This window comes from Candidatus Microthrix parvicella Bio17-1, from assembly GCF_000299415.1.
Lineage (GTDB): Bacteria > Actinomycetota > Acidimicrobiia > Acidimicrobiales > Microtrichaceae > Microthrix > Microthrix parvicella.
This window is the reverse complement of sequence record NZ_AMPG01000002.1, coordinates 1,028,507-1,069,192: the sequence shown is the minus strand read 5'-3', so window position 1 is coordinate 1,069,192 and position 40,686 is coordinate 1,028,507. Positions and strand designations below refer to the sequence as shown.

43 protein-coding genes and 1 pseudogene are annotated in these 40,686 nt (G+C 65.0%); 26 read left to right on the top strand and 18 right to left on the bottom strand.

Annotated elements, in window-relative coordinates; all coding sequences use genetic code 11:
* Nucleotides 1–74 precede the first annotated feature (74 nt).
* Entirely contained in the window at nucleotides 75–962 is an 888-nt protein-coding gene (locus tag MPARV_RS0113235; protein ID WP_238538866.1) for a tyrosine-type recombinase/integrase, read from the bottom strand.
* A 91-nt stretch (nucleotides 963–1,053) separates the two neighbouring features.
* On the opposite strand from MPARV_RS0113235, the gene MPARV_RS0113225 reads away from it, so the two are divergent.
* Nucleotides 1,054–2,219, top strand: a protein-coding gene (locus MPARV_RS0113225) for an IS3 family transposase (RefSeq protein ID WP_085951972.1) whose coding sequence is annotated in 2 segments (ribosomal slippage) — nucleotides 1,054–1,306 and nucleotides 1,306–2,219 — 1,167 coding nt in all. Because the reading frame shifts where the segments join, the coding sequence is not laid out codon by codon here.
* A gap of 124 nt (nucleotides 2,220–2,343) precedes the next feature.
* Here the strand turns inward: MPARV_RS0113225 and MPARV_RS0113220 are convergent.
* The 3 genes from MPARV_RS0113220 to MPARV_RS23735 are packed head-to-tail and all read right to left on the bottom strand — an operon-like array spanning nucleotide 2,344 to nucleotide 4,800.
* Nucleotides 2,344–3,270 (bottom strand): tyrosine-type recombinase/integrase, encoded by a 927-nt coding sequence (locus MPARV_RS0113220; protein ID WP_012229136.1) that lies wholly within the window; start codon nucleotides 3,268–3,270, stop codon nucleotides 2,344–2,346.
* Complete coding sequence (locus MPARV_RS0113215) at nucleotides 3,267–4,475, bottom strand: site-specific integrase (protein WP_012229137.1); 1,209 nt, start codon at nucleotides 4,473–4,475, stop codon at nucleotides 3,267–3,269. The genes MPARV_RS0113220 and MPARV_RS0113215 overlap by 4 nt, the downstream gene beginning before the upstream one ends.
* Nucleotides 4,476–4,530: 55 nt before the next feature.
* Nucleotides 4,531–4,800, bottom strand: a complete 270-nt coding sequence (locus MPARV_RS23735; RefSeq protein WP_012229138.1) for a tyrosine-type recombinase/integrase — start codon at nucleotides 4,798–4,800, stop codon at nucleotides 4,531–4,533.
* Between the two features lie 81 nt (nucleotides 4,801–4,881).
* On the opposite strand from MPARV_RS23735, the gene MPARV_RS0113205 reads away from it, so the two are divergent.
* On the top strand, nucleotides 4,882–5,301 hold the full coding sequence (locus MPARV_RS0113205) for a hypothetical protein (protein ID WP_020378610.1): 420 nt from the start codon (nucleotides 4,882–4,884) through the stop codon (nucleotides 5,299–5,301).
* On the opposite strand, the gene MPARV_RS0113200 is transcribed toward MPARV_RS0113205, so the two are convergent.
* Together MPARV_RS0113200 and MPARV_RS0113195 are read right to left on the bottom strand one after the other, a co-directional pair.
* Entirely contained in the window at nucleotides 5,298–5,885 is a 588-nt protein-coding gene (locus tag MPARV_RS0113200) for a hypothetical protein (protein ID WP_157789627.1), read from the bottom strand. The genes MPARV_RS0113205 and MPARV_RS0113200 overlap by 4 nt on opposite strands.
* Before the next feature lie 240 nt (nucleotides 5,886–6,125).
* Nucleotides 6,126–7,298, bottom strand: coding sequence for a DegT/DnrJ/EryC1/StrS family aminotransferase (locus tag MPARV_RS0113195; RefSeq protein ID WP_020378608.1), 1,173 nt, complete (start codon nucleotides 7,296–7,298; stop codon nucleotides 6,126–6,128).
* Between MPARV_RS0113195 and MPARV_RS0113190 the strand changes: the two genes are divergently transcribed.
* From MPARV_RS0113190 to MPARV_RS21350, 3 genes are read left to right on the top strand one after another with little or no spacing between them, the layout of a single operon-like run.
* Nucleotides 7,297–7,482 (top strand): hypothetical protein, encoded by a 186-nt coding sequence (locus MPARV_RS0113190; protein WP_020378607.1) that lies wholly within the window; start codon nucleotides 7,297–7,299, stop codon nucleotides 7,480–7,482. The genes MPARV_RS0113195 and MPARV_RS0113190 overlap by 2 nt on opposite strands.
* A complete protein-coding gene (locus MPARV_RS25835; protein WP_020378606.1) occupies nucleotides 7,479–8,189 on the top strand; it encodes a hypothetical protein in 711 nt (236 codons plus the stop codon). The genes MPARV_RS0113190 and MPARV_RS25835 overlap by 4 nt, the downstream gene beginning before the upstream one ends.
* 10 nt (nucleotides 8,190–8,199) lie before the next feature.
* Nucleotides 8,200–9,363 carry a PqqD family peptide modification chaperone gene (locus MPARV_RS21350; protein ID WP_020378605.1) on the top strand — a complete coding sequence of 388 codons (1,164 nt, stop codon included), beginning with the start codon at nucleotides 8,200–8,202 and terminating at the stop codon, nucleotides 9,361–9,363.
* A 41-nt stretch (nucleotides 9,364–9,404) separates the two neighbouring features.
* Here the strand turns inward: MPARV_RS21350 and MPARV_RS0113175 are convergent, their stop codons facing one another.
* Both MPARV_RS0113175 and MPARV_RS0113170 read right to left on the bottom strand, forming a co-directional pair.
* Nucleotides 9,405–9,734 carry a gp58-like family protein gene (locus MPARV_RS0113175; protein WP_238538865.1) on the bottom strand — a complete coding sequence of 110 codons (330 nt, stop codon included), beginning with the start codon at nucleotides 9,732–9,734 and terminating at the stop codon, nucleotides 9,405–9,407.
* 232 nt (nucleotides 9,735–9,966) lie between these two features.
* On the bottom strand, nucleotides 9,967–10,206 hold the full coding sequence (locus MPARV_RS0113170) for a hypothetical protein (protein WP_020378603.1): 240 nt from the start codon (nucleotides 10,204–10,206) through the stop codon (nucleotides 9,967–9,969).
* Between the two features lie 272 nt (nucleotides 10,207–10,478).
* Between MPARV_RS0113170 and MPARV_RS0113160 the strand changes: the two genes are divergently transcribed.
* On the top strand, nucleotides 10,479–10,763 hold the full coding sequence (locus MPARV_RS0113160; RefSeq protein ID WP_157789626.1) for a hypothetical protein: 285 nt from the start codon (nucleotides 10,479–10,481) through the stop codon (nucleotides 10,761–10,763).
* Between the two features lie 113 nt (nucleotides 10,764–10,876).
* Here MPARV_RS0113160 and MPARV_RS0113155 read toward each other — a convergent pair whose 3' ends face one another.
* Nucleotides 10,877–12,535, bottom strand: a complete 1,659-nt coding sequence (locus MPARV_RS0113155; RefSeq protein ID WP_020378600.1) for an IS1634 family transposase — start codon at nucleotides 12,533–12,535, stop codon at nucleotides 10,877–10,879.
* 326 nt (nucleotides 12,536–12,861) lie between these two features.
* Here MPARV_RS0113155 and MPARV_RS0113145 point away from each other — a divergent pair, with 326 nt between their 5' ends.
* Nucleotides 12,862–13,677, top strand: a complete 816-nt coding sequence (locus MPARV_RS0113145) for a hypothetical protein (RefSeq protein WP_157789625.1) — start codon at nucleotides 12,862–12,864, stop codon at nucleotides 13,675–13,677.
* A gap of 175 nt (nucleotides 13,678–13,852) precedes the next feature.
* Nucleotides 13,853–14,785 (top strand): twin-arginine translocation signal domain-containing protein, encoded by a 933-nt coding sequence (locus MPARV_RS0113140; protein ID WP_020378597.1) that lies wholly within the window; start codon nucleotides 13,853–13,855, stop codon nucleotides 14,783–14,785.
* 102 nt (nucleotides 14,786–14,887) lie between these two features.
* Here the strand turns inward: MPARV_RS0113140 and MPARV_RS0113135 are convergent, their stop codons facing one another.
* On the bottom strand, nucleotides 14,888–15,256 hold the full coding sequence (locus MPARV_RS0113135; protein WP_202948834.1) for a class I adenylate-forming enzyme family protein: 369 nt from the start codon (nucleotides 15,254–15,256) through the stop codon (nucleotides 14,888–14,890).
* A gap of 69 nt (nucleotides 15,257–15,325) precedes the next feature.
* Between MPARV_RS0113135 and MPARV_RS0113130 the strand changes: the two genes are divergently transcribed.
* The 4 genes from MPARV_RS0113130 (at nucleotide 15,326) to MPARV_RS0113115 (ending at nucleotide 18,940) form a co-directional block, all read left to right on the top strand.
* Nucleotides 15,326–16,621 carry an ATP-binding protein gene (locus MPARV_RS0113130; RefSeq protein WP_020378595.1) on the top strand — a complete coding sequence of 432 codons (1,296 nt, stop codon included), beginning with the start codon at nucleotides 15,326–15,328 and terminating at the stop codon, nucleotides 16,619–16,621.
* A gap of 272 nt (nucleotides 16,622–16,893) precedes the next feature.
* Nucleotides 16,894–17,154, top strand: a complete 261-nt coding sequence (locus tag MPARV_RS0113125) for a hypothetical protein (RefSeq protein ID WP_012229148.1) — start codon at nucleotides 16,894–16,896, stop codon at nucleotides 17,152–17,154.
* Nucleotides 17,155–17,169: 15 nt separating this feature from the next.
* The gene (locus MPARV_RS0113120) at nucleotides 17,170–17,442 is read left to right on the top strand and encodes a DUF2442 domain-containing protein (protein ID WP_100221325.1); all 273 of its coding nucleotides are present in this window, start codon (nucleotides 17,170–17,172) and stop codon (nucleotides 17,440–17,442) included.
* Nucleotides 17,443–17,572: 130 nt separating this feature from the next.
* Entirely contained in the window at nucleotides 17,573–18,940 is a 1,368-nt protein-coding gene (locus tag MPARV_RS0113115; protein ID WP_031278566.1) for an ISNCY-like element ISMipa1 family transposase, read from the top strand.
* A gap of 324 nt (nucleotides 18,941–19,264) precedes the next feature.
* Here the strand turns inward: MPARV_RS0113115 and MPARV_RS0113110 are convergent, their stop codons facing one another.
* The 5 genes from MPARV_RS0113110 to MPARV_RS0113080 all read right to left on the bottom strand — a co-directional run bounded on the left by MPARV_RS0113110 (nucleotide 19,265) and on the right by MPARV_RS0113080 (nucleotide 22,393).
* Complete coding sequence (locus MPARV_RS0113110; RefSeq protein WP_020378593.1) at nucleotides 19,265–19,645, bottom strand: PIN domain-containing protein; 381 nt, start codon at nucleotides 19,643–19,645, stop codon at nucleotides 19,265–19,267.
* Nucleotides 19,645–19,884 (bottom strand): ribbon-helix-helix protein, CopG family, encoded by a 240-nt coding sequence (locus tag MPARV_RS0113105; RefSeq protein WP_012229152.1) that lies wholly within the window; start codon nucleotides 19,882–19,884, stop codon nucleotides 19,645–19,647. The genes MPARV_RS0113110 and MPARV_RS0113105 overlap by 1 nt, the downstream gene beginning before the upstream one ends.
* Before the next feature lie 266 nt (nucleotides 19,885–20,150).
* Nucleotides 20,151–20,615: a hypothetical protein gene (locus MPARV_RS24160; protein WP_172636570.1), complete on the bottom strand. Its 465-nt coding sequence runs from the start codon at nucleotides 20,613–20,615 to the stop codon at nucleotides 20,151–20,153.
* A gap of 315 nt (nucleotides 20,616–20,930) precedes the next feature.
* Complete coding sequence (locus MPARV_RS0113085; RefSeq protein WP_020378589.1) at nucleotides 20,931–21,119, bottom strand: AMP-binding protein; 189 nt, start codon at nucleotides 21,117–21,119, stop codon at nucleotides 20,931–20,933.
* A 14-nt stretch (nucleotides 21,120–21,133) separates the two neighbouring features.
* Nucleotides 21,134–22,393, bottom strand: a complete 1,260-nt coding sequence (locus MPARV_RS0113080; protein WP_020378588.1) for a lipid-transfer protein — start codon at nucleotides 22,391–22,393, stop codon at nucleotides 21,134–21,136.
* 134 nt (nucleotides 22,394–22,527) lie between these two features.
* Between MPARV_RS0113080 and MPARV_RS0113070 the strand changes: the two genes are divergently transcribed.
* Nucleotides 22,528–23,517: a hypothetical protein gene (locus tag MPARV_RS0113070; protein ID WP_157789624.1), complete on the top strand. Its 990-nt coding sequence runs from the start codon at nucleotides 22,528–22,530 to the stop codon at nucleotides 23,515–23,517.
* Here the strand turns inward: MPARV_RS0113070 and MPARV_RS0113065 are convergent.
* A complete protein-coding gene (locus MPARV_RS0113065) occupies nucleotides 23,507–25,024 on the bottom strand; it encodes a tetratricopeptide repeat-containing sulfotransferase family protein (RefSeq protein ID WP_157789623.1) in 1,518 nt (505 codons plus the stop codon). The two genes, MPARV_RS0113070 and MPARV_RS0113065, sit on opposite strands and share 11 nt — an antisense overlap.
* A 132-nt stretch (nucleotides 25,025–25,156) precedes the next feature.
* Between MPARV_RS0113065 and MPARV_RS0113060 the strand changes: the two genes are divergently transcribed.
* From MPARV_RS0113060 to MPARV_RS0113025, 8 genes are all read left to right on the top strand, one after another.
* Nucleotides 25,157–25,804, top strand: coding sequence for a hypothetical protein (locus MPARV_RS0113060; protein ID WP_031278567.1), 648 nt, complete (start codon nucleotides 25,157–25,159; stop codon nucleotides 25,802–25,804).
* Between the two features lie 22 nt (nucleotides 25,805–25,826).
* Nucleotides 25,827–27,032: a hypothetical protein gene (locus MPARV_RS0113055; RefSeq protein ID WP_020378583.1), complete on the top strand. Its 1,206-nt coding sequence runs from the start codon at nucleotides 25,827–25,829 to the stop codon at nucleotides 27,030–27,032.
* Nucleotides 27,033–27,063: 31 nt separating this feature from the next.
* Nucleotides 27,064–28,368 (top strand): JmjC domain-containing protein, encoded by a 1,305-nt coding sequence (locus tag MPARV_RS22840; protein WP_020378582.1) that lies wholly within the window; start codon nucleotides 27,064–27,066, stop codon nucleotides 28,366–28,368.
* Nucleotides 28,369–28,398: 30 nt separating this feature from the next.
* A complete protein-coding gene (locus MPARV_RS0113045) occupies nucleotides 28,399–28,845 on the top strand; it encodes a hypothetical protein (RefSeq protein WP_020378581.1) in 447 nt (148 codons plus the stop codon).
* Nucleotides 28,846–28,887: 42 nt separating this feature from the next.
* The gene (locus MPARV_RS0113040; RefSeq protein ID WP_020378580.1) at nucleotides 28,888–29,589 is read left to right on the top strand and encodes a hypothetical protein; all 702 of its coding nucleotides are present in this window, start codon (nucleotides 28,888–28,890) and stop codon (nucleotides 29,587–29,589) included.
* A 236-nt stretch (nucleotides 29,590–29,825) separates the two neighbouring features.
* Nucleotides 29,826–31,193: an ISNCY-like element ISMipa1 family transposase gene (locus MPARV_RS0113035; RefSeq protein ID WP_031278566.1), complete on the top strand. Its 1,368-nt coding sequence runs from the start codon at nucleotides 29,826–29,828 to the stop codon at nucleotides 31,191–31,193.
* Nucleotides 31,194–31,455: 262 nt separating this feature from the next.
* Entirely contained in the window at nucleotides 31,456–31,869 is a 414-nt protein-coding gene (locus MPARV_RS22835) for a 2OG-Fe(II) oxygenase (protein ID WP_202948833.1), read from the top strand.
* Nucleotides 31,869–32,921, top strand: coding sequence for a hypothetical protein (locus tag MPARV_RS0113025; RefSeq protein ID WP_020378577.1), 1,053 nt, complete (start codon nucleotides 31,869–31,871; stop codon nucleotides 32,919–32,921). The genes MPARV_RS22835 and MPARV_RS0113025 overlap by 1 nt, the downstream gene beginning before the upstream one ends.
* A gap of 15 nt (nucleotides 32,922–32,936) precedes the next feature.
* Here the strand turns inward: MPARV_RS0113025 and MPARV_RS0113020 are convergent, their stop codons facing one another.
* Nucleotides 32,937–33,614: a hypothetical protein gene (locus MPARV_RS0113020; protein ID WP_157789622.1), complete on the bottom strand. Its 678-nt coding sequence runs from the start codon at nucleotides 33,612–33,614 to the stop codon at nucleotides 32,937–32,939.
* An 843-nt stretch (nucleotides 33,615–34,457) separates the two neighbouring features.
* On the opposite strand from MPARV_RS0113020, the gene MPARV_RS26260 reads away from it, so the two are divergent.
* From MPARV_RS26260 to MPARV_RS25585, 3 genes and pseudogenes are all read left to right on the top strand, one after another.
* Complete coding sequence (locus tag MPARV_RS26260; protein WP_478210074.1) at nucleotides 34,458–35,543, top strand: glycine-rich domain-containing protein; 1,086 nt, start codon at nucleotides 34,458–34,460, stop codon at nucleotides 35,541–35,543.
* Between the two features lie 177 nt (nucleotides 35,544–35,720).
* Nucleotides 35,721–35,915, top strand: a pseudogene (locus MPARV_RS26100) (PqqD family protein); the annotation flags it as partial.
* 1,041 nt (nucleotides 35,916–36,956) lie between these two features.
* A complete protein-coding gene (locus tag MPARV_RS25585; RefSeq protein ID WP_238538863.1) occupies nucleotides 36,957–37,313 on the top strand; it encodes a hypothetical protein in 357 nt (118 codons plus the stop codon).
* Between the two features lie 42 nt (nucleotides 37,314–37,355).
* Here the strand turns inward: MPARV_RS25585 and MPARV_RS0113005 are convergent, their stop codons facing one another.
* The gene (locus MPARV_RS0113005) at nucleotides 37,356–38,123 is read right to left on the bottom strand and encodes a hypothetical protein (RefSeq protein WP_157789620.1); all 768 of its coding nucleotides are present in this window, start codon (nucleotides 38,121–38,123) and stop codon (nucleotides 37,356–37,358) included.
* A gap of 120 nt (nucleotides 38,124–38,243) precedes the next feature.
* Here MPARV_RS0113005 and istA point away from each other — a divergent pair, with 120 nt between their 5' ends.
* Both istA and istB read left to right on the top strand, forming a co-directional pair.
* Nucleotides 38,244–39,809 (top strand): IS21 family transposase, encoded by a 1,566-nt coding sequence (istA, locus tag MPARV_RS0113000; RefSeq protein ID WP_020378571.1) that lies wholly within the window; start codon nucleotides 38,244–38,246, stop codon nucleotides 39,807–39,809.
* Complete coding sequence (istB, locus tag MPARV_RS0112995; protein WP_020378570.1) at nucleotides 39,806–40,600, top strand: IS21-like element helper ATPase IstB; 795 nt, start codon at nucleotides 39,806–39,808, stop codon at nucleotides 40,598–40,600. The genes istA and istB overlap by 4 nt, the downstream gene beginning before the upstream one ends.
* The last annotated feature ends 86 nt before the right edge of the window (nucleotides 40,601–40,686 follow it).

Below are 40,686 nucleotides of genomic sequence, written 5' to 3'. Positions count from 1 at the left end.
ACACCGCGACTATGCCGACCTTTCGGTGGGTGGCTGGTGGTGGCGTGTTGTCCAGGTGTGTGTGGTCGGCATAGTTACAGGCTTTCGAGGAACGCCAGCACTGCGTCGGGGGGCTGGTAGCGCCCTGGCGGTGTTGAGTCTGGTTTGGTCAGCTCGAGTGCTCTTTGTTTGGTTGTCATGTCGGCCTGCAGGTAGACGTTCGTTGAGCGGAGGTCGGCATGGCCGAGCCAGAGCGCGATGACGGCGGTGTCGACTCCGGCTTGGAGGAGTGCCATGGCGCAGCTGTGGCGCAGGGCGTGGGGGTGGAGCCGTTTGTTGCGCAGCGACGGGCACCGGTCGGCGGCCACATCGGCGTGTTTGCGGACCAATCGCTGGACAGCGTCTGAGCTCAACGGTCGACCTGTGCGGGTCGGGAAGAGCGGTTCACCGGGTTGGCCGCCGCGTTCTGCCATCCAACCGGCGAGGGTCGCCGCTGTCCCGGTGTTGAGGGGCACGGCTCGTTGCTTGCGGCCTTTGCCGTTCTCGCAGTGGACACTCGCGCCGGTGCCAAGGGTGACGTTGTCGCAGTTCAACCCGGTGAGCTCGGAGACACGCAGACCGGTTCTGACCTCGACGAGGAGCAGCGACCGGTCTCTGCGGCCTTCCCAACGGTCCAGGTCGGGTGCGTCAACGAGCGCGTCGATCTCCTCGGCGGTGAGGAACGACACCAGCGCCCGTTCGAAGCGTTTGGGTGGTATTGCCAGGACGCGTTGGAACGTTGCTGCGTGTTCGGGGTGCTGTAGGGAGGAGTAGCTGACCAGTGAACGGATAGCGGTCAGACGCAGGTTCCGGGTTCTGGGGCTGTTGTGACGTTCGGTCTCGAGACTGTCGAGAAAACCGCCGATCAGTGTCTCGTCAAGGTCGGCCCAGTCAAGGCGGGCCGGGGTCTTGCCGGTGTGTTCCTGTGCGTACGTGAGGAGCATCCGCAACGAATCACGGTAGGAGCCGTGGGGTGCCCCGAGGATTTCGGACAGTGGGTGATTGATAACATCCACTGACACAAAGGAATCCAATATGACACGCAAACGAACAAAATACTCTGACACTTTCAAGGCCGAGGCCGTGAAAATGGTGATCGACGGTTCCCGGCCGATCGCCACGGTCGCCAACGAGTTGGACATCAACCCGGGCACACTCGGTGTGTGGGTCAACAAGTACCGTGATGCCCACCCGATCGAGGAGGACCCTTTGACCCCAGCCGAACGTATCCAATTCCGCGAACTCCAAGCCGAGAACCGCGAACTCCGAATGAAAAACGAGTTCTTGGGAAAAGCGGCGTCCTTCTTCGCCCAGGAGTATCGGTGATCTCGAAGTACGAGTTCATCGACGGCGAGAAGGCGAACTACCCGGTCACCAAGATGTGTTTGTGGGCGGGCGTGTCGAAGTCCGGCTACTACGACTGGCGGAAACGTCCGCTGTCAGCAACCGCGGAACGACGCGAGGAACTGGCGGTCGATGTCCGCAAGGTCTTCGATGCATCCGATGGCACCTACGGGCACCGTCGGGTCCATGCCGAGCTGGGCCGCAAGAAGATCGCTGCCGGCCTTGAACTGGTCCGTCGGGTGATGGTCGAGGGTGACATGGTTGCCTGTCAGCCCAGGCCATACAGGCGAACGACCGACCCTGACGGCACGCCGAGCACGGCGGACTTGGTCGACCGGGACTTCACCGCCGCGGAGCCGGGCGTGAAGCTGGTCGGTGATATCACCTATATCCGCACGTGGGAAGGGTGGGTGTACTTGGCGACGGTGATCGATTGTTTCTCGAAGATGGTGGTCGGGTTCGCGATGGCCGACCATATGCGCACCGGTCTGGTGACCGACGCGTTGCAGGCCGCGATCGACGCTGGTGGCATTCAGTCGAATGCCATATTCCATTCGGATCATGGGGCGCAGTACACCTCTGAGGAGTTCAAAGCGTTCCTTGCATCAAATGACATGGTTGGGTCGATGGGTAAGACCGGGGTGTGTTGGGATAATGCTATGGCGGAATCGTTTTTTGCTTCGTTGAAGAACGAGTTCGTTTATCGGACAGTGTTCCCGACACGAAGAAAGGCTGTTTCGGGTATTGCGCATTGGATCGAGATTTGGTATAATCGTTCCAGGCTTCATTCGGGGATCGGTTACCGGACACCGGTTGAAGTGCATGACAGCTATCGCGACAAGGCACGGGCAGCGTAAGGGCTGCCACAGATCACTGTCCGAGAAACGCGGGGCTCACCACCGATCGTTGCCGGGCTTGCGTGTTGTTGCTTGACGAGCCGGTCGGTGAAGAAGCTTTCCAGGGTGGGGGCGATCAGGCTCATTAGCAAAGCACCTCCCGGTTCAGGTCCATACGGGTGACGGCCAACGCCAACAGTTCGGGGACAGCGGACAAATACCAGTACGTCGAGCGGGGATCTTCGTGGCCCAAGTAGACCGACAAGGTCGGAAGGAGGGCCTCAACGTCTGCGTCTTCCTGATACCACTTCAACAACGTCCGGACAGCGAACGTATGTCTGACATCATGAATTCTCGGCCGGATCGACGATCCCGCTCCGACCCCCGAGAGGTCACAGAAGCGTCGGAAGGCCAGCCGGAACGGTTGGTAGAGCAGCCTGGTGCCCCGCATGGAAACGAAGAATGCTGGTGTCGACGGTTGGAGGCAGAGCCGGTCGCGGGTCTCCGCGTAGTCCGCCAGCGCGGCCATGGTGGACCCCAGCAGTGGGATGTTGCGGGACTTCCCGAACTTGGCCGTGGAGATGGTGAGGACGGCGTCGTCCCATGCGATGTCGTCGCGGTTCAGCCCGATCACCTCGCCGACCCGCATGCCGGTGGCGGCCAGAAGACCGATCACGGTTTCCCAGGTTGCCGCGGGTAGCCGCCAACGACATCGGCGAGTCTCGGCCATGAGCGCGGCGATGTCCTCGGGGCTGTAGACGAACGGTGGCCGCCACCGCTGATGGTTCGGGATCAGACCGGGCGGTGGGACTTCGGTGCGCTCGTCGAGGGCGGCCATGTGGCGGGCGAACCCTCGGGCCACCATCATCCGATGGGACCAAACAGTGCTGGTGGGTGATACGTCCGGGGCCTGTGCCCAGGCCAGCGCGGCGGCCACGGTAACGGTCGGCTCACCGACCGAATCGAGGTAGGCGACAAACCGTGGCAGCAGCCGGTGTGCCTCGACAAGGTCATGGCCGAACGAACGGCGCAGTGCCAGGTACTCATCTGCGATGTCCGACAAGGCGCTCATCGTCGGGCTCCCGGCCAAGGCTGGGCGACCTGAGCCAACCTGACGAAATCGACTTTGGCGTAGATGGCGGTGGTGGCCAGATCCCGGTGACGTAACACCTGGCTGACCTCAACCAGTTTGGCTCCATGGGCGAGCAGGTCGGCGGCAAGACCGTGTCGTAGCCGGTGTGGACCCACCCGATTCACCCCGGCACGACCGCACGCCCGGTAGACAACCTTGGTGAGCAAGCACGCACGGATGGGCACGTGAGGCGCACGCACAGTCAGGAACACGTGTCGCTCGTTGCTGGCCGGTCGGCCCTGTTGGAGATATCCGACCAGTGCTTGCCCAACATCGGCGGGAATCGGTAGCCGGTCGACACGACGGCCCTTGCCCCGCACCATGATCTCTCCGGCACGCCAGTCGATATCGTCCAGCTCCAAACGGGCGACCTCGCACGCGCGAAGCCCGAGACGGGCAACGAGCGTCAAGATCGCGAAGTCACGCCGGCCGCCGGACCTGCTCCGATCACAGCCGTCGAGCAACGCCCTCACCTCGACCGGTGACACGCTCTGTGGAATCCCGGTGTTACGCCAGCCCGCGACGGGAGGCATGGCCGTCCCCAAATCGACCTCGATGATCCGGTCCCAATACAAGAACCGCAGCAACGACCGAAGATCGCCCGCCTCGCGTTTCGCCGACGCCACGCTGAGGCGACCACACGAATCGAGCAGATAGGTGAACACGTCGGCTGCCTCGAGGCCCTCGGCCCCTGTGCCCCCAACACGGGCCGCTCGTTCGGTCAGAAAGACCTTGGCCATCCGCACGTAGCGGTCCACCGTCGATGGTGCCAGCCCACGCTCTCGGGTCAGATAGACGGCGTAACGATCGAGCAGTTCCTCCGTCGGTGTCGGTTCGGCCACCGCCGCCTCAGGAGCACAGCCGACACGACGCAACAACACGACCAACACCTCCAGCAACGGCCGCCTCGACGGGATCCGACGCCCCAGACCAGCACAGGTGTCAACGAACTCGTCGACCCGACCCACGGTCAACTCGTCCACGGCAAGGCCCTCGTCGGCCATCCAGCAGCTCAGCCACCCCATCTCCGCCAAGCGCTGTTCAACCGGGCCGGGCCTGTAGCCCAACCCGACCAGCGCTTCCCGATAATCAGCGGCGAACGATGTCAGCGGCGAATCGCCACACGTCCATGAATTGGTGCCCATCGGCTTCCTCCTTGTTCCACGGAACCGGACGGCTCCGACCGGGAAAGCCTCAACGTCAGACCGCAACTATGCCGAGCACCACACCCCACACCAGATCAAACACCCCCTGCCACCCGGGAAACGCCGACCGCGCACAGCACAAGTCGGCATAGTCGAGGGGTCGGCATAGGGCGTGGAGGTAGATCCCGGTTGTTTCGATGCTTTCGTGTCCGAGCCAGAGGGCGATTGTGGCGATGTCGACGCTGGCGTGGAGGAGACGCATGGCTGCGGTGTGGGGTGCTGTCGGGTGCCCGATGCGGCTGAGGCGCAGGCTTCGGCCTGGCATGCGGAAGCGGCAGAGCCGCGCCGAGGGGTGGGTGTCGGTCCGTCGGTCGAACCAGAGTTGAGATTGGGCTGACCGGCGGATGTGTCGCCTGGGGCATCGGGCGGTTCGGGCGGCGAGGCGGTCGTGCTTGTCGCCGAGTCACTGGCGCCAGTGCAGTTGGTGGTGGTGCCGTGCGTGCCGCCGGTGCTGTGGCTGCTTCCGGTGCTGCCGTTCTTGCCGTTGCTGGCGCTGCCGTTCTTGCCGTTGCTGGCGCTGCCGTTCTTGGTGGTGCGATTTTTGGTGGCGGCGAGAGTTTGGCAGATGAGCGCTTCGAGGGCGTCGGCGCGGCGTTGGGCGACCGCTCGCTTGTTGTGTCGGGATCGGCCGGGCAGGTGCTCGGCTCGCCACAGTTGGTCGGTCATCGCAGCGAGTTGGGTGGAGATGCGGGCGCCGGTGACCGGGTCGAATTGGGCGAACAGGTGGTGCATGCCGGTGTCGTCGTCGATCCACATCGACGCCTAACGGGACTGACGCTGGCGTTGAGCGTGGGTGTTGCCACCATCGGGTGACCCATCAATGTCCTCTTGGCGCATCGTGCGGGCGAACTCGTCGACGTCCTGGCACTTGGCCTTCTCCAAGAGGGCGTCCTCGTTGTCGCGAACGTTGCGTGCCTGTTCGGGCTTGTCCATCCGAGACGCCAACGCTTCGGCCTGCCCGGCGCCGATCTCGCCGCGTTCCAACGCTTCACGGGTCTTCGGCAAGCGTGCCAGACCGCCGGCTGTTTTGGCGGCCTTGCGGGCTTGCCGGCCCGACATGTTGCCCGACTTGCGCAACTGTTCGGCCACGTCGCCGTCGCGGCGAGCCAGTTCGGCCACCACCGCCGAACGGCGGGCCACCACCAACGCGTCCACTCTGGACAGCGCAGCGATCTCGGCCTTCAACGCCGCCACGTCCAACCCCGCCACAACCGAATCGACCGAAAGGCCACCGCACAAACAGCCAGCGTCTCGGACTCCAGCGTCTCGGACTCCAGCGCCTTTGCCGCCTCCCGCCGTGCATGCGGAGCTGTTGGCTGCCGAGCCGTCTACCGTCATCGTTTCGACCATGGATGTTCACCTCCCCCAAAGGAGCCAGCAACCCCACACGAAGGGGCGCGCTTCGCACCTTGACGGCGCCGCCCAAGCGTCCGCTTGGACAACACCCCAACCATCACGGCCTGCGTATCCCGTGGCTTCCCACCCGATCTCAGCCCGACGGGATTGACCGGTCCTGCGATGACCTACACACCATGATAACGAACATGCGTTCGACCGTCAACGGGTAGTTGCGAAAATTTCAGGGTTTGGTCAGACGCGGGTGAGGAACGTGTCGATCGAGGTCAGCACCCGGTCGAAGTCGTCGTCGGTCATGCCGCTGCCGCTGGGGAGGCAGATGCCGTGGTCGAACAGCCGGTCGGCCGTGCCGTTGAGCACGGTCGGGACGCCGGCAAACGAGCGCTGCTGGTGCATCGGCTTCCAGGTGGGCCGGGACTCGATCTCGTCGGCATCGAGGTGCTCACGCAGGTCGGCGGAGCTGAAGCCGGCGAGCGCTGGGTCGATCAACGCACAGGTCAGCCAGCGGTTGCAGAACCCGTCGTCGATCTCCGGCTGGAAGGTCACCCCTGACACGTTGCCCAGCACCTCGACGTAGCGGTCGAAGTACCAGCGTCGCCGGGCGATGCGCTCGTCCAGGGTGGACAGCTGACCCCGCCCGAAGGCCGCCAGCAGGTTGGACAGCCGGTAGTTGAACCCGATCTCGTGGTGTTCGTAGTGAGGCGCCGGCTCCTTGGCCTGGGTGGAGAGGAACCGTGCCCGTTCGATCAGCGTCTCGTCGGCGCCGACCAGCATGCCGCCCCCGGAGGTGGTGATCAGCTTGTTGCCGTTGAAGGAGAGCGCTGCAACCCGGCCGAACGACCCGCCCGGGCGGCCGGCAAGCGATGAACCGAGCGACTCGGCGGCGTCCTCGATCAGCGGCACGCCGTAGCGCTCGCAGATCGGCTCGATCCGCCGGTAGTCAGCGGGCTGGCCGTACAGATCGACCGAGATCACTGCGGCCGGCAGGCGATCCGCAGCGGCGCGCTCGGCCAGGGCCTGCTCGAGCAGTTCGGGGTCGAGGTTCCAATCGGCGGCCGAGGAGTCGACGAACACCGGCGTGGCCCCCACGTAGGCCACGGCGTTGGCGGATGCCGCGAACGTGAAGGTCGACACGATCACCTCGTCGCCCTCGCCGACCCCAAGGGCGTGCAGCGCCAGGTGCAGCGCAGCGGTGCCGCTGGAGAGTGCCACGGCATGCCCGACGCCGGTGACCGCAGCGATCTCGCTTTCGAACGCGGCCAGATCGGGTCCGGCCGGTGCCGCCCACCCGGAGTCGACCGCCGCCATCAGCAGGTCTTTCTCGGGTTGGCGAACGTCGGGGGCCGAAAGAAAGATGCGCGTCACGCCGAAGATGGTACGCGCCTGGGCGAGTATGGTCCGATCCATGCCGGTTGAAGAAGATGCGTCCGGCAAGCCGCACGCCGAGCCGCTGCAGCGGCCGTGGCTGTCGGGTGGGTTTCGCAGGATGAAGACGGTAGCGCTGTACGTGCTGGTGTGCGTGGTGAGCTTCGTCGCCGTCGTCGCGTTGTTCAGCTTTGCCGAGAGCCTCTGGCTGGGCCGCTTACGGTGATCGAGCGCTACCACCTGGTGCTGGCGGCGTGGGCGGTGGGAGCGGGGCTGGTGTGGGCGCTGGCCAGCCGCGTGGCGCCGCCGCTCGTGCAACGCCGGTTGGTGGCTTTGGCCGGGCTGACCGGAGCCGTCCTCGGTGCGTGGAACGACCCCCGACGGTGGCCCTGGCTGGTGGTCGCTGTGCTGGTGGTGGCGTGGGCGGATGACACCGACCGGCTCCATCCGCTGGGGGAGTGGGCGGCTCCCCTGACCGTCGTCAGCCTGGTGGGGGTGTGGGCGTCGGTTCCCGACACCGAGCCGGCCCTGGCGGCGGGGGCAGTGCTCGCCCCGCTGGCGCTGGCGTTGGCAGTGGGACGACGCCCGGTCGGGCCGGCCGGCACCGTTGCACTGGGGGTCGCCGTGCTCGGCTCGGTGTGGGTGGGCTCGGCTGGGTGGGGTGCGGCGCTGGCCACCGTCAGCGCCATCGGCGTGGTGGCGGCCGCGCCGATCGTGGACGGGTTTCGCCGCACCAGGCTGTCGCCGGTCGGCTGGAGCGCGGTGGTGGCGACGCAGCTGATGCTGTCGGTGCCGCTGTCACGGGTGATCATGCGTCAGAGCGTGGTGGTGGCGGTGATGCTGTCGGCGATGGGCCTCACCGCTGCGCTGCTCGTCATGGCGGTGGCCCCGGGCCAGCAGCCGCAATCCAGGGCTCGCCCAGAGGACAACTAGCCTCACCCGGATGCCGACGTTCCCGCAGCGTTCCCCCGGCGTGCTGGTGTCCCCCATGGGTGACCGCGCTGTGGCCTACGACCTGATCACCGAGACCGCCCACCAGCTGAACGCCACCGCCGGCGCCTTGCTGGCGGCGTGCGATGGTGAGGCCGATGTCGATGCCGCCGTCACCGACTGGGCGGACGGCGCCGGCGTTGACCGGGCCGATGTGGCGGCCGACGTCACGGCGGGCCTGGACATGCTCACCGAGTTGGGGCTCGTCGGTCGGGACGAGGCCTTCGACGCTCCCAAGCCGCCGGTCGGTTCGACCGAGGGCGAAGCCGAAGGCGAGAGCGCATCCGACAACGACGCTCCCGACGGCGCTGTGACCGACAACGTGGTGACCGGCAGAGTCCACCCGGTGATCGATCACAACATCGCGCTGCGTGGCCCCGACGCCGACGTGTTGGAGGCCCTCGACACGTTTCTCGGCACTGGGACCGATGCCGAGAAGCCGACGATGTTCTTCGACGCACACGAGACCGAGGACGGAGAGTTGGTGCTGGTCACCGACTACGAGTGGCGCTTTCCCAGCCGGGAGGCGTGCCTGCGCCAGCTGACGTCGGTGGTCAACGAGTACGCGGTGTGGACCCATAGTTGTGCGGCGTTTCACGCCGGGGCCGTGCGCTCGCCCGATGGGGACCTGGTGCTGCTGCCCGCACCGTCGGGCAACGGCAAGTCCACGCTGACCGGCGCATTTGTGGCCGCCGGATGGGATTACCTGGGCGACGAGGCGATCGGCGTGCGGCCCGGCTCGCTGGTGGCGGTCGGCTACCCGAAGCGACTGGCGATCGACCCGTCGAGCCGAGCGGTGCTCAACCTGCCCGAGAGCGACAGCGCCGATCTCGATCCGGCCGATATCAACGCCGACGTCACCCGCTTGGACGGCGACGTCGGCCCGATCAGCCGGGTGGTGCTACCCACCTATCAAGAGGGTGCCGAGGTGACGGTGCAGCGCTTGGAACCCCACGAGGCCGTGGTCGAGTTGCTGGCCAACACGCTCAATTTGGCTCGAGCCGGGCAGGCGGCGCTGGACGCGGTGTGTGATCTGGCAGCAACGGTTCCGGTCGAGCGGTTGATCCACGGCGACGCCCACCAGGCGGTCGCACGTGTCAGTACTCAGCTCGTCTAACTGGGGCGCCGGCCTGTAGATGCGACGGAGTCGGTTGCGAGCTAAGCCCGCAGCAGGACGGCGACCAAGAGCCCAGCCATCGTGGCCAGCACACCGATCAGCATCAGGAACGCGGTGAACATCCTGCTCTCAAGTCGACGGAGTCCTGACTCCAGTTCCGCTTGAAAATCAGACCGAAGCCCGGACGTCTTGTGCTCGAGGTCGGACCGAAGCCCGGAGGTTTTGGTCTCCAGGTCCGACCGAAGCCCAGAGAGCTGGGTGTCGAGGTCGGAGCGGAGCAGCGAGAGCTTGGCGTCGAGCAAGGCGGTCTGGACGTCGAGGTCGTTCTTGGTTGCAACATCGGCCCAACCGACCGGTGGGAGCAGTTCCATCAAGGTCGTGCCCCCCTTCTTTCCCAACAGCTCGTTGGCTCGTTCCTGCAGATTGTAGCGCTCCAAAGCTGAAGGAGTGCGACGTGCTGGACAGCAGACAGGGCCCCTTGCTGCGCAGAAAGAGTTCTCCTCTGCCAGGCTTCGACCCGCAGCTCGCTCATGGGGAAGTCCTGCACGTTTGCTGTGGTCACGAAAGCGGATGAGCACGGTCGAGTCGAGCACACTCGCGCCACTATCCGGCGCGCCGGCCGTCGGCTTCACGTTGTGCGCGCACCCATGTGGCCGGGTCGTCGTCCCAGGCGTGCCCCGAATCGGGACGTGAACCGAGGGCCGATTCCACATCCTCCCAACGCCGGTCGTCCTCGAGCGCTTGACGAAGTGCCGCCGCGATGTAGGCGCTTCGTTGGCGGGTCCCAGCGCGTCGGTCGAGCTCTGTGACGAGGTCGCCGTCCAACGATATGTGCAGACGCATGTGCTCAAATTAGCCCACAGGCACTGGTATCTGACCGTGGCTTGTTCCTCAGGCGCACGCGGTAGGGGAGCGGCGACGATCAGCTTTGGCGGCCATCCCTGTTCTGATGACGCGGACCGGTAGCTGCCACGACGATGACCCGATCCGCCTCAGTCCATGACCGGCACGCCCAGCGACCGAACCCAACGCCTCGAGGCTGACCTCGGCAACGCAGCCAGCAGCGCAACGGACTGGGCGGAGGCTCGTACACTCGTCGGGGAGGTGCGTCAGGGGTGAGTGGTCAGCAGCGTCGATCGGTCTCAATGGAGGACGTGCTGGAGCTTCCCGTCGGCGCCCTGACGGCGGAGGTGGACGGACACCTCGTCGCCGTGGACCAGAGCTCGGGCAGCGGGGTGCTTCTCAACGCTGAGGCAGCGCTCATCCTCACCGCCATCGACGGGGTTGCCTCGTTCGGCGAGGTGATCGACCGGGTGGCCGGCGAGACGGGCGGCAACTCCCCCTCGCTTCGGGCCAACGCGCCGGACGTGATCGAGCAGTTACCTGGGTTCCGCAGCTAGTTGAGCGGTCTAGGTGCCTGGATGCCTGTCTGGGCGCGGGAATTGGGCTCTCAGCGTGCTGGGAGCCGTGTGTCTAGGCGGTTTGGTGTCCTGGGTGGCCGGTTCGGGGCGGTTCAGGCTGGGGTGGCGGGCTGGATGCTGGTGTAGTCGGCGGGTTCTTTGAGGCCGACCGCTGCCAGGATCGCTTTCTGGTCTGGGGTGGTTGCTGTTCGCCTGCGGATGGTGCCGGCGGGGCCGGTGAACGTGCCGAGGTGCATTTGGTCGAGTTGGTGGCGGAGGTTGGTCCACGTCTGGTTGGTGCGGGACTCGACGATCCGGATGTGGAGGAGGGCGAGCCAGCACAACAGGACGTGGGCTCTGATGCGGTCTTCGAGCCGGTGGTAGACGGGGCGGAGGTCGAGGGTGGATTTCATGTCGCGCCAGCCTCGTTCGACTTCGAGGAGTTGTTTGTAGCCGAGCGCGATGTCCTCGGCTGACAGTGACGGGTCCGCGGTGCGGAGTAGGTATTTGCCGTCGAGTTTGGTCTCGGCGCGGATCGCTGTCTTGTCGACACGGAGGAGCCCGGTTTTGGTGGTGCGGAGGTAGCGGCGGACCGCTGCGGGAAGCCCGGCCGCGAGGGCGACACGTTCGTCGTGGGTGGCTTGATCTGTCCCGTCGATCGCTGTTTGGAGCCGTTCGACGAGTTGGGTTCGGATTGTCTGGTCGCGTTCGGCTTGTTCAGGGTTGTGACAGATCACGAACCGGTCCCGTGCAGCACCGTCATCGATTCCGACTTCTTTGACCCGCATGTTGTGGCGGATCTCGTGGTAGCGGCCCGGTCTGGCCAATGCTGTGGCGGCTTCGGTGTTCCCCCTGATCTTCTCGCCGATGATGTAGTTCCCGCCGGCGCGTTGGAGGTAGCGGCGGTTCTCAGCCGAGGAGAACCCCCGGTCCGCGACCCAGATGACGTGCCCCAACCGCCAGTCGGCGAGGTCGTCTTTGACCTGGCGGATCAGCGGCTGGTCGCCGGTGTTTCCGGACCAGGACCACACCCGGATTGGTATCCCGGTGCGGGTGACAGCCATGCCGATCACGATCTGTGGGAGGTCGTTGCGGTGGTCTTTGGATTTGCCCCACGTCCGGAACCCGACGGTGGCCCCGTCGGCCGGCTGGTCGGCTGTGGGTGTCTCGAAGTAGGTGGAGGTGGTGTCGAAGAACAGCAGGTCAACTTCGAGGTTCAACAGATCGGCTGTGGCCCAGTAGACGGATTCGGCGAGCTCGGTTTCGCATTCGAGGAGCCAGTCCATCGCCCGATAACAGCTGTCGGAATCAAGATCAGTGAGTCCGTCGATGTGGGTTCGTTCGGTGACCCAGCCGGTGGCGGCGAGTTTGGAGCCGGGGTCGACCGCCCGGTTCGCGACAAGAGCGAAGAGGACCCGTTCCATTTTGGGGTCCAGGCGTCGGCCTTTCAACAAGCCCCGCAACGTTTTGTCGATCCCGAGCTGGGACCACACGCCGTCGAGTACATAGTTGGCGCCCATCGGCCGTGACTCGACGAACTCCAAGTCGTCGGTCCCCGACATGGCGAGATGGTCGCCTGGGGGCAGCAGCCGTGAGAGCGACCCGATCAGGCGGGCGATCGCGTCACGGTCGACGGTGTCAGCCCGGCCGAAGCTGTGGACGACTCGGGGCACCGAATGCCCCGCGGCGCTGTCCCAGTCGTTGTGGGCCAGTTGGAGGTAGGCGACCTGGGTGCCGTCGGAGCGTTTGCGTTTCACGGTGCGGAGATACATGACACCTAGGACCGTAGCCCACATCCGTTTAGCCCATTGCGCTTACAGTGTCAGGCGTGTGTCTATGCGTTTCTGTGATTCCCGGAACGAAAACCCTTTCGTATCAACACTTTCAACCGCCCGGACACCTAGAAACCCCAAATAGCTGCGGAACGCAGGAGTTACTGGACCAGGGTTTGCTTCGCTACGTCGGGGACCCGCTGCATGCCATTCATCATCCGCCGGCAGCGGGCCCCCAGCGCTGGCAGAAGCGAGTTGACCAGATTCTGGCCGGGCATACGTGGAGCTTCAGCAGAACTGTGCAGGTCGCCAACGTGTCAGTGCGGGTGAGGTCGGATGAACCGACGACCGGCAAGCTGCTGAGCCTGCTGCTGTCGGCCCTGCCGTCCCACCCCGACGGCGGTCAACCAGCGGCGCACAGCATCGCCGTTGTCTCGCTTCCCCTCAGCGCTGGACTGCCCGCTGAGCCACGGGCCGGACGGAGCCGATATCGGGTCGTCGCCGACGGCCGCGTGGTGGGTCGGCGAGATCGACCGGAGGACGCTGTGGCGCTTGCCCTCCACCACGTTGACGAGGTGGCCATTGAAGCCACCGACTTGCTGGCGTTCCATGCGGGCGCTGTGGAACGAAACGGCAGCGTGGTCATGGTGTTTGGCGACAGTGGCAGTGGCAAGAGCACATTGACCGGAGCACTGCTTCGACATTCGTTCGCCTACCTCACCGACGAGGTGGGTCTGGTAGATCCCAACACGTTCGAGGTTCTGCCCTACCCGAAGGCACTGGACCTGCACCCCAATTCGATCGAGCTTCTCGAGATCGACGGGGCTGACGCCGCCCTGGGGGCAGTGAAGCACAAAGTGCTGCCGCACCGTCTGGGCTCGGTGAGCAGCAGCGGGCGACTTGAGTTGATGGTGTTCCTCGACCCAACGCCATCGTGGTCGAATCCGGTAGGCGGCCGGACTCTTGCACCAGCCGACACGTTGATGAGATTGCTTCCAGTCACGTTTGGGTCAACTTTGGCAACCCGGTCCCACCTGCAAGCGATGGCGTACATGTGCGAACGAACGTCTGCTGTCGGCTTGGGGCGCGGCACCCTGAACGATGCAGTGGATGCGATCGAACGCTCCCTCCAAGTTCCTTGACGCTAATTCATTCAGCGATGAATTAGCGTCATCGGTAGAGAGAATCTCATACCTCGCTTCGGTGGAATATCATATAGTGCCAAAGGTTTCCGTTCCTGTGGTAGTAATCCGCCACCTCGATTTGCGACGCGCAGGCGAGGTGAGCTGCGGCTCTCAGGTAGAAGGGGACACCAGAATGACTGAAGTTGACCGCCGAAAGTTCATCCAGCGAGCAGGCGTCGGAGCCGCTGCGGCAGGCGCGGCGTGGGCAGGCCCAGCCATCCTCGGACAGAACGCTGCGTTTGCGGCGGGGTCTGACGGCGGCGGTGGTGGTGGTCCGATCGAGACCATCCCACCGGATCCCGACCCCGATGACATCTACTGCGGCACGATCGTCTGGCCGACGACGAACAACAATCCGAACTCACCCGCCTCGCGTATCACCTATCCGCTGAAGTCCACCGACGAGCCGCTTGTCCAGCTGGATTCGGTAGTTGGTCAGCAGGTTGGACCCACGCCCCCGTCGCTGATCAACCCGCAGGTGACGGCCGGTGCCGGTGCGAATTACGGCTATCGCAACCTTCTTCCAAACCCGCGGGCGTTCCAAGGCCAGGGGACGATCAGCGGGTGCAATGTGCCCGGCCTGGTACTGGTCCAGAACAACGCTGGCGGCGGCAACACGTCGGCAGCTTCGATCGCCAACTATCAGGAGGTGACGTTCACCTTCAACACGGTGATCACCGACCTGCGCTTCAACATCAACGATCTGACCGCCAACACCGAGGATGGGGCGAACACCACTGGGGACACCGTCGATGCTTCCGCTCCGTACACCCCCAGGAACGGGATCTACCGGGATGCGGTCAGCTTCAACCGTTCCATTTCCGTCACCGGCGGCAACCAAACCAACTTGACCGGCTCCGGCACCTTCTCTAATCCTCTTCGTCGTACCACCGACCAGGACTACTTCATCGGTCTCAACGCTGTATATGCGCCGAACAACGTCCCGTTGGACGTTGAGGTGACCATGCCTGGCCCCCTCAAGTCGTTCACCATGCGGTACGCAACCGTCGGAGGTCGGGGCACACAATGGGTCCAGCTGGGCACCTTCTCGTTCGGGGACTGCTGACCGGCAGCCGAACCGCCGCCACCAAACTTCTACTCGCGGCTCGCTCAACGGAAGTCCTGCACCTTCGCTGTGGCCAGCGAAGGGCTGGATAACAGCGGGCGATCAGTCGGCGTCGGCCATCTCGGTTCGGCTGACGTGCTTCATGATCTTTCCGGACGGGTTGCGAGGGATCGGACGGACGATCAGGTCGTGGGGCACCTTGTAGTGCGAGAGGCGTTCCCGACAGAACTCCTGGACCTGGGGGAGGGTGATCGTTGCACCCTCGACCGGGGTGATGATTGCGACGATGCTCTCGCCGTAGGTGAGGTGCGGCCTCGCCACGATGGCGCAGTCGGCGACGTCGGGGTGTGCGGCCAGGGCGTTCTCCACCTCGATCGAGTAGACGTTGTGCCCGCCGGTGATGATCATGTCCTTGATGCGGTCGGTGAGCGTCATGTACCCGTCGGCGTCGAGCCGTCGTAGCCTGGACACGCCGAAACTGTAGCGTGGAACCCACCGAAACTGTAGCGTAGGACGCGCCGAAACTGTAGCGTAGGTGCTGTGAGTTCGCACTCCCTCGCTGCTGAGCACTACCTGCCCCGGACCGTCGACGGTGAGCTGGACGAGCTGTTCACAGGAGCGGCTGCCATCTCACTTGAGGGTGCCAAGGGCGTGGGCAAGAGCGCCACGGCAGCGGAGCGTGCCACCAGGACCTTCCTCATGGAGGATCCTGCAGTTCGTGAAGCGGTGGCCGCCGCGCCGGAACTTCTGCGGGGCACCGGGCCGGTGTTGATCGACGAGTGGCAACACCTGCCGATGACCTGGGATGTTGTCCGGCGGGCGGTGGACGCCGGTGCGGCTCCGGGCCAGTTTCTGCTCACCGGCTCGGCTTCGTCGTTCAGCCCGGGTAGTCATAGTGGCGCCGGAAGGATCTTGAAGGTGCGCATGCGCCCACTCAGCCTCGCCGAACGTGGCCTGAGTTCTCCGATGGTCTCCCTCGCCGCCATCCTGACCGGCACCCAACCTGATGTGTCCGGCGAGACATCGGTTGGGCTGCCGGAGTACGTCGACGAGATCTGCGGTTCGGGCTTTCCCGGCATTCGGGGATTGCCACATCGGGTGCGGCGCGCTCAGCTGCGCGGTTACGTGGATCGCGTCGTGGATCGCGACATGGTGGAGGCGGGACTCAGGGTCCGAAAGGAGGCGACGCTGCGGCGTTGGATGGCTGCGTACGCCGCTGCGACCTCAAGCGTTGCCTCCTACGAGAAAATCAGGGATGCGGCAACGTCGGGGGAGGGCAACAAGCCCGCCCGCAGCACCACCGAACCGTACAGAAACATGCTGGAACGGCTGTTCATCCTCGATCCGCTCCCGGCTTGGCAACCCACCCTGAGCCACCTGCGTCAGCTCGCAGCCGCTCCCAAGCACCACCTGACCGATCCGGCGCTGGCCACAACCCTGCTCGGTCTCGGACCTGCATCGCTGCTGCACGGCGACCAGGGGCCGGTGCCTCGACCACAGGACGGATCGTTGCTGGGGGCGTTGTTCGAGTCGCTGGTCACCCTGGGGGTCCGCACGTACGCGCAGCGCGCGGAAGCGTCGGTTGGACATCTCCGAACCCACCGCGGCGACCATGAGGTGGACCTGATCGTAAAACGCGATGATGGACGCGTTGTGGCGATCGAGACCAAGCTGGCGACCACCGTGAGCCAGGACGACACCGTGCACCTCCGCTGGCTTCGTGACCGGTTGGGCGACGACCTGCTCGACGCCGTGGTGGTGACGTCGGGGCGCTATGCGTACCGCCGTCCCGAAGACGGCGTGGCGGTGGTGCCTGCGGCTCTGCTGGGCCCGTGAGCAGTCGCCTGTCAGCTGATTGGCGCTCAACCTGCCCGAGAGCGGCAGTGGCGATCTCCCCATCGACCCGCCAGCTACGAAGGAGACCCCCGACTCGCTGGGGGTTATCGGCCAACGGTCCCGTGATGAATGCGATCGCCGCAGCCGCGACCGCCTCGGGGGGCCGCTCCCGCAGTGCCCGTGTCGCGGGAGCGCCTCCTCCATCGAGTCCAGGTCTTCGCGGCTGATCAGCACAGCCGCCGGAGTGCCGTCTTGGTGATGACCATCCGTTCGTGCTGCTGCTGCACTCGACCAATGATGTCGGAGACGTTGTTGCGGACGGTTCGCACGGACTCGGTGGACGTGACGCGATCGTGTCACACGACACCCCGGCTCAGATGCTTGCTGGCCGGTTGCCGCCGAAGGTATTGCGAGAGGTTCAAGATTTGCTCTCGTCGCATCGTTCGCTGGCGACCATGGCATTCCATGCAACCCTTGACCACGCCTTCCCAGGTACGCTGGAAGAAATGCTGGATCGAGGCGACGGGCGATGAGAAGGGGATGGGATGATGGGCACTGACGAGTACGTGCTGGTCGACGTGACCGATGTGCGGGTGCTGTCTCGTTACGTGACCGAGCTGACATTTGATGATGGATCGGTGAAGGTCATCGACCTGGAGGATTGGCTGACCGGACCTGACTTCGGCTGGTTGCTGGAGGACTACCCGGCGTTCTGCGAAGTGACGGTCGATTCCGAGTCCGGCACGATTCGATTCTCGAATGGCGCGGAGTTTTCTCCGGCTGGTCTGTACCTGGCCGCCAAGGCGGCCGTCCCGGCCTAGATACTTGCCCCTGAAATAGTCGTGAGATATGTCGTTCAGTGTTGGGGTGGGTCGATTCGCGTGCGGGAATCCGACACGCGATGATGGCTCCGATCACAGAAGTGAAGCCCTGAAGATCGGAGCCATCATCGTGTTACGTACCGTATGTCCTCAGCCGACGTTGTGGGAATCGATGTTGCCACCGGAGGCTTTGGTGATGGCCCCGGAACTGGTCTCGGTTGATCGCCTGTTGGACGACCCGAGGTTCTTTGAGCCGTTCCGTGGGTGGTTCGACCCGGACTTTGGTCGACCGTCGATCCCGATGGAGACGTTCTTGCGGTTGATGTTCTTGAAATACCGGTATCGGCTCGGGTTCGAGACGTTGTGCGCTGAGGTGTCGGACTCGTTGAGCTGGCTTCGATTCTGTCGGATCCCGCTCGGGCAGCGGGCACCTCACCCGTCCACGTTGATGAAGATCACCAAACGGATCGGTCCGTCCACGATCGAAGAACTGAACGTTGCTTTGGTCGGGAAGGCCGTCGAGGCAGGAGTCGTAGATGTGTGCTGGTTGCGGGCCGACACCACCGTCGTGCCGGCCGACATCAAGTACCCAACCGATTCGGGGATGCTGACCAAAGGCTGTGCATCGCTGGCACGGCTGGTGGGCCGGATCCGAGACGTCGGGGTGGCACCACGGACCGCCTTTGATGACCCGACCGAAGCCGCCCGACGTCACGCACACCGGGTTGCCTCCAAGCTCCGCAAGCGCACAGCCGAAGCCAAAGGCGAGGTGTTGGCGGTCACCGGCGAGCTGGCCGATCTGGCCGAATCGGTGGTGGCACAGGCCAAACGGGTCCTGAAGAACGCCAAACGAGTCGAGGATCGGCCGGTGCGACGTCTGCGCTCAATGCTCGCCGATCTCGAACATCTCATCGACGCGGTCGAACAGATCATCGCTCAGACACGGCTCCGGCTCGCTGGAGTCATGCCGGAGTCGAAGACACGACGGGTGTCGCTCTTCGACGGTGACGCACGCCCGATCCGGAAAGGATCCCTTGCGAAGCCGACCCAGTTTGGTTACACCGGCCAAGTCACCGACAACCCAGACGGGATCGTGTTGGACTACGAACTCGAAGCGGGGATCCCACCCGACGGCCCCCGCCTCGGACCGGCGATCGAGAGGATCATCGCAGCGGTCGGAGCAACTCCTGATGCTGTCACAGCAGACCGCGGTTACGGCCTCGCATCGGTCGACACCCAGCTCGAAGATCTCGGTGTCGACCTGGTGGCGATTCCCCGCAAAGGTCAACCCGGCACTGCGCGCCGCGACGCCCAATCCGAGGACCGGTTCGTCGAGTTGGTCAAGTGGCGCACCGGTTCCGAAGGGCGCATAGCCACCCTGAAACGGCAACACGGTTGGGAACGAGCCCGCAACCGCGGACTCGAAGGCGCACGGATCTGGTGCGGATGGGGCGTCCTGTCCCACAACCTGGTCAAGATCGCCGGCCTCACCCACTGACCCACCCCAAGGTCACGACCCCGAACATCATCCACGCCGCTCTGACCGGCCGCGCCTACCAACCCGAACACCCCTCACCACGAGGGCAGTTCACCGCTCAAACCGGCCAACCCAACCACTATTTCAGGGGCAAGTAGATAGTGGCGCCGCGAGGATCGTGAAGGTGCGTTTGCGCCCGCTCAGCCTCGTCCTGCATCGCTGCTGCACGGCGACCAGGGGCCGATCCTTCGGCCACAGGACAGCTCGCACGGGTTCGGTGGACATGACGCGGTTGCGTCACACGGTGTGAGGAGCCTCAACGAGTCGATGCCAAGCGAAGCAGCGCTACCAGGCTTCGACCCGGACCTCGCTCATGGGGAAGTCCTGCACGTTTGCGGTGGCGAGGGAAGCGGAGATCCCAACTGCTGCCGCAGCGATGAGACAGTCGGCTTGGTGCAGTGTGGTTCCCGCTGCGGCAAAGTCGCGGCGCCAGGTTCCGGCGAGGCGGCCTTCGGGGACGCCGAGCGGTGCCAATTGAAGGCCGCGAAACAGTCTCACCGCATGGTTTTCCTCGTCGGGGTGGAGCCCACGCCAGATCTCCTCGACCGAGATGGCGCACACCCACGGCTGAGTTCCCAGGCGTCGCAAGCCGGCGACCCGGTCGGCGGCCGGGCGCCCTCGAAGCGCGTCGATGAGCACGGTCGAGTCGAGGAGTAGGCGGGCCACTATCCGGTGCGCCGGCTGTCGGCTTCACGTTGTGCGCGCACCCATGTGGCCGGGTCGTCGTCCCATGCGTGCCCCGAATCGGCGAGGGAGCCGAGGGCCGATTCCACATCGTCCCAACGTCGTTCGTCGTCGAGGGTCTGGCGCACCGCTGCTTCGATGTACGCGCTTCGTTGGCGAGTCCCGGCGCGACGGTCGAGCTCTTCGACAAGTTCGTCGTCCAATGTTATGTGCAAACGCATGTGTGGAAGTTAGCCCACAGGAATGGCATACCGCCCCGGTGGAACTCCTGCGCTTCGATGCGGGTGAAGGGGCCAGGTGCAGGCGGTCGTTCCGCTGCAGTTCGTGAAGCGTCGGTCGGTCATCTCCGAACCCACCGGGGCGACCATGAGGTGGACCTGATCGTCGAGCGTGATGACGGGTGTGTTGTGGCGATCGAGACCAAGGTGGCCACCACCGTGAGCCGCTGGCATCGCGTGTCGATGTGGCCCGCCGGTGGACTCGGTGATCAGCCTGGGCCCCACACCGACATGGCGGTCAGGAACGCTACGGCTACCGCGATGACGGGCACCAGGATTGTCAGAAGCTTGCTGATGATCCGGTCGGCTTGTGCGTCGATTCGTTTCTCGACCTTCTCAAAGCGGAGATTTGTGCTTTCGGCGGCCTTGTCGAAACGAAGATTTGTGCTGTCGGCGGCCTGGTTGAAACGAAGATTTGTGCTGTCGGTGGCCTGGTTGAAACGGAGACCTGTGATTTCGGAAATTTCGTCCAGCCGCGAGTCGACGTTGTCGAATCGGAGGTCCACGTTCTGAAAGCGCAGGTCCATGCGTTCTTCGAGTTGGTCGAGGTCGCGTTTGGTGGTGACGTCGGCCCATCCCACGGGTGGAAGCAGTTCCATCATGGTGTTGGCTCCTCGCTCGTCGAGTACTTCTTCGAGCTGCTGGTGAAGATGGTACCGGTCGTGCTCGGTCATCGTCATGGCATATGCCTCCGAATCGCTGGGTGGGTTGATTCACCATACGAACGGGCAGTGACGGTCAAGCCAAGCTGAGCTGGGCTCTGGCGGTCGGACGTGTCAACCGCTGAGGAAAGCGCAGACCGGCTCGAGCACGCTGGTGAGGTCGACCGATCCCGACCGGGGGTACGCCACGACGGTCGTGCGACAAATGGAGGACTGCCTCCACTCGCATGCCGCAGGTGGCGATGACGTTGACGCCCACCCACATGATGCGGTGGTGGTCGAACAGGGCACCCTTCGGTTTGCCGGTCGCCCCCGTCGTGTAGAGGATCAACGCATCGTCGACATCAACGCCACCCGGTCGCCCTTGTTCAGGCCGAGGCCTGCCAGGGCACGGGCGGCGCGGTCGACCGCCTCATCGAGTTGGGCGTAGGTCAAGTCGATATCGCCAAACTTGAGCGCTTCGGCGTCGGGGATGCGGCGGGCGGTGGCGCGCAGTGCGCCATCGATCGTAGGCATGGTGTGGCTCCTTGTCAGCGGTCGGCGCGTTGGTAGGCGGTGACGACGGCGGCGCCGCCCAGGCCGATGTTGTGTTGCAGGCCGGCCGTGACGTCGTCGACCTGCCGTGCTTCGGCGGTGCCGCGCAGTTGCCAGACCAGTTCTGAGCCCTGGGCCAGCCCGGTGGCGCCCAGCGGGTGGCCTTTGGAGATCAGCCCGCCGGAGGGGTTGACCACCCAGCGGCCGCCGTAGGTGGTGTCGTCGTTGTCGATCAGCTTGTGGCCTTCGCCCTCGGCGGCCAGGCCCAGTGCCTCGTAGGTGAGCAGCTCGTTAGTGGGGAAGCAGTCGTGCAGTTCGATCACCTGGAAGTCGTCGATGCCCAGGCCGGCCTGCTCGAACACCTGACGGCCGGCCTCCTTGGTCATGTCGTAGCCGACGAGGGCAGCCGCGGTGCCGGCTTCGAACGTGCTGGCCAGGTCGGTGACGATGGTCTGCCCGACGATCTCGACCGCCTGGTCGGCCAGGCCGTTGACGTCGACGACCTCCTCGCTGGCGAGCACCGCAGCGCCGGAGCCATCGGAGGTGGGGGAGCACTGCAGCCGGGTGAGCGGCGGGTACACCATCTTGGCGTCGAGGATCTCCTGGAGCGTGTAGACGTCCTGGAACTGGGCGTAGGGGTTGTTGGCCGAGTGTCGATGGTTCTTCTCGCCGATCTTGGCGAAGTGCTCCGGTGTCGAGCCGTACTTCTCCATGTGCTCGCGACCGGCAGCGCCGAACATGTAGGGCGCCGGCGGCATGGCGAACTCGTACAGTTCGCCGAGGGCCATCATGTGCTTCATCAGCGGCTGCTCGCGGTCCTCCGCGCCGATCGCCAACGAGCCCTTCTCCATCTTCTCGAAGCCCACCGCCATCACGCAGTCGGCACGACCGCCGCGGATCGCTTCGGCGCTCAGATACAGGGCGGTCGACCCGGTGGAGCAGTTGTTGTTGACGTTGGTGATTGGGATGCCGGTCATGCCCAGCTCGTAGACGGCCCGTTCACCGCAGGTGGAGTCGCCGTACACGTAGCCGGCGTGCACCTGCTCGACCCGGTCGTAGCCGACGCCCGCGTCCTCAAGCGCTTCGGTTCCCGACTCCTTCACCATCTGCGGGTAGTCCCAGCCCTCGCGGGCTCCGGGCTTCTCAAACTTGGTCATCCCGACGCCGATCACGAAGACCCGCTCGTTGTGCTTGCTCATGTCGCTTCCCCCTGCCCCGACGTTAGCGACCGCATGCCCCGCCATGTCGTCGTTCATCCGTGCAGGATGCGGGTGTCGAGGTGAACCGACGGGCGGAGAGCCCCGTGGGGGTCGTCGGAGCCGATGCGTCCGGTTTGATCCACGTGTGACGACGGACGTTCCACTTGGGACAGCTCGCTACGCTGCGAACGATGCAACTCAGGAATGTGGGTGCGGCGGTGGCTGTGGCAATGGCGGCCGAGCTGGCCGCCGACCGCCTGGGGCCGAGGTTGTTGCCGGCCTTGCCGCCCGGCGAAACCGAAGCCGCGTTCAAGCTGGGACGCCTGCGGGAGCTGCGTCGCAGCGGCCACAGTCCCCGAGTGCTGATCGTCGGCGCGTCACCCAGCGGTACCTGCCTTGACCCAGCCGCCATCTCAAGTCGCGGGGTGACCGGCCGGGTATTCAACGCCTGCCTGATTGGCGCGACGGTTCCCGTCCTGCGCAGGTGGCGTGAGATGTGGAAACGCGAGGTCGCTCCCGAGGTAGTGCTCGTCGGTGCCCAGCCCATGATGTTTCTTCCTCCTGGGCGTTACGCCAACTCGGTCATTCGTGATGTGACCGCTCTTGAGGCCGCCTACGAACCTCCGTCGAGCGCGTACCCCCTCGCCCTGTGGCGTTGGCGACGAGAGTTGATCGGTGCGCTGAATCGGCGAGGCGAGCCCGAACCCCACTCGCATAAGACCACAAATGGGCAGCACCTGGCGTTAATGCAGCGACACCGGCCCGACGGCTTCTTGGAGGCGTTCTTGGACGTACCGCTCGCCGACGGGCTTCGGATGCTGCCCAACGATTGGTACGAGTACATCGGGTTTGATCCGCATACTCCACCGGACGTCGACCCGTATCTGCGTTTCCTCGATGAGCTTCGTTGTGATGGGATCCATCCGATCGCAGTAATCCCGCCGCTTCGTCTATCTGCCAGCCCGTCGACGTCGCTCGGCGGGCCGGAGGCCTACCCTGGCGCCGACGAGTTGATTGAGGCCGCTACCGACCAGTCGTTCGAAGTAGTGGACTTTCGGCCGCTGGCGAACGACGACGACGATTTCTCTGACGTCTTCCACGTGAACCGGGAGACAAGCCGACGGCTGAGCGAGGCCTGCGGTGACGCGCTGGCCCGTTTGGCGCCGAAGGTCAGGGTGTGATGCCGAGCGTGCCGAGCACCGGAGCCAACTGTTGGCGGTAGCGCCGCCAACGGCCAACCGAGCGCAGGTGCGCCGGTTCGCTGGCGTGGGTGTAGCTGGGGGTGTTGATACGGGCTGATGTAGCGCGGGTGGAGAGCAGGGCGGTCGGATCCAACCCAAGGCCGAGGAAGTTCGATATTTTGGTGGTTTCGGACTCCGGGCTGGTGACGAGTTGCTCGTAGTCCACCTCGATCCAACGGAGGGTGGTGACGTCCCGAACGGCCTCCCAGAGGCCGATAACGCTGTTGTAGAGCTGGGCAGCGCCGTCGAGCGAGTTGAGCTGCGCCGTGCCAGGGTTGTCAGCGAACTGCTCGACATAGGCGCTGAGCACCGCGTCGGCAGGGTGCCGTCGGGCGACGATCACCGCCGTGTCGGGAAATGCCAGCTCGATCACCCCGAGGTACATCACGTTGAGCGGCAGCTTGTCGATGACCAGCGATGAGCGATCGACAAGCTGCGCGTCGATCACCCGCTGGTAAGCGGTACGAATCGCCTCGGGGTCAGAAGGTTGCGTCGCGCTCAGCAGCTGCAGGTATCCCCGACCGGTCGCTGCGCACACCTGGGCCACCGCCTGTCCGATCGCCTCAACCTCGCGAGTCGAAGTGACCCCGGGAGCGGACGTCAGCAGACTCTCGATCAGCGTGGTGCCCGAGCGGGGAAAGCCGACGACGAAGGCCGTCGGGCCTGCCCACGAACCTGCCTCAAGTGGCTCGGCGTCGGTCGCTGCTGAGCCACGCCGCGGACCTCGCCGGCGTTGCACGGTGGACAGCCGGTCGAACCATGGGCTGATCGGCGAGTGGTGACTGCGTTGTGCGGCGATCTCGTTGGCGAACGTGACCTGCTCCCAGGCCTCCTCAGCATGGTCGCCCAAGTCGAAGCACCGTGCCCGCTCGGCGTGGATCAGCCTCGGGTCGGCACCTTCGGCGCTCGGGTCGATCCGGTCCAACACCTCGAGGGCCTCGCCGCAGGCGCCCGAGCGCCGGAGGAGGCGGGCCCGCAACAGCTGCGACGCCGGGTCGGACACCGCGAAACGGTCGAGCAGGGTCTGCGCCTCGGCGGTGCGGTTGGACAGCTCGAGGATTTGGGCCAGCACCGGCACGCTGCTCGGGTGGGGCGACTCCAGCTCGACCGCTCGCGACAGGGTCTCGATGGCTTGGTGGCCGTCCTCGCACTCCCAGCTGCCGACGCCGACGAAGTGCAGAACGTTCGGGTCGTCCGGAGCGAGCTGGGCGGCCAGGTGCTGGCTGACACGTCCCGAGTGACGATCACCGTCGCGAATCTGGCACAGTCCAAGCAGGGCAAGGGCGCCGGTGTGTTGCGGATCGCTGTGCACCGCCCGTTGTGCGTGAAGGCGGGCGGCTGTGCGGTCGCGCGTGTCCTCGGCCTCGACAGCGCTTGTGAACCACCGGTCTGCTTCGGAGCGGAACGTCGCGTCACACCCCACCATCTGGGCCTCCCATCGCTTCAATCACCGATGGTAGACCGTCGCGTTCGACGGTCATACGGTGAGATCGTTCACGCTGTTGCCGTGAATGAGATATGGTCCGTCGCTTCGCAGATGGGTCGAACCTCCAGCGGTTCGCGATATGAGGAGAACGAAGTGAACACCGAAGAGACGTCGGTTGAAACGACGGGCGAGCAGATTCAGAGCCGCCGTGACGCACTGCGAAAGGGCGGCACCGCAGCGGCAGTCGTCGCCGGAGCCTGGACCGTCCCGGTGATCACCGGCATGGGGGTGTCACCAGCGGGCGCCGCGGCCTGCTCGGCGACCAACACGGTGAACGTCAGCGGCACTGCGTCGGCCAACACCATCTTCGGGCCGTTCAGCTCCGACAGCGGGGGCTGCTCCGATCCTGCCGCATGGAAGGGCGACACCATGGGCCCAAACGTGGTGCCGGTCGCCGTCGCCGGCGGAACGGCCACGATCAACGTTTCGGCCAAACAGCCACAGGGAAACATCGATAACCCGTGCCTCCATACGGTGGCGTCGGTCGCCGGTGTCCCGAGCGCTACATGGGCGCCTCCGCCCAGCACCACGGTGTGCTCCGACTCGGTGGTCACCTCCGTCGCCTGCAACGTGACGTTGATGGACGTGTTGTCATGCCCCCCGCTCGGCATCGCCAACGACAACGCGTGCTGGCGGACTGGCGCCGGGGGGTGCAGCGCAGCGCTCAGCGGCTCGGCCAGCGGCCAGGTCACCGTCAACTGCACGGTCACCGTCACCGGCAGCTACGAGGCCGAGGCGTAAGGCTTCCATCGAGGCCGATCACGTGGAGCGCAAGTCAGTCGCCATCCACTACGGCGATGTCCGTTTCGACGTGCTGGCGCCCGAAGCGGTGTGCGATGCCCTGGCCGTCGACCCAACGGTCGAGCGCACCGTCGCCCTCACCGAACGCTACGACGTCGTCGTCACGCGGGTCGAGGGCGGCCACCTGGTCGAGGGGGGCATCGAGCGGGAGTTGTTGCGGACCGCCTCGCCGGCGGCGGTCGCCGAAAGCGTTCGGGTGTTGTGCAACCGGCTGACAGTGCTCAGCCGCAGCGATGAGTGGACGCTGCACGCCGGGTGCGTGGCGCTCAACGGCACCGCGCTCGCCCTGATGGCCCCCTCGGGCACCGGCAAGTCCACCCTCACCGGCTATCTGGTGAGCAGGGGATGGGAATACCTCTCCGACGAGCTGGCCAGGATCGAACCCGGGGGCGCCCGAGTGCGGGCGTTCCCGAAGCCGATGAACCTCAGCGTCGCCTCGCTGAGCATGATCGAGGCCGAGCGTGGTCGGAGCGCGGTGATCGACACTGGCGAGGATGGATCGGAGGTGTCTGGGACCCAGCGATGGGGTGCCTACAGCGCGGAGCATTTGGGCGGCACCACCAGCACCACCGCATGTCGGCTCGGGGCGATCGCCGTGCTCAGCCGAGCCGACGCCGACGGGAGCGTCCCACGCGCGTCGGCGATGACAGGCGCTGACCGTGCGGCGGCGCTCCTCGCCAACCAGACCAACTTCTTCGAGGCGGGCGACGCGCTGGACAAGGTCCGACGGTTGGTGGCAACCGTGCCGATGGCACGCGTGGACATCGGCGACCTGGCCGGCACCGAAGGCGCGCTGACCGAATGGCTGGATCGAGAGCCCGCACCGATCGCGGGCACCGACGTTGAGTTTTCGCCGGTGAGCGACGACCGGGCGGTCGACTCGAGGATGGCTCACGGCGCGATGTCGTTCCCGCTCAGGGCGCCGTCAGCGACGGCGATCGAGTTCGACGACGGCACCATGCTCCTCTTCGATCGCGCCGAGCGCGGATACCTGGTGACGCAAACGTGGGCGCTTCGCCTGCTCGACCGAGCCGACGGCCGCAGCACCGTCCAGCGGCTGGCCTGCGAGGGCAACGTGCCCACCCCGTCGGCGATCGAGTTCTTTCGTGGCGCCGAGCTCGCAGGGATGCTGAATCTGTCCGGGTCACTGATCGGTGGCTTGCGTTGAGCCCCGCCGGGCACTGGCAGGGCGTCTTGCCGTGGAACTGAGCGACGTTAGGAGCGTCGTCGTCCGCCCGCTGGGGCACACCGGGGAGGTCACCGGACAGGCCGACGAGGGCGAACAGCGTTTGGCCCGAGCCCAGGCACGGCGCCATCGTCGTTCGTTGGAGCAGATCGCCCGGTACTTTCCGGGCCTCGACACCGCCACCGTCGATGCCGGTCACGGCCTGCCGTCTCACCATCGCCAGGTGGGGATCGACCTCGCGGCGACGATGGCCGGCATCGACGAGGTGCTGTCGGGCCAGGATCTGATCGGTCGAACCGAGGGGTTTTATGATGGCTCCCAACAGGCGATCGACGCCATCTTCGCATCGGATCCGTCGACGTTGGTCGGCGCCCAGATCGACTCGGCCAGGCTGGAGGAAGCGCTCGCTGCGGGGCTCACGATCAGGATCAACGGGGTCCAGCCACGCCTGCCGCAGGTCGACGACCTCTGTCGGCAGGTGTCCTTCGCCCTCGCCACCCTCCCGAACGCCAACGTGTACCTCAGCGGATCGACGGCGCCCGGGCTTCGCGCCCACGTCGATTCCCACGACGTCTTCATGGTGCAGCTCGCCGGTTCGAAAGGCTGGGAGTGCGGTCGGAGCCTCCACGTGCCCCAGCCGGGGAGCGGGGGAGATCGCGACCTCGGCCGGATCGACTGGGCCGGGACCCTCGAAGCCGGCGATGGGCTGCACCTGCCCCGGGGCACGGTGCATCGTCCCATCCCCAACGGCAGCCTGTCGGTTCACGTGTCGGTCGGCGCCCGGCGACCGGCATGGGCCGACGTGGCCACCTGGATCGGCGTGGACCTGCCCAAAGGGTTTCGGGCCGACGTGCCGGCGGCGCTCGCCTGCGGTGCCGCGTCGTTCAACGACGCGATCACCAACGACTGCACCGAACGGGCGCTTCACCACCTCGACCCAACCTCGGTGGAGCGGGCCTTGGCCCGGTACCGGTTTGGTCTTCCGGTCGTTCGCAGCGCATCGGTGGGGGCGGTGCGACTCGCCATGGCTCGTCCTGCGGCGGTCTCGGTGAGATGGTGCGCCCCGGGAGGGCTCTGCGTGGCGGTCGATCACGACGGCCCGGCGACAGGTGACGGCGGGTCTTCGGCAGCCCGGTTGACCGTTGGCGCCGCCGGTCACGTGTTCACCATCGGCCCGGCCGACATCGAGCCACTGGCTGGTCTGCTCGAAGGCGACCAGGTGACCAGCGGGTCCTGGGCCGGCCTCGCTGCTGGGGAGCGGGCGGTGGCGATGTTGAGCCGTCTCGGCCTGGTGGAGCCAGTCGAGTTCCTGGAATAGTCTTGCGAACCCATCTCACGAAGGCAGGCGATGGACAGCTCCACTATCAGTGACTGGAAGGCGGTCGAGGACCTGTTGCTGATGCCGTGGGACCTCGATGTGATCCCACGACGCACGACGGGAACCCGGCTGGCGTTGCTCGCCGATGAGGCGGTCGTTCTTCGGCCCAACGGGGAGTCGGCGCAAATGAATGCTGCCGCAGGCATGCTGCTGGCCGCGGTCGACGGCGTCACCCCGGTGCGGTCGATCATCGACTCGGTCTCACAGACCAACCGGATCCCGCCGGCCGAAGTGGCCCGTTACATCCCAAATGCGTACAACCAGTTTGTGCACCTCGGGGTGCTGGAACCGGCCGACGGAACGTCGGCCGAAACCCCGCCTCTCGGCGTCACAAGCGCGGGGCCGCCACCCAACGAGGTGGAGCCCACCGGCACCTTCGCCCCCGACGGGCGGCCGCTGCCACCGGTCGATACTTGACTGGGCAAACGCCTGCGCCTCGGTGAGGCGCGCTTCCTTGACTTGGACATCCCGTTCCACCGCATTGCGGTGGCGGTCGACGACGACCTCCTCTACGAGCGGCTGCGCACCGTGTTGGCCCCACATCTGACGCCGAGCTACCGGGCGCTCGGCATGTCGATCGTCACCAACAAGACCCTCCGCGGCTTCGGACCGACGTCGTTTGACCTCTTCGACCTCACCGGCGTGCGCCTGGCCCGCGCACGCTCCCGCGAAGAGGTCGAGCGTCGTCTGCTCGGGTTGCTGTCGCCGTTGCTGCCCGATCCCTCCCGCATCCGGACCTTCCTCGATTTTCGGGTAGCGGTGCGGTCTGGGCAGGTAGTCTTGATCCAAGCGCCGGTCGCCGACTCGATCCGGGTGATGCGCGCCCTCGACCGAGCGGGTTGGAGCATGGTCGACTCGATGATCACCGAGGTCGATCTCCACACGGGCCGCGCCCTGCTCAGGGGGCCGCTGCAGCCCCAGATCGCTCAACCGCCGGTGGTGGCCGAGCCGCAGATCGGCGCCGTGATCTTTGCCGGGCTGGGGGAGGCCAGCGAGGCTCGCCTGTGTGCGGCGCTGTGCCAGCGGCACCTTCAGCTCAAGGATGGGCTCGACGTTCACGACTCCTTCGATTGTTTGGTTCGGATCGCGGCCGAGGCCACGTCGTTCGTCAGCCAGGATGACGGCGAGATCGCAGACTGGATCAAGCACCATTTGGCATAGCGATGATCCCCGGCAGCGGCGGTGCCCGGTGATAACCGAACCGCTCGGGACACCTGTTGAACGGTCTACGATGTTTTGATGGTCGACCGCATCTGCCGTCCGTTAGGTACTTGCCCCTGAAATAGTCGTGAGATATGTCGTTCAGTGTTGGGGTGGGTCGATTCGCGTGCGGGAATCCGACACGCGATGATGGCTCCGATCACAGAAGTGAAGCCCTGAAGATCGGAGCCATCATCGTGTTACGTACCGTATGTCCTCAGCCGACGTTGTGGGAATCGATGTTGCCACCGGAGGCTTTGGTGATGGCCCCGGAACTGGTCTCGGTTGATCGCCTGTTGGACGACCCGAGGTTCTTTGAGCCGTTCCGTGGGTGGTTCGACCCGGACTTTGGTCGACCGTCGATCCCGATGGAGACGTTCTTGCGGTTGATGTTCTTGAAATACCGGTATCGGCTCGGGTTCGAGACGTTGTGCGCTGAGGTGTCGGACTCGTTGAGCTGGCTTCGATTCTGTCGGATCCCGCTCGGGCAGCGGGCACCTCACCCGTCCACGTTGATGAAGATCACCAAACGGATCGGTCCGTCCACGATCGAAGAACTGAACGTTGCTTTGGTCGGGAAGGCCGTCGAGGCAGGAGTCGTAGATGTGTGCTGGTTGCGGGCCGACACCACCGTCGTGCCGGCCGACATCAAGTACCCAACCGATTCGGGGATGCTGACCAAAGGCTGTGCATCGCTGGCACGGCTGGTGGGCCGGATCCGAGACGTCGGGGTGGCACCACGGACCGCCTTTGATGACCCGACCGAAGCCGCCCGACGTCACGCACACCGGGTTGCCTCCAAGCTCCGCAAGCGCACAGCCGAAGCCAAAGGCGAGGTGTTGGCGGTCACCGGCGAGCTGGCCGATCTGGCCGAATCGGTGGTGGCACAGGCCAAACGGGTCCTGAAGAACGCCAAACGAGTCGAGGATCGGCCGGTGCGACGTCTGCGCTCAATGCTCGCCGATCTCGAACATCTCATCGACGCGGTCGAACAGATCATCGCTCAGACACGGCTCCGGCTCGCTGGAGTCATGCCGGAGTCGAAGACACGACGGGTGTCGCTCTTCGACGGTGACGCACGCCCGATCCGGAAAGGATCCCTTGCGAAGCCGACCCAGTTTGGTTACACCGGCCAAGTCACCGACAACCCAGACGGGATCGTGTTGGACTACGAACTCGAAGCGGGGATCCCACCCGACGGCCCCCGCCTCGGACCGGCGATCGAGAGGATCATCGCAGCGGTCGGAGCAACTCCTGATGCTGTCACAGCAGACCGCGGTTACGGCCTCGCATCGGTCGACACCCAGCTCGAAGATCTCGGTGTCGACCTGGTGGCGATTCCCCGCAAAGGTCAACCCGGCACTGCGCGCCGCGACGCCCAATCCGAGGACCGGTTCGTCGAGTTGGTCAAGTGGCGCACCGGTTCCGAAGGGCGCATAGCCACCCTGAAACGGCAACACGGTTGGGAACGAGCCCGCAACCGCGGACTCGAAGGCGCACGGATCTGGTGCGGATGGGGCGTCCTGTCCCACAACCTGGTCAAGATCGCCGGCCTCACCCACTGACCCACCCCAAGGTCACGACCCCGAACATCATCCACGCCGCTCTGACCGGCCGCGCCTACCAACCCGAACACCCCTCACCACGAGGGCAGTTCACCGCTCAAACCGGCCAACCCAACCACTATTTCAGGGGCAAGTAGGTAATCCGGGTGCTTTCACCGTCGCCGCCGCCGAGTTCTCCTCGTCAGAGGAGTGCGCCGCGCTTCGAGACTCGATCGACGTCGACGCGTTCGAACCGGTCACGATGGAGCGGGATGGGGAGCTGGTGCGCGATGTCCAGGTGCTGGGCATCGACTTCTCAGCTCAGCCGGAGTTTTTGGACAAGATCGTCGGCACGCTGAATGCGGTCAACGATCTGCACTTTCGCTGCGACCTCTTCGGGGTGGTCGACGACGATCCGCCGGTGCTCGTGCTGTACCGGCCGGGCCAGGGTCACTATGGCTGGCACCCGGACGCGGCCACGACGAGCCCCCTGCGAAAGCTCACGTTCACGTTGCAGCTGTCGGAGGCCGACAGCTACGAGGGGGGCGACCTCGAGGTGCAGGGCTTCGGGCCCACCAACCGAGAGGTGGGCTCGATGACGATCTTTCCCAGCTTTTTTTGGCACCGCGTGACACCGGTGACCGCAGGGGAGCGGTTGGCGTTGGTCGGTTGGATGCACGGGCCAAGCTTTCGTTAATGGAGGCGTCCAGGCGGCCCCGGGCCGTTACCGACGTCGGGCCGGCCGACAGCGAGCTCACCTTGACGATGCCTCGCGACCATCCCAGTGAGGATGCGCAGTGGTTGGCCGACTCGGCCTCCGCCTGCTTCGACGAGTCGCAACGTCAGGTGCACCAGATCGGGTTTGGTGCGACGTTTACTCCCGACTCTGATGTCCGTATCAGCGGTGAGCCACTCGGCTTCGATCTGAGTGTGGCAGATGACGAAACGATCGGGTCGTTCCTTCCTGAACGACCCGTGACCGGGTGGCGGGATGTCATTGCAGATTGTGGTTGGGTTGAGACGATTGGGTTCGCCCGGCACGAGGGCTTGGGCCGGCGCATCGCCGAGCCCACCGAGCGGGTCTTCGGGCTCCCAACCACGGTCGAGGTGGCGGTCGCCAGGGAGGGTGCCAGCAGGTCACTCGACGCCGACGGACCTCAAATCGTTGCCCAGGTGACCGGCTCGTCCACGCTGGAAGTCGATGGCGAGGCCAGCGTGCTGTATCCGGGCATGGCGGCCTCGCTTCGGGCCGGCACACCCGCCCAGCTCGATACCGTCTCGCCGTGGGGCACGGTCATCCTGGCCCGCGGCCGTCCAACCGGTAGCGATGGTGAGACCATCGCCAACATCACCGCGGCCATCGACGGGTGGCAGGCGTCGGTCGACCTGCGGCGGGAGCCCATTGCGTCGTTCGAGCCGGCTCGCCGAGCCCGGTGGGGGACAGCCCCGGCTCCTCCAAGCACCCGGACCGATCGGCCCGACCCGCTGACGGTGCGGTGTTGCGCCCCGGGCGGAGTGGTGCTGTGCGAGGTGACTGACACCTCGCTGCTCGTGGCGATCGCAGGACGGCTGGTGTCGGTTTCGCGGCGGCGGGTCTACCCGTTGGCCGTCGTGCTCGCAGGTGAGCCGGTCAGCTTCGCCGACCTCATCAGGCTGTTCGGCGGCGACCGGTCGTTGGCCGCCGAGCTGGTGGACGTCGGCGGCACCCACGGCTGGCTGGAGGCGACCTGGGTGCCGGCCTCGCCCTAGGCCGCCAGCGTCAGGTCAACCAACCTTGCGGCGCGGTGCCCAGCCGTCATTGCCGTGGGTAAGAAACACGTCGGTGACCACCACGATCCGGTCGGGCCCCTCGACGCCAACGAACGGCTTCTTCGACGCGTGGTCGACGTTGCCCGGAAACAACAACAGGTCCAGGTCGTAGGCAGGGAAAGTCACCAGGTTGGGGCTGAAGAGGTCGCCGGCACCGGGCACGGGATGGCGAAACACTGTGCCAAGTTGTTCGGGTGTGTAGCCGCTGGTGGGTAGCTGAAGGTAGAAGACCGACGAGAACATCGCAGGCGAGTGGTGATGGACCTGTCCGATTGCCTCATCTTCGGTGCGCAGCTCGGTCTCGGGCACCGGATGGCGCAGGGCCCAGCTCTTCAACGACCACCGCTCGTCGCGTTCGGGGGAGACCGCCTCGGTGACGTTGACCAACGCTGCGAAGAAGTCTCGCCAGTGGTCCCCGGGCAGGTCCTGCAGCACCGGCATGGTGTGGTCACCGACGGGATAGCCAGGGGCCGGTCCGGGATCCTTGTACAAGGCGGTGATATCGCGGAGCATGGCGTCGACATGACGATCCATGAAACCAAGGTGGGCGCTCCACACCGGGGTGGCGAATAACTGGTTGACGTCGACGGCGACATCGAGTGACACGGTCGGTGCTTCGATCGGTGTGTTCACCTCCACGAGAGTAGTGCTCGAATGGTCCTCGAAGCCGTGGTTCGACCGAGCGGCTGACGACCAACCAGATCTCTGGCCGTGGTGACGAACCAGTAGACCGACGGCGGCGCCGTGCTTGCGGCTCTGGCGAGCGGGTGCGTGTGATCCAAGTCACGGCCACGAATTGAGTTGGGTTCGTGACCGCTTGCTACCATCCCGCCCTGCTAATCGCCCGCCCCCAGAGGAGTCTGAAGTGACCGAAGAGACCGCCAACATCACCCCTCCCGGCTGTTCGTCGATGCCCGAATGCTATGGATCTATGGCATATCCAACGAGATCACGACGGAACTGGTGTCACAAACCTCGAAGCCCAGCCGTGATTCACCGACCTCAGCGGTCGTCCCTGCAGGATTGGCCCTCCGGAGTGGTCAACCACAGTAGCGTCGCCGCAGGTGGTGCCGGCGGTGTGGATTGTGGATCAAGTGGTGGCTCTCACCCCGGTCGGCCAAGCCGAGGGCCTCTTGGGTCAGCGACCTGCAACCGGCCGTCCATCTCGATCACCAGAAGTTCGCTGATGTCGAGGACAGACTTGTCATACCAGTGCCGACCGGCCCGCTCGGCCATTTCGTAGTCGACGATGTTGTCAACGATGTCGGGAGCGGTGGTTCCGGGCGAGGGGTTGATGCCTCGACGGCGACGATCAGGTCTATCTGATCGCGGGGATCCACAAGATCCTCGGCCCCTTGGGTGCACCCCTGGCAACCTTTGGCGTCAGGGAAGGCTTGGAATGTATGATTCGGGGTTCGGGAATCGTTGCGAAGGCCCGGAATTCTGCCGGGGATTGGACACACTGGAGATAACGGCATGCCGGAACCAATAATTGAACTTCGGAGCGGATTGCGAGTCGAGCATGTCGGTGACGAGGCGATCATCTTCGATCCGTCCGGCGAGTTGCATCGTGTGGTGGGCGACGGAGTGGAGGCACTGGATCTGATCTGCGGTGGCCTCCATCTCAGTGCTGTGCCCGGAGAACTGGTTGACGCTGTTGACGGATTGGTCGCGGCGGGCGTGACAGTAGATCCGCGGGTGTGGTCTCGGCGTCGAGCGTTGGCAACCGGCGGTGCGGCGTTCACCGCTGCAACCGTTACGACCTTCGCACTTACTGATCCGGCAGCGGCAGCGTCAGGCTGCGGGCCTGGAATCGTGCCGACCGACCGAACAGGGGTTGGCAAGAAGTACGCTGCGTCGGACCCGTACACGACTCGGTCCGGCCAAACATCGGTCCTTGTTCGCGCTTGGGGCGGCGGCGGCGGTGGAGGTGGCGGCATCAATACCGGCGGAGGCTATTACCCGGGAGGTGGCGGTGGGGGCGGGGCATACGCTTCGTCGACTCTCACGGTAAGCCCGTGCAAGATGTACTCAGTGACGGTGGCTGCAGGGGGCACCGGAGGGGTTGCCAGAACGGCTGCTGTAGGCAACAAGGGCAATGATGGGGCGTATGGCGGCACCTCTTCGTTCTTGGACGATGCCACGCTTTCTGCCCAAGGCGGTGGTGGCGGCATTGGGGGAATCATTGGTGGCGGCAATGGGGGTGGTAGCGCGGGTACCGCTGGGGCGTCCGTCGGAACCAACACCAAGAGCGGTGGCGCCGGAGGGAAGCGCGGCGCGACCGGCAACAGCGGTGGCGGTGGCGGTGGAGGCGGAAGTGATGCCGCCAATGGCAGCAGCGGCACCCAAGGGAATAGCGGAAATGCCTCCGGTGGAGGCGGCGGAAGCGGCGGTGGTGGTGGCGTTATCGACGGCGGCGCAGGCGGCGACGGCATCAAGGACGGAAACGGGATGCCCGGCTTTGCTCCCGGGGGTGGTGGTGGCGGCGGTGCATCCCGCATCACCCAGGGGCCTTTTAGTGGCGCTAACGGAGCCCGAGGCGAAGTCTGGGTGGGAATCTGAACGTGGCTCTCGTCCAGTGCATCCGGCTCCAAACCAGTAGGGCCGGGTGTTCTTCCTGATCGCCGCCACGTATTACGGAAGAACCCGATTCGTGTCCGGCGTCCTGCGTTGAAGCCATCGAGTAGAGCTGACTTAAACTTCGTTCCTCAGGCCGTTGCGTCAGTTGAGGCGATCTCAGTGAGTGGCGAAACGGTTCTCCTCAACGGCTGGGCGACTGCGACGGTTCTCAACTCGACCAGCGCGACAATCTGGTCTTCGTTGAATGGACGCACAACCATTGATCAGGTCATCACCCAACTGACTGAACTCTTCGGGGTCGACCGAAGCATGGTGGCCGCCGAGGTTGTCGCCTTCGCTCAACAGGTCGGCGCAATAGGGCTCCTCGAAGGTGTCCGACCTCCTGACGACCTGACTAGCGGCATCACATTCGAACCCTTCTCGGAATTCGACGAGGTTGGCGCCTCCCTTCCTCCATTCCAGGCGGTCGACCTGGATGGCTCCAAGTTCGAACTCGATGAACTCATAGGCACGGAAGCGCTCCTCATCAACTGGAATCCGAATTGCGGGTACTGCGCGTCGATTGCGGACGTGCTCGCCGAGTGCCGAGATCCGCTTTCGGCGGCCGGAGTGCGGCTTGTTCTGCTTGCATCCGGGACGGCTCAAGCAAACCGCGAGTTGCTTGAGTTGGCGGGACTCGAAGCTGACGTCCTCTTGAGAGGGGTTGACGAGTTCGGCCCCTTTCCTGGAATTGGGACTCCGGCAGCGTTCCATCTCGACTCGGACCTTCGCCTCATCGATCCACCGGCGTACGGGAACGTCGACGTACCTGCTTTGGTCTCACGGCTATCGGGCGTTGAACAAAGTCAGTTTGAAACGGTGGGACGCGGTGATGGATCTGCCAGGGTCCGCTATCTGTTGGAGACCGGCGGGCAATGCGCACAGGGGGACGGGGCGGAGCTCTCGAATCGCTGGCTTGGCACAAGGGTCTATCGGCTCAACGACTTCCATGTTGGTGTTCGCTACGGCGATGATGCCGCACGCGACTGTCTCGACGCGCTGTTTGGCGACCCGCCAGTCTCAGATCCACGGGCTGGGCACAGTTTTTCGGTTGCGTTGCCATCAGCATCGCCCGGGGGTGGACCGGTCAACGAGCTGAATCTGTTGCTACAAGGAAGCGACCTGCGGGTTCGAAGCCGGTCAGCCGCAAGAGTCTTGCGAGCATTGTTGTGGAACCTTCAGGATCAGATCATCGGATTCGATTCGAACCCCGGTCGGCTTCGCGTCCGGGCCACGGCTGCTCGAATCGGCTCCGAGATGGTGCTCCTTCAACCGGGACTCTTCGTGCTCGGTGAGCGCCTCCAAGCATTGCTCGCCCGCCGAGGCGTCGCGCTGGCAGATGTCCCATACCCAGAGTTGGACCTGATCTCCCGTGAGGTCGTGATTCCCGAACTGACGATCGACCACAATCCAGCCGTGATCGGGTCCAGCGACAGTTTCACTGGCACGACGACCGAGCTGACGCCCGTTCTGCCAGGTCGGTACCCATTGATCGGCTGGGGAGTGATGCATCCGTCGCCCGCGCCCGTCTCCCGCTTTTCGGTAGCTGAATCAGCGGCTGCAACGCTCTCATTTGTGGAGAACTCCGGAGATGCCTCAACTCGGCTCCGGCAGCTCGGCAATCTCTTCGAAGATGTTCACGGGTTCGGGCTGTGGTACGACTCCGAAGCCGACTACGTGAACGCGCTCAGCGAGGCGCTCGGTCTGGACTGAAGGCATGGACGGACGCCCTTATTCATCTGCGTGACGGTTTCATCAATCGTGTCCGTCCATGATGGCGAAGAGCCTGGCGATGGCGGTGTCGGCATCCGGTCGGGTGCCCCCAATTGCCCGAGCTGCACGAGTGATCAATAAAACGGCGTCGAGTGCGTCGTCGGGTCTACTCCTCGCACAGATCGTTTGTGAGAGCACCTCAGCAGTCGCTTCTGCAGGGGAGAGCTCATTCCACTCACCCTCGCTTCCGGGGTCGTACGAGACCGCAGCGATGAGCCCAACCGGCAAGGGGCCGGTGGGCCTGGCGAGGTCAAGTCGTTCGGTGCTGCCATCGGGCCGTCGTCGACGCACCGGGCGCCGCCATCCCTCAACGCACCCCGTTTGAGGGTCGATCAGTGTGTACTCGTCGCTGAGCACGGTTGCACCCGCAGATGCGGCAGCGATAGCGAGCGTGCTCTTGCCGCCCTCTGAAGGGGCGGGAACCATGAGCACGTTCCCCTTGTTCGAGATCGCAGCGGCGTGCACTGGCACAAGCCGTGTCAGCCGCCTCACCGAGAAGAGGGTGAGTTCAGACTCGAGGAGGTCCCACGCGGCTGACGTTGGCGAGTCGCCGGATGCTTCAACGTCTGGCACGATCATCCACTCGTCAGATAACCCGAACCTGGCTTCGATTGGCTCGGCCGGCATGACCTGGCGCCTCAGACCAACTGGTGGCCAGCGCCGGTCGAGTTCGACGACGAGCGACGGTGCCAGCGCGACCTCAATGTCGTGCGCCAGTTGGTAGGGACCACTTTGGGGGTGTTGCGCCACCTGGTATGGACCACCCTTGCGCCAGCTGAAAGGGACCACTTGGTGGGGGGTTTTCTGGGGTCGGTGTCGTAGACGCTGAACTGCCGTCGTTGCGTCCACGACCCGAAAGGCGGCGCGTCAATGGCATACCGGGAGGTTGCGGTGTTTGAAGTGCGCGAGGTGTTGAGGTTGTGGCTGGCTTTGCTGGCGTTCCGGAGGATCGCAGAGATGGTGCGGTGCGACCGGAAGACGGTGACGAAGATCGTTCGGATCGCTGAAGGCCACGGGCTGGTCCAGACCGACAGTCCGGATCGGTTGACCGACGATTTTGTGGGTGGGGTGATGGCGGAGTTGGCCCCGAAGGTCCCGGATCGTCACGGTGAGGCGTGGAACGTGCTGGTCGGCCATCGGGAGAAGCTGGAGGGCTGGCGGAACGACGACGTGCCAGCGAAGAAGATGGTCGAGTTGTTGAAGCGCGATGGGGTGGTTGTCCCGGAGCGAACGTTGAACCGTTATCTGGCTGCGGAGTTCGGGTCACCGGAGCGGTCGACGGTCCCGGTCGTCGATGGTGAGCCGGGGGTGGAGTTGCAGGTCGATTTCGGTGAGCTGGGCCGGATGTTCGACGAGGAGACCGGCAAGAAACGTCGGGTGTGGGCGTTGGTGTTCACCGCTGGGGTGTCGCGCCACACGTTTGTGTGGTTGTCGTTCAACCAGAACCTGGCGACGGTGATCGACGGGTGCGAAGCGGCGTGGCAGTTCTTCGGCGGAGTGTTCCGTGTGTTGGTCCCCGACAACATGGCGACGGTGGTGACGAAGGCCGACGCGTTGGACCCGGTGTTGAACGTGGCGTTCGTCGAATACGCCCAATCGCGTGGGTTCCTGATCGACCCCGCACGCGTGCGTTCGCCTCAGGACAAAGGGCGGGTGGAGCGGGCTGTCCAGTTCGTCCAAACCTCGTTTTGGGCGGGTGAGGACTTCGGCTGTTTGGCCGAGGCGCAGACAGCAGCAGAGCTGTGGTGCCGTTCGCGGGCGGGGCTCCGCACCCACGGGACAACCCAAGCCCAGCCGGCGGTGACCTTCGCCGAGGTCGAAGCACCGGTGCTGCTGCCCGCACCGACAGAGCGTTACGACGTGCCGCTCTACAAGACAGCCAAGGTCCACCGGGACCATCACATCCAGGTCGCCAAATCGTTGTATTCGGTGCCCGGCGATCTGATCGGCACGTCTGTCGACGTGCGGGCCGATACGGCGCTGGTGAAGATCTTCTCGGGCGGTCAGTTGGTGAAGGTTCATCCCCGCCAGAAGGCGGGGGCGAGGATCACCGACCCGGCCGATCTGCCGTCGGAGCTCACCGGCTACGCGATGCGGAACATCGACGACCAGATCCGCCGGGCATACGCCCACGGGCAACACGTTGGGGTGTTCGCCGAGGTGATCCTGGACGGACCGCTGCCATGGACAAGGATGCGTCACGTCTACAAGCTGTTGCGCACCTGTGACCGTTACGGGCCCGACCGCGTAAACACCGCTTGCGAGCGGGCTGTTGACGCTGGGGCAACGTCGGTGGTCACCGTCGTCGGGATGGTCGAACGGGCGCTCGAAGCCGACCAGGCGACAGCCGAACCGGCGCCACCTGACAACGTGATCATCGGCCGGTTCGCCCGCGACGCATCCCACTTCGCCGCCGGCCGGAAGGTGACACGATGACCACCACCACCGGCACCCTCACACCTTCGGTGACCCCTTCGGTGACCCCCGAGTTGACCGCAACACTGCGCCGTTTGAAGCTCGGTCAACTCGTTGACACGCTCCCCGAACGCCTCGCGTTGGCGAAGACCTCGAAGATGTCTCACGCCGAGTTCCTGCAGCTGTTGTTGGCCGACGAGGTCTCCCGACGTGACACCACCTCGGCTGCCCGCAAAGCCAAAGCCGCCGGGCTCGACCGGCGGATGCGTCTCGAGCACTGGGACGCAACCGCGAACGTCACCTACGACCAGGCCGTCCTCGACGAGCTGGCGAGCCTCCGGTTCGTGGACGCCGGACAGAACGCGTTGATCATCGGACCGGTCGGAGTCGGCAAAACGTTCCTCGCTGTCGCGCTCGGGCACACAGCGATCCGGCGGGGCCGGTCGGTCCACTTCGAACGGTCCGACCAGCTGTTCAAACGACTCCGGATCGCAAGGCTCGACAACACCCTCGACGCCGAGCTCCGCAAACTCCTCCGGGTCGACCTGTTGATCATTGATGACTACGCGCTCACCGCGTCGGACGCTGCGGCGACCAGCGACTTCTACGACCTGATCGTTGAGCGGCACCGGCGGGCGTCGACGGTGATCACGTCAAACCGTGACCCGTCCGAATGGTTGGCGCTCCTCGGTGACCAGCTCCTCGCCCAGTCCGCGATCGACCGGTTCTCCTCCGCCGCGTTCGAGCTGGTCATCGACGGGGAGTCCTACCGGGACCGCCAGAAACCGCAACTGACACCACCAACCAACTGACCAAAACCCAACCTTCCCAGCCCCAACCGATGATGCCTGTCAGCACATGCTGACAGGCATCATCGCGTCACCCTAAGGTGACACCC

Bases quoted from the DNA above. Each gene is read 5' to 3' on its own strand.
- MPARV_RS0113235 (WP_238538866.1), bottom strand. From the start codon at position 962: ATGCTCCTCACGTACGCACAGGAACACACCGGCAAGACCCCGGCCCGC.
- MPARV_RS0113220 (WP_012229136.1), bottom strand. From the start codon at position 3,270: ATGAGCGCCTTGTCGGACATCGCAGATGAGTACCTGGCACTGCGCCGT.
- MPARV_RS0113215 (WP_012229137.1), bottom strand. From the start codon at position 4,475: ATGGGCACCAATTCATGGACGTGTGGCGATTCGCCGCTGACATCGTTC.
- MPARV_RS23735 (WP_012229138.1), bottom strand. From the start codon at position 4,800: ATGCCAGGCCGAAGCCTGCGCCTCAGCCGCATCGGGCACCCGACAGCA.
- MPARV_RS0113200 (WP_157789627.1), bottom strand. From the start codon at position 5,885: ATGGTCGAAACGATGACGGTAGACGGCTCGGCAGCCAACAGCTCCGCA.
- MPARV_RS0113190 (WP_020378607.1), top strand. From the start codon at position 7,297: ATGCCGGTTGAAGAAGATGCGTCCGGCAAGCCGCACGCCGAGCCGCTG.
- MPARV_RS0113195 (WP_020378608.1), bottom strand. From the start codon at position 7,298: ATGGATCGGACCATACTCGCCCAGGCGCGTACCATCTTCGGCGTGACG.
- MPARV_RS21350 (WP_020378605.1), top strand. From the start codon at position 8,200: ATGCCGACGTTCCCGCAGCGTTCCCCCGGCGTGCTGGTGTCCCCCATG.
- MPARV_RS0113175 (WP_238538865.1), bottom strand. From the start codon at position 9,734: ATGGAACTGCTCCCACCGGTCGGTTGGGCCGATGTTGCAACCAAGAAC.
- MPARV_RS0113170 (WP_020378603.1), bottom strand. From the start codon at position 10,206: ATGCGTCTGCACATATCGTTGGACGGCGACCTCGTCACAGAGCTCGAC.
- MPARV_RS0113155 (WP_020378600.1), bottom strand. From the start codon at position 12,535: ATGTATCTCCGCACCGTGAAACGCAAACGCTCCGACGGCACCCAGGTC.
- MPARV_RS0113140 (WP_020378597.1), top strand. From the start codon at position 13,853: ATGACTGAAGTTGACCGCCGAAAGTTCATCCAGCGAGCAGGCGTCGGA.
- MPARV_RS0113120 (WP_100221325.1), top strand. From the start codon at position 17,170: ATGGGCACTGACGAGTACGTGCTGGTCGACGTGACCGATGTGCGGGTG.
- MPARV_RS0113105 (WP_012229152.1), bottom strand. From the start codon at position 19,884: ATGCGTTTGCACATAACATTGGACGACGAACTTGTCGAAGAGCTCGAC.
- MPARV_RS24160 (WP_172636570.1), bottom strand. From the start codon at position 20,615: ATGACCGAGCACGACCGGTACCATCTTCACCAGCAGCTCGAAGAAGTA.
- MPARV_RS0113085 (WP_020378589.1), bottom strand. From the start codon at position 21,119: ATGCCTACGATCGATGGCGCACTGCGCGCCACCGCCCGCCGCATCCCC.
- MPARV_RS0113080 (WP_020378588.1), bottom strand. From the start codon at position 22,393: ATGAACGACGACATGGCGGGGCATGCGGTCGCTAACGTCGGGGCAGGG.
- MPARV_RS0113070 (WP_157789624.1), top strand. From the start codon at position 22,528: ATGCAACTCAGGAATGTGGGTGCGGCGGTGGCTGTGGCAATGGCGGCC.
- MPARV_RS0113045 (WP_020378581.1), top strand. From the start codon at position 28,399: ATGGACAGCTCCACTATCAGTGACTGGAAGGCGGTCGAGGACCTGTTG.
- MPARV_RS0113025 (WP_020378577.1), top strand. From the start codon at position 31,869: ATGGAGGCGTCCAGGCGGCCCCGGGCCGTTACCGACGTCGGGCCGGCC.
- MPARV_RS26260 (WP_478210074.1), top strand. From the start codon at position 34,458: ATGCCGGAACCAATAATTGAACTTCGGAGCGGATTGCGAGTCGAGCAT.
- istA (WP_020378571.1), top strand. From the start codon at position 38,244: ATGGCATACCGGGAGGTTGCGGTGTTTGAAGTGCGCGAGGTGTTGAGG.
- istB (WP_020378570.1), top strand. From the start codon at position 39,806: ATGACCACCACCACCGGCACCCTCACACCTTCGGTGACCCCTTCGGTG.